Source organism: Allobosea sp., from assembly GCF_030695125.1.
GTDB lineage: Bacteria > Pseudomonadota > Alphaproteobacteria > Rhizobiales > Beijerinckiaceae > Allobosea.
Genome location: NZ_JAUYTP010000026.1, coordinates 1 through 53,755, shown reverse-complemented (window position 1 = coordinate 53,755; position 53,755 = coordinate 1). Strand labels below are relative to the sequence as shown.

Annotated in this window: 64 protein-coding genes (1 of these 64 cut by a window edge); 41 read left to right on the top strand and 23 right to left on the bottom strand. The window is 66.7% G+C overall.

Annotated features, from left to right (window positions below):
• Together Q8S38_RS07390 and Q8S38_RS07385 are read right to left on the bottom strand one after the other, a co-directional pair.
• Positions 1-221: the 5' portion of a flagellin N-terminal helical domain-containing protein gene (locus Q8S38_RS07390; RefSeq protein WP_305679781.1), read on the bottom strand. The gene continues 625 nt to the left of window position 1, outside the view; the window shows 221 of its 846 coding nt (coding positions 1-221); it begins with the start codon at positions 219-221; the stop codon falls past the left edge of the window.
• Between the two features lie 108 nt (positions 222-329).
• Positions 330-1,160, bottom strand: a complete 831-nt coding sequence (locus Q8S38_RS07385) for a flagellin N-terminal helical domain-containing protein (protein ID WP_305679780.1) — start codon at positions 1,158-1,160, stop codon at positions 330-332.
• 219 nt (positions 1,161-1,379) lie between these two features.
• On the opposite strand from Q8S38_RS07385, the gene Q8S38_RS07380 reads away from it, so the two are divergent.
• The 9 genes from Q8S38_RS07380 to Q8S38_RS07340 all read left to right on the top strand — a co-directional run bounded on the left by Q8S38_RS07380 (position 1,380) and on the right by Q8S38_RS07340 (position 8,423).
• Complete coding sequence (locus Q8S38_RS07380; protein WP_305679779.1) at positions 1,380-2,249, top strand: 3'-5' exonuclease family protein; 870 nt, start codon at positions 1,380-1,382, stop codon at positions 2,247-2,249.
• Positions 2,242-2,460 carry a hypothetical protein gene (locus Q8S38_RS07375; protein ID WP_305679778.1) on the top strand — a complete coding sequence of 73 codons (219 nt, stop codon included), beginning with the start codon at positions 2,242-2,244 and terminating at the stop codon, positions 2,458-2,460. Before Q8S38_RS07380 ends, Q8S38_RS07375 begins: the two co-directional genes overlap by 8 nt.
• On the top strand, positions 2,460-3,200 hold the full coding sequence (locus Q8S38_RS07370) for a hypothetical protein (protein WP_305679777.1): 741 nt from the start codon (positions 2,460-2,462) through the stop codon (positions 3,198-3,200). Before Q8S38_RS07375 ends, Q8S38_RS07370 begins: the two co-directional genes overlap by 1 nt.
• Positions 3,193-3,606, top strand: coding sequence for a hypothetical protein (locus Q8S38_RS07365; RefSeq protein ID WP_305679776.1), 414 nt, complete (start codon positions 3,193-3,195; stop codon positions 3,604-3,606). The genes Q8S38_RS07370 and Q8S38_RS07365 overlap by 8 nt, the downstream gene beginning before the upstream one ends.
• Positions 3,607-3,917: 311 nt before the next feature.
• Positions 3,918-4,412: a hypothetical protein gene (locus Q8S38_RS07360; RefSeq protein WP_305679775.1), complete on the top strand. Its 495-nt coding sequence runs from the start codon at positions 3,918-3,920 to the stop codon at positions 4,410-4,412.
• A gap of 252 nt (positions 4,413-4,664) precedes the next feature.
• Positions 4,665-5,057, top strand: a complete 393-nt coding sequence (locus Q8S38_RS07355; protein WP_305679774.1) for a hypothetical protein — start codon at positions 4,665-4,667, stop codon at positions 5,055-5,057.
• Positions 5,058-5,059: 2 nt separating this feature from the next.
• Positions 5,060-6,328, top strand: a complete 1,269-nt coding sequence (locus tag Q8S38_RS07350; protein ID WP_305679773.1) for a hypothetical protein — start codon at positions 5,060-5,062, stop codon at positions 6,326-6,328.
• Positions 6,325-7,554, top strand: a complete 1,230-nt coding sequence (locus Q8S38_RS07345; RefSeq protein ID WP_305679772.1) for a relaxase/mobilization nuclease domain-containing protein — start codon at positions 6,325-6,327, stop codon at positions 7,552-7,554. The genes Q8S38_RS07350 and Q8S38_RS07345 overlap by 4 nt, the downstream gene beginning before the upstream one ends.
• A 365-nt stretch (positions 7,555-7,919) precedes the next feature.
• Positions 7,920-8,423 (top strand): hypothetical protein, encoded by a 504-nt coding sequence (locus tag Q8S38_RS07340; protein WP_305679771.1) that lies wholly within the window; start codon positions 7,920-7,922, stop codon positions 8,421-8,423.
• Between the two features lie 9 nt (positions 8,424-8,432).
• Here the strand turns inward: Q8S38_RS07340 and Q8S38_RS07335 are convergent, their stop codons facing one another.
• The 14 genes from Q8S38_RS07335 to Q8S38_RS07270 all read right to left on the bottom strand — a co-directional run bounded on the left by Q8S38_RS07335 (position 8,433) and on the right by Q8S38_RS07270 (position 13,575).
• Positions 8,433-8,972 carry a hypothetical protein gene (locus Q8S38_RS07335; protein ID WP_305679770.1) on the bottom strand — a complete coding sequence of 180 codons (540 nt, stop codon included), beginning with the start codon at positions 8,970-8,972 and terminating at the stop codon, positions 8,433-8,435.
• Positions 8,973-9,040: 68 nt separating this feature from the next.
• Complete coding sequence (locus tag Q8S38_RS07330) at positions 9,041-9,262, bottom strand: hypothetical protein (RefSeq protein WP_305679769.1); 222 nt, start codon at positions 9,260-9,262, stop codon at positions 9,041-9,043.
• Positions 9,262-9,576 (bottom strand): hypothetical protein, encoded by a 315-nt coding sequence (locus tag Q8S38_RS07325; RefSeq protein WP_305679768.1) that lies wholly within the window; start codon positions 9,574-9,576, stop codon positions 9,262-9,264. Before Q8S38_RS07325 ends, Q8S38_RS07330 begins: the two co-directional genes overlap by 1 nt.
• Positions 9,573-9,929, bottom strand: coding sequence for a hypothetical protein (locus Q8S38_RS07320; protein WP_305679767.1), 357 nt, complete (start codon positions 9,927-9,929; stop codon positions 9,573-9,575). The genes Q8S38_RS07325 and Q8S38_RS07320 overlap by 4 nt, the downstream gene beginning before the upstream one ends.
• A complete protein-coding gene (locus Q8S38_RS07315) occupies positions 9,926-10,381 on the bottom strand; it encodes a hypothetical protein (protein ID WP_305679766.1) in 456 nt (151 codons plus the stop codon). Before Q8S38_RS07315 ends, Q8S38_RS07320 begins: the two co-directional genes overlap by 4 nt.
• Positions 10,382-10,385: 4 nt before the next feature.
• Entirely contained in the window at positions 10,386-10,895 is a 510-nt protein-coding gene (locus Q8S38_RS07310) for a TIGR02594 family protein (RefSeq protein ID WP_305679765.1), read from the bottom strand.
• Between the two features lie 63 nt (positions 10,896-10,958).
• The gene (locus Q8S38_RS07305) at positions 10,959-11,162 is read right to left on the bottom strand and encodes a hypothetical protein (protein WP_305679764.1); all 204 of its coding nucleotides are present in this window, start codon (positions 11,160-11,162) and stop codon (positions 10,959-10,961) included.
• A gap of 69 nt (positions 11,163-11,231) precedes the next feature.
• The gene (locus Q8S38_RS07300; RefSeq protein ID WP_305679763.1) at positions 11,232-11,477 is read right to left on the bottom strand and encodes a hypothetical protein; all 246 of its coding nucleotides are present in this window, start codon (positions 11,475-11,477) and stop codon (positions 11,232-11,234) included.
• Positions 11,478-11,589: 112 nt separating this feature from the next.
• Complete coding sequence (locus Q8S38_RS07295) at positions 11,590-11,835, bottom strand: hypothetical protein (protein ID WP_305679762.1); 246 nt, start codon at positions 11,833-11,835, stop codon at positions 11,590-11,592.
• The gene (locus tag Q8S38_RS07290; protein ID WP_305679761.1) at positions 11,832-12,197 is read right to left on the bottom strand and encodes a hypothetical protein; all 366 of its coding nucleotides are present in this window, start codon (positions 12,195-12,197) and stop codon (positions 11,832-11,834) included. The genes Q8S38_RS07295 and Q8S38_RS07290 overlap by 4 nt, the downstream gene beginning before the upstream one ends.
• Entirely contained in the window at positions 12,194-12,418 is a 225-nt protein-coding gene (locus Q8S38_RS07285) for a hypothetical protein (protein ID WP_305679760.1), read from the bottom strand. The genes Q8S38_RS07290 and Q8S38_RS07285 overlap by 4 nt, the downstream gene beginning before the upstream one ends.
• The gene (locus Q8S38_RS07280) at positions 12,415-12,966 is read right to left on the bottom strand and encodes an Acb2/Tad1 domain-containing protein (RefSeq protein ID WP_305679759.1); all 552 of its coding nucleotides are present in this window, start codon (positions 12,964-12,966) and stop codon (positions 12,415-12,417) included. The genes Q8S38_RS07285 and Q8S38_RS07280 overlap by 4 nt, the downstream gene beginning before the upstream one ends.
• Positions 12,963-13,148 (bottom strand): hypothetical protein, encoded by a 186-nt coding sequence (locus Q8S38_RS07275; protein ID WP_305679758.1) that lies wholly within the window; start codon positions 13,146-13,148, stop codon positions 12,963-12,965. Before Q8S38_RS07275 ends, Q8S38_RS07280 begins: the two co-directional genes overlap by 4 nt.
• Positions 13,141-13,575: a hypothetical protein gene (locus tag Q8S38_RS07270; RefSeq protein WP_305679757.1), complete on the bottom strand. Its 435-nt coding sequence runs from the start codon at positions 13,573-13,575 to the stop codon at positions 13,141-13,143. The genes Q8S38_RS07275 and Q8S38_RS07270 overlap by 8 nt, the downstream gene beginning before the upstream one ends.
• An 878-nt stretch (positions 13,576-14,453) precedes the next feature.
• Here Q8S38_RS07270 and Q8S38_RS07265 point away from each other — a divergent pair.
• From Q8S38_RS07265 to Q8S38_RS07165, 21 genes are all read left to right on the top strand, one after another.
• Complete coding sequence (locus Q8S38_RS07265) at positions 14,454-15,902, top strand: hypothetical protein (RefSeq protein ID WP_305679756.1); 1,449 nt, start codon at positions 14,454-14,456, stop codon at positions 15,900-15,902.
• Positions 15,903-16,026: 124 nt separating this feature from the next.
• A complete protein-coding gene (locus Q8S38_RS07260; RefSeq protein WP_305679755.1) occupies positions 16,027-16,239 on the top strand; it encodes a hypothetical protein in 213 nt (70 codons plus the stop codon).
• Positions 16,240-16,277: 38 nt separating this feature from the next.
• The gene (locus Q8S38_RS07255; protein WP_305679754.1) at positions 16,278-17,102 is read left to right on the top strand and encodes a hypothetical protein; all 825 of its coding nucleotides are present in this window, start codon (positions 16,278-16,280) and stop codon (positions 17,100-17,102) included.
• A 297-nt stretch (positions 17,103-17,399) separates the two neighbouring features.
• Entirely contained in the window at positions 17,400-18,110 is a 711-nt protein-coding gene (locus Q8S38_RS07250) for a hypothetical protein (protein ID WP_305679753.1), read from the top strand.
• Positions 18,091-20,502, top strand: a complete 2,412-nt coding sequence (locus Q8S38_RS07245; RefSeq protein ID WP_305679752.1) for a terminase gpA endonuclease subunit — start codon at positions 18,091-18,093, stop codon at positions 20,500-20,502. Before Q8S38_RS07250 ends, Q8S38_RS07245 begins: the two co-directional genes overlap by 20 nt.
• Positions 20,503-20,516: 14 nt before the next feature.
• Positions 20,517-20,753 carry a hypothetical protein gene (locus Q8S38_RS07240; RefSeq protein ID WP_305679751.1) on the top strand — a complete coding sequence of 79 codons (237 nt, stop codon included), beginning with the start codon at positions 20,517-20,519 and terminating at the stop codon, positions 20,751-20,753.
• Between the two features lies 1 nt (position 20,754).
• Complete coding sequence (locus Q8S38_RS07235) at positions 20,755-22,362, top strand: phage portal protein (RefSeq protein WP_305679750.1); 1,608 nt, start codon at positions 20,755-20,757, stop codon at positions 22,360-22,362.
• Between the two features lie 54 nt (positions 22,363-22,416).
• Positions 22,417-23,493, top strand: a complete 1,077-nt coding sequence (locus tag Q8S38_RS07230; protein WP_305679749.1) for an HK97 family phage prohead protease — start codon at positions 22,417-22,419, stop codon at positions 23,491-23,493.
• A 12-nt stretch (positions 23,494-23,505) separates the two neighbouring features.
• Positions 23,506-24,177, top strand: coding sequence for a hypothetical protein (locus Q8S38_RS07225; RefSeq protein ID WP_305679748.1), 672 nt, complete (start codon positions 23,506-23,508; stop codon positions 24,175-24,177).
• Between the two features lie 45 nt (positions 24,178-24,222).
• The gene (locus tag Q8S38_RS07220; RefSeq protein ID WP_305679747.1) at positions 24,223-25,245 is read left to right on the top strand and encodes a major capsid protein; all 1,023 of its coding nucleotides are present in this window, start codon (positions 24,223-24,225) and stop codon (positions 25,243-25,245) included.
• A 56-nt stretch (positions 25,246-25,301) separates the two neighbouring features.
• Positions 25,302-25,835 (top strand): hypothetical protein, encoded by a 534-nt coding sequence (locus Q8S38_RS07215; RefSeq protein ID WP_305679746.1) that lies wholly within the window; start codon positions 25,302-25,304, stop codon positions 25,833-25,835.
• Positions 25,836-25,874: 39 nt separating this feature from the next.
• Positions 25,875-26,333 carry a hypothetical protein gene (locus Q8S38_RS07210; RefSeq protein ID WP_305679745.1) on the top strand — a complete coding sequence of 153 codons (459 nt, stop codon included), beginning with the start codon at positions 25,875-25,877 and terminating at the stop codon, positions 26,331-26,333.
• A 12-nt stretch (positions 26,334-26,345) separates the two neighbouring features.
• The gene (locus Q8S38_RS07205) at positions 26,346-27,152 is read left to right on the top strand and encodes a hypothetical protein (protein ID WP_305679744.1); all 807 of its coding nucleotides are present in this window, start codon (positions 26,346-26,348) and stop codon (positions 27,150-27,152) included.
• Positions 27,149-27,796, top strand: coding sequence for a hypothetical protein (locus Q8S38_RS07200; protein ID WP_305679743.1), 648 nt, complete (start codon positions 27,149-27,151; stop codon positions 27,794-27,796). The genes Q8S38_RS07205 and Q8S38_RS07200 overlap by 4 nt, the downstream gene beginning before the upstream one ends.
• 17 nt (positions 27,797-27,813) lie before the next feature.
• Entirely contained in the window at positions 27,814-28,023 is a 210-nt protein-coding gene (locus Q8S38_RS07195; protein ID WP_305679742.1) for a hypothetical protein, read from the top strand.
• 15 nt (positions 28,024-28,038) lie between these two features.
• The gene (locus Q8S38_RS07190; protein ID WP_305679741.1) at positions 28,039-31,584 is read left to right on the top strand and encodes a coiled-coil domain-containing protein; all 3,546 of its coding nucleotides are present in this window, start codon (positions 28,039-28,041) and stop codon (positions 31,582-31,584) included.
• Complete coding sequence (locus Q8S38_RS07185) at positions 31,584-32,174, top strand: hypothetical protein (RefSeq protein ID WP_305679740.1); 591 nt, start codon at positions 31,584-31,586, stop codon at positions 32,172-32,174. The genes Q8S38_RS07190 and Q8S38_RS07185 overlap by 1 nt, the downstream gene beginning before the upstream one ends.
• Positions 32,171-34,234 (top strand): hypothetical protein, encoded by a 2,064-nt coding sequence (locus Q8S38_RS07180; protein WP_305679739.1) that lies wholly within the window; start codon positions 32,171-32,173, stop codon positions 34,232-34,234. Before Q8S38_RS07185 ends, Q8S38_RS07180 begins: the two co-directional genes overlap by 4 nt.
• Entirely contained in the window at positions 34,231-34,554 is a 324-nt protein-coding gene (locus tag Q8S38_RS07175; protein WP_305679738.1) for a hypothetical protein, read from the top strand. Before Q8S38_RS07180 ends, Q8S38_RS07175 begins: the two co-directional genes overlap by 4 nt.
• 1 nt (position 34,555) lies before the next feature.
• Positions 34,556-35,227 carry a hypothetical protein gene (locus Q8S38_RS07170; RefSeq protein WP_305679737.1) on the top strand — a complete coding sequence of 224 codons (672 nt, stop codon included), beginning with the start codon at positions 34,556-34,558 and terminating at the stop codon, positions 35,225-35,227.
• A 66-nt stretch (positions 35,228-35,293) separates the two neighbouring features.
• Entirely contained in the window at positions 35,294-35,605 is a 312-nt protein-coding gene (locus tag Q8S38_RS07165) for a hypothetical protein (RefSeq protein WP_305679736.1), read from the top strand.
• Here the strand turns inward: Q8S38_RS07165 and Q8S38_RS07160 are convergent.
• Positions 35,602-36,396, bottom strand: coding sequence for a hypothetical protein (locus Q8S38_RS07160; protein ID WP_305679735.1), 795 nt, complete (start codon positions 36,394-36,396; stop codon positions 35,602-35,604). The two genes, Q8S38_RS07165 and Q8S38_RS07160, sit on opposite strands and share 4 nt — an antisense overlap.
• A 276-nt stretch (positions 36,397-36,672) precedes the next feature.
• On the opposite strand from Q8S38_RS07160, the gene Q8S38_RS07155 reads away from it, so the two are divergent.
• Genes Q8S38_RS07155 through Q8S38_RS07130 form a run of 6 tightly spaced genes read left to right on the top strand, consistent with a single transcriptional unit; the run spans position 36,673 to position 41,196 of the window.
• Positions 36,673-38,181 carry a hypothetical protein gene (locus tag Q8S38_RS07155; protein WP_305679734.1) on the top strand — a complete coding sequence of 503 codons (1,509 nt, stop codon included), beginning with the start codon at positions 36,673-36,675 and terminating at the stop codon, positions 38,179-38,181.
• On the top strand, positions 38,181-38,399 hold the full coding sequence (locus Q8S38_RS07150; RefSeq protein ID WP_305679733.1) for a helix-turn-helix domain-containing protein: 219 nt from the start codon (positions 38,181-38,183) through the stop codon (positions 38,397-38,399). Before Q8S38_RS07155 ends, Q8S38_RS07150 begins: the two co-directional genes overlap by 1 nt.
• Positions 38,399-39,325, top strand: a complete 927-nt coding sequence (locus Q8S38_RS07145) for a hypothetical protein (protein ID WP_305679732.1) — start codon at positions 38,399-38,401, stop codon at positions 39,323-39,325. Before Q8S38_RS07150 ends, Q8S38_RS07145 begins: the two co-directional genes overlap by 1 nt.
• On the top strand, positions 39,325-40,047 hold the full coding sequence (locus tag Q8S38_RS07140) for a hypothetical protein (RefSeq protein ID WP_305679731.1): 723 nt from the start codon (positions 39,325-39,327) through the stop codon (positions 40,045-40,047). The genes Q8S38_RS07145 and Q8S38_RS07140 overlap by 1 nt, the downstream gene beginning before the upstream one ends.
• Complete coding sequence (locus Q8S38_RS07135) at positions 40,040-40,456, top strand: hypothetical protein (protein ID WP_305679730.1); 417 nt, start codon at positions 40,040-40,042, stop codon at positions 40,454-40,456. Before Q8S38_RS07140 ends, Q8S38_RS07135 begins: the two co-directional genes overlap by 8 nt.
• Positions 40,453-41,196 (top strand): hypothetical protein, encoded by a 744-nt coding sequence (locus Q8S38_RS07130; RefSeq protein ID WP_305679729.1) that lies wholly within the window; start codon positions 40,453-40,455, stop codon positions 41,194-41,196. The genes Q8S38_RS07135 and Q8S38_RS07130 overlap by 4 nt, the downstream gene beginning before the upstream one ends.
• On the opposite strand, the gene Q8S38_RS07125 is transcribed toward Q8S38_RS07130, so the two are convergent.
• From Q8S38_RS07125 to Q8S38_RS07115, 3 genes are all read right to left on the bottom strand, one after another.
• Entirely contained in the window at positions 41,193-41,618 is a 426-nt protein-coding gene (locus tag Q8S38_RS07125; protein ID WP_305679728.1) for a hypothetical protein, read from the bottom strand. The genes Q8S38_RS07130 and Q8S38_RS07125 overlap by 4 nt on opposite strands.
• Positions 41,618-42,382 carry a hypothetical protein gene (locus tag Q8S38_RS07120; protein ID WP_305679727.1) on the bottom strand — a complete coding sequence of 255 codons (765 nt, stop codon included), beginning with the start codon at positions 42,380-42,382 and terminating at the stop codon, positions 41,618-41,620. Before Q8S38_RS07120 ends, Q8S38_RS07125 begins: the two co-directional genes overlap by 1 nt.
• Positions 42,383-42,805: 423 nt before the next feature.
• Positions 42,806-43,015, bottom strand: a complete 210-nt coding sequence (locus Q8S38_RS07115; protein WP_305679726.1) for a hypothetical protein — start codon at positions 43,013-43,015, stop codon at positions 42,806-42,808.
• 44 nt (positions 43,016-43,059) lie between these two features.
• On the opposite strand from Q8S38_RS07115, the gene Q8S38_RS07110 reads away from it, so the two are divergent.
• Positions 43,060-44,319: a tyrosine-type recombinase/integrase gene (locus Q8S38_RS07110; RefSeq protein ID WP_305679725.1), complete on the top strand. Its 1,260-nt coding sequence runs from the start codon at positions 43,060-43,062 to the stop codon at positions 44,317-44,319.
• A gap of 259 nt (positions 44,320-44,578) precedes the next feature.
• Here the strand turns inward: Q8S38_RS07110 and Q8S38_RS07105 are convergent, their stop codons facing one another.
• The 3 genes from Q8S38_RS07105 to fabI all read right to left on the bottom strand — a co-directional run bounded on the left by Q8S38_RS07105 (position 44,579) and on the right by fabI (position 48,105).
• Positions 44,579-45,829, bottom strand: coding sequence for an acetate/propionate family kinase (locus Q8S38_RS07105; RefSeq protein ID WP_305679724.1), 1,251 nt, complete (start codon positions 45,827-45,829; stop codon positions 44,579-44,581).
• Positions 45,826-47,208, bottom strand: a complete 1,383-nt coding sequence (locus Q8S38_RS07100) for a bifunctional enoyl-CoA hydratase/phosphate acetyltransferase (protein WP_305679723.1) — start codon at positions 47,206-47,208, stop codon at positions 45,826-45,828. The genes Q8S38_RS07105 and Q8S38_RS07100 overlap by 4 nt, the downstream gene beginning before the upstream one ends.
• A gap of 132 nt (positions 47,209-47,340) precedes the next feature.
• The gene (gene fabI, locus Q8S38_RS07095; RefSeq protein ID WP_305679722.1) at positions 47,341-48,105 is read right to left on the bottom strand and encodes an enoyl-ACP reductase FabI; all 765 of its coding nucleotides are present in this window, start codon (positions 48,103-48,105) and stop codon (positions 47,341-47,343) included.
• Positions 48,106-48,306: 201 nt separating this feature from the next.
• Between fabI and Q8S38_RS07090 the strand changes: the two genes are divergently transcribed.
• The 4 genes from Q8S38_RS07090 to Q8S38_RS07075 all read left to right on the top strand — a co-directional run bounded on the left by Q8S38_RS07090 (position 48,307) and on the right by Q8S38_RS07075 (position 53,537).
• Complete coding sequence (locus tag Q8S38_RS07090; RefSeq protein ID WP_305679721.1) at positions 48,307-50,676, top strand: Orn/Lys/Arg family decarboxylase; 2,370 nt, start codon at positions 48,307-48,309, stop codon at positions 50,674-50,676.
• A 10-nt stretch (positions 50,677-50,686) separates the two neighbouring features.
• The gene (locus Q8S38_RS07085) at positions 50,687-51,268 is read left to right on the top strand and encodes a GNAT family N-acetyltransferase (RefSeq protein ID WP_305679720.1); all 582 of its coding nucleotides are present in this window, start codon (positions 50,687-50,689) and stop codon (positions 51,266-51,268) included.
• 185 nt (positions 51,269-51,453) lie between these two features.
• Positions 51,454-52,704 (top strand): Zn-dependent hydrolase, encoded by a 1,251-nt coding sequence (locus Q8S38_RS07080; protein ID WP_305679719.1) that lies wholly within the window; start codon positions 51,454-51,456, stop codon positions 52,702-52,704.
• Positions 52,705-52,853: 149 nt separating this feature from the next.
• Positions 52,854-53,537 carry a cold-shock protein gene (locus tag Q8S38_RS07075; protein ID WP_305679718.1) on the top strand — a complete coding sequence of 228 codons (684 nt, stop codon included), beginning with the start codon at positions 52,854-52,856 and terminating at the stop codon, positions 53,535-53,537.
• Positions 53,538-53,755 lie beyond the last annotated feature (218 nt).

The window sequence follows — 53,755 nt, the reverse complement described above, 5'->3', positions numbered from 1 at the left end:
ACTACCTTCTGCGCATTGCCGATGCCGTCCAGCAGCGCACCCAAATCGCCTGCGCGATCGTTCAATGCGGCCGAGGTAAAATAGTTGACCGGGTTGTCGACAGCGGAGTTGACCTTGCGGCCCGTGGTTAGGCGCTGCTGGGCAAGTGTCGTCTGGTCATTGATCTGCTGAAGCGCCAGCAGACCGGTGCGCACTCGCGCTGAGATCGAAATATCGGCCATGAGCAAGCCCCTTCATGAAGATCGTGAAGGGAAGATGACCGGGCGTGGTTAACAGCGAGTAAAGGCCGGCAGGGACAACCCCGCCGGCCCTTTTGGTTCAGAGGCGGCTTAGAACAGGCGCAGGATGGCCTGCTGCGACTGGTTGGCCATCGACATGCTGGTCTGAGCCAGCTGCTGACGCGTCTGCAGCGACAGAAGGTTGGCGGCCTCTTCGTTCTGGTCTGCCATAACGAGGTTATCGGCGCCCGTCTTCAAGGTGCTGATAAGGTTCTTCGTGAAGTCCTGCCGCGTGCTGATGATCGCACTGTTCGCGCCGAACGTTGCAGCCGTCGTCCTCAGCTTGACCAAGGCAGCATCCAGCTTCACGACGTCGGCGTCGATATCCGTAGTCGCCGCCCAAGAAGCCTGTGGTGCGGTTATGTTGAGACCAGCGGTGCCTGAATCCAGCTGAACACCGACAACATCGAGTTTGCTGGCGCCTTCGGAGAATTTGACGCTCAACGTTTCCACGGTCGCCGGGGCCGTGACACCCTTGATCAGATTCGTGCCGTTAAAGCTAGAATCGCCCGCGACAGTGGTGATCTGAGCAATAATCGAAGTATATTGAGCAACCAGAGAAGCCCTATCGGCGGTTGTAGGCAGCTGCTTCGCGGCAGAAGCGAGGCCCTTTGCTGTCTCAACCAACTTCGAAATGCTCTTGATGCCCTCGTCGGCTGCCTTCAGGACCTGCAGACCGGAACCGATCCCATCCAACAGGTTGCCGAGGTCCTTGGCCCGGTCATTCAACCCCTGAGCGGTGAAGTAATTCGTCGGATTGTCGAGTGCCGAGCTGACCTTGAGGCCAGTGCTGAGGCGATTCTGAGAGACGTTTGACTGAGCAGTAATCGTCTGAAGCGCGTTGAGGCTGTTGCGCATTGTTGCGGAGATAGCGACAGACATATTAGTATCCTTTTCTAGGATTGATATCTCCGTACTGGAGACAGGCCCAAAATGCCCCCCAGCCCCTTCCAAGCGATTAATTTTGGAGGTGGCATTGCAGCTATCGACCGCCGGCTGACGGGGTGGTTAGCCAATGCTTAAGCGGCGGATCATGGCTTCTGGTTTCGCGCCGCCCCCGCCGGGACAATCGCTCCATCCGAATTCGCGATGGAGTCACCTATGCACCTGTACCTGGACATCAAGACGATCCCCTCCCAGCGGCCCGGCATCCGGGACGAGATCGCGGCGACCATCACGCCGCCCGGCAACATCTCCAAGGCCGAGACGATCGCGGCCTGGGAAGCCGAGAAGAAGCCGGCCCTGGTCGACGAGGCGTACGCGAAGACGGCGTACGACGGGGCGGCGGGGCACGTCGTGGCGATCGCCTACGGCATCGATGACGGCAACGAGGCCACGTGGTGCGCCAAGTACATGCGGCCGGATTGGCTGGTCGGCTCAAAGCAGGACATGCTCTCGACCGAGAAGGTCATCATGGAGCGCGCCTTCGTCGCCATGACCGACGCTCTCCAGAACGCCGCCAACGCCGCCGAGAAGCACCGCCTCGGTCCCGGTCGAGGATTCGTCTACGTCAGAGGCGGCGAAATCCGCGACTGCCAGGCTAACGTCGGCCCGGTCACGGTCGTCGCGCATTATGCCGATCACGTGCTGCGCTTCCTCTACCAGCGTGCCGTCATTCTCGGCGTCCCGGTCCCTCGATGGTTTCCCATCAACGCCCGTGCCAACCACAACCAGCCCATGGGAGGCGCGCCCCTGGTCGTCGACACAATGACCTATTGGACCGGCTATGGCGGCCGCATCTCTCTGGACCGCCTGTGCGACACGCTCGGCGTGAAGCGCGAAACCCATATCGGCGATGACCAGGTCTACGACCGTTGGCTCGCCGACGACTATGACGACGTTGTGTTGGTCGCGCGGTCGAACGTCATGCGGCTGCGCCAGATCCACCGCAAGCTGACGTTCTGGACGCCGCCGCCCGAGCAGGTCGTCGGCCCCGAGACTGTCATGCAGGAGGCGCTCGTCCATGACTGAAGCGCCCCGACACCCCGCCGAGGGCCTCTCGATTGAGGCCCGGCATGCCTTCGAGTGCATCGCGCTCGGGCAGACCCAGGGGCACGACCGCGCCGTCCTCGCCGAGCTCAAGCGCCACGACCTGGCCATCCAGGTCGGCGGCGTCTGGCTCGTCCACCTCACCGACCACATCGCGTTCTGCGAATGGTGCGCAACCCAGGAGCCGCTTTGATGAATGACCAGGCAATGATTGGATTCGCCATGGGGCTGGCCCACGAGGCCGGGCGCAAGCGCGAGGATCTCACCGAATCCCGGGTCGCGGACATCATCAGCGAAGCCCAGCGGATGAGCGACTTCAAGAACCTCCCGCAGCTGCCCTCGACCATCACGGTCGGCAGGCTCAACGTGTCGGTCGCCGCCCTCCAAAACGCCTTCCGCAACGATCCCATCGTCCGCATGACGATCGACGCCGTTTCCCGCAACCAGGCCTACAACCTCAAGCCGACGGAGATCCGGCCCGAGGAGGCCGACACCGTTCGCAAGGCCCTTACGCGGCTCGCCGAGCGTGGGGAGATGACGGACATCGAGGACCTGGCCGCCGCCGCAGAAATCCACGCTTCAGAAGCCCTGCTTCTGTGCCGCCGGCTCGCGGTCCGGGGCGACGTCGAGTTCGATTTCGCCGGCGAACGCGTCGAGATCACGGGCAGTGGCCGTCAATGGCTGAAGGAATCGACGACGCCACCCGAAAGTCCGGGCCATGACATGGAGGAGTGCAACGTCATCCTCGCATTGCGCAGAATGGGCCCTTGCCAAGTGACCGCCATCTCCGAGGGAACGGGCTGGCCTCCCCGCCGCGTCCGCACCGTCATGCAGCGCCTGTGCGTCAAAGGCCTTGTCGCCCCGTACATGGGCTCTCTTTACAAGATCACGAACGCCGGCAACGACTTCATCATCGAGACCTCCGATGCGTGACCGCATCGCCGCCGCCGAGGCCCACCTCTCGGAATCCGCCACCCGTTATGCGGCCCTGCATCCCTTGGCTGCCCTGTCCCTTGAGGCCCGCGCCGCCGTCGAGCGTGCACTGGCCGCCAAGGCGCAGCATGTGGAATGCTCGCGGGCAATCGGCCAGGAGCTCGTTACGGCGAACGTCTGCGCGCGGCATCAGAGCGGCAGCGAGGTATCCTTTCTCGTACGCTCCACGATCCCCGCATTGATCGCGAACTGGCATGCGGCCGACCGCTTGCGGGCCTTCAACGAGGTCCGCTTGAGGACCGACGTGGGGATGATGCGGGTCATGGAGGCGGTCGCTGCGAGGCAGCCGGGCGATCCCAGCGCGTCTCGATTCCCCGCGTCGTGGGGCCAGGAAATCGGGGACTGACATGGAGCGGTGCTACCGGACCAAAGAGGAGCATGCAGCCCTATTAAGCTACCTCACGAACGTCGCGGTCGAAGCGGTCGCCGCCCATAGAGGCGATCTCGCGAATATGGAAGCGGAAATGCGGGCCCATGAGGCCGCCGTCACGGATTTGTTACGGGCGAAACGAACGCCCTCGCCCCCGAGGCCGCAAACGGCCCGCAACTGAATCCCCGCTGTCCACAGTTCCCGCGACGTTCCATTCCATTCCAGACGCCAAACGGCTTGAACGTCCCGCCGCAATCTGATTAGGGTTACCTATCGGAGGGCGTGCCATGAGTCGCATTGACGACATGATCGAGGAACTGCGGTCGCAGATGAAGGTCGAGATCGAGGCCGCGTACCAGCGCGGGCTGGTCGACGGGGCCGCGCAGATGCGCGACCGCATCCTGTCGGCTGCCCAGGGCCATGGCGGCCCCGTAGCGATCGCCAGCCCCGCCATCATCGCTGCGGCGCCCCGGCATGGCGGCGGCCCGAGCCTTCCCCGTGCCCCGCGAGGCGCGGTCGGTCGCATGCTTGAGAAGGCGCTGACGGACATGCCCGGGCTGACGACGACCGAGCTGGAGCAGATCTCCGGCGACTACGACGGCGCGGTCGCCACCAAGTCCATCGGCAACGAGCTTCGCCGATTCCAGGACAAGAAATACCGACGCGATGAGCGCGGCAGATGGTTTCTCATCGATGGCGGTGCCGTCGAAACGGAAACGGCGGGGGAGTCCCCCGCCGTACTCGGTTCTCAGGAAGGAGGTGGTAACGATGAAGCGCCGTAAGCGCCCGCCATAACCTGATCACCTCCGGGCAGCGGAGCGCTCGTAACGCCACGCTGTTCGCAGTCACCGCATAGGGTGGCAGCGTATCGCACGCAGGGCGGGGCTCGGGAAACCGGGTCCCGCTTGCGTTTGGGATAGCACATCCAGCACCAAAGGGAATCCCCCTTTCGGCGACATGGTTGACCCGCCCCGCGTTGGTTTCGCGCCGGTCAAACCGGGAGAATCTGCTTCAGGATTCACCTGGAGGCCGCCATGTCCCGCTACATCGATCGTCTGACCGCCTGCGCCCGCCAGCAGTTCCGTGACACCACATGGTGCACCGGCGACGTTGATCCCCTCACCGACGCAGCCCTTGAAGACGCTCTGATCCAGTTGGCGAAAAAGCTGCCGGGCATGCGCGATTACGATCGTGTCGACCTGATGGTCCGCTCTTTCGGGGAATCCGAGATCCTTGAAACTACGGCGCTCGTCGAGGCCATCCAGGCCGACCTGGACCTGGACGCCGAGGTCGCCGGCGATCCCGCCCCCGAGGACGCCCCCAACGCCAGGTTCCGCTTCTACTGCGTCGAGGTGTCCAACGCTACGCCGGCGCAGGTCGACCAGATCGCCCGCATGGTCGCCGGCATCCTGTCCGATCGGGGCTGACCATGTCGGATCAGAAGGCGCCTCGCGTCCCCGCCGGCGATGTCGGGACCTCCGACAGGATCGAGGGCGACCAGGGCCACTACTGGGTGCGCCTCGTGACGCGCCAGGCGATCCGGCGCGAGGGCGACTGCATGCAGAATTGCCTGCGCGACGGTCGCTACGACGAGCTTCGAGGCTCCGAGGACGCGACCGACCACGGGCTCTGGAGCGTCCGCGATGCGACCGGCCTCTCGATCGCCCTGGCCGAGGTGAAGAAGCCGAACCGGCAGCACCTGGTCACGTCGTTCCTCGGCTTCAAGAACTCGGTCGCGCCGGCGCCGGCTTACCGGCAGCTGCGTTTCCTCGCTGCCGAGTTCGCGAGCTTCGGCTCCCATCTGCACTTCGACGGCATCCGGGACGAGCCCGTCGTCGTCGCGCCGTCGGGGGAGACCTACAGATGGGATAAAGCTCCCCCGCCGCTACGGCTACGCGACCACGACGAGCGGATGGAGAGGCGCCGCCAGGGTGACCAGCGCCGTGCCGCCCATCGGAATAGGATCGAAGGCGGCCCAGCGGTCCCACCAGATCCCTGGAACGAGCCGATCCCCGACAACCCGAACTTCCTCCACGACGACGTCATCCGAAACATCGAGACGATGATCGAGGGCCTGCCCGAGCCCGTGCGCATGGCTTTGCTCGACGGGCGCGACGGCCTCGAAATCCGGAGCTTCGTGAATGCCCTGGGAGACGGTTTGACGATCCTCATCAACGACGCCCGTTTCTTCGTGGGACGGCGTCGCATACAGGAGGTCGGCTTCATCCAGGCGCTGGCAACAACCCTTATCCGAGAGGCGCTCCCGGTCGCAGTCCCTGCCGAGGACCCGTTCACCCACATTTCCATGACGGAGGCCCTTGCAGCCTACGACCCCCTGGAGCGCCTCAATCCGCGGCCGGTCGAACTCACTGGCTCGATTCGCTACGACCCCGCCATGAGCTACCGGGGCATGCTCCCGGACGGGCTGCTTTACTCGACCGCCTATGGGGGTCCGGATAACGGCCAAACCTGCATCGTCACCGAGCGCGGGCGAACGGTCACAGCCTTCGAGGTCCATTCCGATGGCAGATTGAGCCTTGAATTTGCTCCCCACCGAGTAGTCGAGATCCGCTCGAACGAACTCCCGGGGCGGCCCGTGGTCGCAAGCTATATTTTGCCGGGGCGACCGCAAGGCGATCTGGAAGCCCGCATCGTCACCGAACATTGCGTCGACGATTGGCGCAGAGCGGCACCATGATCTCTGGCAGCGCACGCGGCGCCGGCGGCAGGGCCTTGAGCGCCCACCTGCTGAAGGCCGAGGCCGACCAGGTCACCCGCGTGATCGAGCCCCGCGGCGTCATCACCAAAGGCGATCTCCACGCCCAGCTGCGCGAAGTCGTCGCCGGCACGGCCCACCATGGGACCCAGAAGCCCTGCTATCACGTCCACGTTGACCCGCCGCCCGAGGCAGTCGATTCGCAGCAGGTCCTCGATCGCTTCTGGCAGGCGTTCGAATCCGAGTTCGGCCTGGAGAGCCAATCGTACGTCGGCGCGCAGCACACGAAGCACGCCAGACATCACGAGCATCGGGTCTACTCGATTGTCCGCGACGACGGCGTCCTCGCCAATCTCGACCACGATTACGCAAGGCGCACGTTCGTCGGCTACTTGGTCGCCTTTGAGCTCGGCCTGCCGGCGATCGCGACGCCTTTCGCCCGGGCTTGCTATCACCGTGCCGAGCGCGAAGGCCGCGTCGAGATGGCGGCATGGCTACTCGCCGCCGGCGTCCTAGAGGGCGACGCCCCTATCGCGAAATCTACGCCCCGTGAACGGCTGATGGAATCCCGAACCGGCGTCTCGCTCGACGACGTCAGGGCAGCCGCCCTGGACGCCTGGAATGCCTCCAGCGACGGCGAAGGCCTCCGGCGTGAGCTCGCCGCCCGGGGTCTCCGGCTCGCCCAGGGCACCGCCGGCGCCGTCGTCGTCGACAAGTCGGGGACGCCCCACGCGCTGTCTCGCGTCATCGGCGCGGCGTCCAGGATCGCCACCGGAAACCGAATTCCCGCAGCCGCCGTTCGAACGCGCGTTGCAGGGCTACAGTTGGAGGACTGGAATGGAAAACGAGGCAGTGCTGGCCGAGGTGCGGGCGATCCGCTCGACTCTGGACATCTTGATCGCGGCGCTGGTGGCGGACCAGGAGGGCGACCCGGTGAACGGGCTGACCGAGGCCTTGGAGACCCTGGGCAAGGCCGTCGAGGACCAGGCAACCCAGGTCACCCGGTTGACGACGGAGGTATCCGATTTGCGGCTGCGGCTCGCCGAGCGTTCACCCGTGGCCGCTTGAGATTGATGCTCGCCGGGATCGACCTGCGGGCCGTCCGCTCCGCCGAAGACCTGGCCGAGCGGATGCGGGAGATCTCGTCGCGGAAGGAGGGGCCGTGGGTCCCGGGGATGACAGATCAATGGGGGATACCCCTCCCATAGTCCCCACGATTTTGACTTCATCTACAACGGTTTCACCCACTCGCGGTTGGCGGAATAGTGGGTGAAATCCAACCCCTTGAAATCGTTCACTCGGGATTGGCCCGACAAGGGGGCTTGGCGAGGGGCGAAAGCCCATTTCCCGCCCCGGCACCCTTCATCCCCCATTTTCGCCTGGCTACGGTCGCAGGCTCCCTCCCGTGCCGCCTAAAGGCGTCACATCATGAGTCGCATAGATTCTCACGGTTAACCATCCGTTATAAGATGGCCGGAGTTCAATCAATCGCGGCAACCTGAAAGCAACGTCTGTCCCATAGACTTCGATAATCGGCGCAAGGCAGCGTCTCTGTATTATCGGAGTGTGTGACATGGACTTCGCGGCCATCGGGGAAGCTATGGCCATGGGCCAGGCGATCAAGAATGCCAACAAGAACGCGCAGCAGTGGATCGACTGGAGTTCTCGCCAGGTCGCGATCGCCAAGGCGCGTGGCGAGGCCCAGGACGCTGGCAGGATGGCTCAGCTACGGGCCGTCCTGGACGCGCTGCGCGAGGCGGCGCCGGCGCACGAGCTACTGCGGGAAACCGGGCTGTTCCATCCCGACGGCTCGCCCGAGATCCGCTGGCATCGGTGCTACGACCGGGCCTACGACGCCGTGGCGGTACGGAATGCCCTGCCTCTCTATTCGAAGGCCGTGAGCCCGGCGGAGGCGGCCCGGCTGGCCGTCCTGCGGGAGCCGGTGACCTGCAAGAGGGTGTTCTTCTGCCGGACGTGGTGGTGGCGGGGCGAGCAGCATCGCAGCGAGCGCGGGGCGATCCAGGCACGAAAAAGGGCTGCCGAGGTGGCAGCCCTTGAGGTCGAGCGGCGGCGGTAGGCGGCCTGGTCAGGCGGCCTTGGCGACCGGGGCGGCCCAGTCTTCGAACTTCCAGCCTTCGACCCACCACGCCATCAGCCTGCCGTTCGGAGCGAGCCGGACGACGCGGAGGTCGAGGATCGCGCCGAAGTCGTCGTCGTCGATCCCGGCCTTCTGCGGAGAGTTGGCGGCAAGGATGGGATCGTCGCTATCGGCGACCACACGTGCCTCGACGACGACATGTGGCTCGCCGCGACCCTTGAGAGTGGCGCGCTCCGTCGGAGTGACGATGTCGCCGATCTCGAAGCGGGTGTAGGCGCCCATGCGGTAGATCTCGGCGGTCGACTTGAGCAGCGCCACCTTTTCCTCGGCAGTGAGTTCCGGGAGGTCCGCCGGGCGCTCGCCGCCGCCCATCATGCGCATCATTTCAGCCATGGCGTCGGCTGCGGCATGCGCCGGCCTCGCCTTCGGAAGCTCGGTTGTCTTACCGGACTCCAGGGTCACTTCCTCGGCGACCTTGGCGGCCAGTTCGTCACCGTTGCCCCATGGGCTCTTCGCATTCTCGGTCATGTGCCAGTCTCCGTGGCGGGTGGGTACGGAGACAGTGTCCCGGCCAGAGGGGCGCGAAACCAACGCGGCTACGACGGCGAGATCTCGATCGTCTCATACGGCGTCCCATCCGGCATCAGGGTCACCACGACGCGCTTCATCGGCGCCTCGGCTGGCCGCAGGAAAACCCAACCCGATTCGGTCAGCCCTTCCATGATGTCGGCGGCTAGCCTGTCGGCGTCCCCGGCCGCTTTTCCGTCGATCAGTTCGCGGATTCGGACATAGGCGGCCGCGCGGTCGAGGGCGATCATCACGGCGTCTCCGGCTTCACGATGGATCGGACGGCCCCCAGCTTCTGCCGGCAATCGTCGCCGGCGTCGGCCAGATCGAGCACGTACGTCGCCACGGCGCGCTGCGTCCCCGTCGCCGGCGGGACCGGCTCGGGCTTGCACGAGAGAACCTGGTCGGGGACGTCGGGCCCCGCGACCGAAACGACCGGTGCGGGCTTCGCGCAGCCGGCCAGGAACCCCACGAGGACCACGAGCAGAACGAGCGGGATCGCGTACCGCAGGGCGAACGCCAGCAGGTAGTAAACGACGACCGCGACGACGACGTAGACGATCAATGGAGCCTCCTGCGCAACGCGTCCAGGGCGCCGCGCAGCACGGGCGCGACGGGTCCATCGTCCGCAACCGGAGAGCGCGAAACCACCTCGCGGGCGGCCCCCATGTCGGCGGCCCGGCGATCCGCGGCCTCCCGCTCGGCGGCCAGGGCGGCAATCGAGGTCACGTGCTGCCGCTCGACGACCTCGGCGCGAATCGTCGCGGCCTCGATCTCGATCTGCGCGGCGGTGAGCTTCGCCGTGGTGTCGGCCAGCGATTCGCGGAGATGCGAGACGTAGATCCACCCGGCCAGCACGATCACACCGACCAGGGCGTACGGCCACAGCTTCGCGGCGAGGGCGGCGAGGACGCTCATGACTTGCTGCCCTCGTCACCGTCCTCGGGATTGAGGTCGAGCCACAGCACGAGCGGCTTCACGTCGTTGTCCGTGACCGCGCGCTGCATCGCCATGCGCATGGCCTTCGCCGTGCGGTAGAGCGTCTTCATCTCGCCGCGCAGGCGAACCATGTCGCTGTGCAGCGCGATGTTCTCGCCGTGAAGCTTGCCGATTTCCATCCGCGCCGTGTCGAGCGAGATCGCCAAGGCCTCGACGCGGAGCTGTTCCTTGTCGAGCATGCCATTCAGTTCGGCACGGATGCTCTCGCCTGCCTTACGGATTTGCTCGCTCTCGTCGGCTACCGTCGCGTTTTCCTTCAGCCACTTCCGGAGGAACGGGAAGGCATAGACCGCGGCGACGATGAGCAGGATGACGAAGAGAATCGGCGCGGTCGTCGCCAGGCCGGCGATGGCGGTGAACAGGCTCTCCACTGGGTCAGACCTCGGTCGCCGATGCGATGGCGGCGCCGGCGTTGACCTGGCCGACGACGGGCAGCGGCTGCCCCTTGGGCCACCAGTAGCCCGTGATCTGCCCGGGATCGAACGAGGCCTTGGAGACCGCGTCGGACTGATTGCCGCCGACGAGGACGACGCGCTTGCGGGCGTCATGGCCGGCGTAGAAGCCCACGTGGCCCAGGCCGGACTTCGGCGACGTGCGCCACTTGGTCACGATCGCGCCAAGGGCCGGGCCCTTCAGCTTCACGAAGTCGGCGCTGCGCTCGTAGGAGCGGGCCATCCCGCTGCGCGTCCCCTTGACGCCCGACGCTTCGAGGGCGGCGTTCACGAAAATGGCGCACCAGGGCACGACCGAATCCTCGCCGGCGAGCGGCGTCTTGCCGATCGTGCGGTAGTCGAGGATTCGCTGGGTTGACTTCGAGCCTGGGGTCTCTTTCGTGCCGAGCTCGGCGAGAGCCCAGCGATACCAGGTGGGGGTGGATGCGGACATGCGCGGAGGCTCCTTTGCCTCCCAGCGTGCCGCGTGCCGCGTGGCCCGTTGTAGTCCACCCCGTCAGTGCGTCCGGCGCTTGAGCGGTTCCGGGACCTCGACGACGTCGCCGGCGACCTCGTCCTCCTCGTCATGGCCGACGGCGTTCGCCAGCAGCGCGCGCGCATCGGCGAGTCGGACCTCCTTCCACGCCGCCAAGGCCTGGCCGGCGATCCCAGCGACGACGAGGAGGCCGACGATGGCGATGGTGAAGGTCAGCCAGTCCATCGTCAGAACCTCGCGATCACGTAGATGAGCATGGCCACCGAGGCGGCGAACAGGAAGGCGTCGAGGCGGCTAGTCATGGATGTCGGACTCCCACCGGAATTCGCCGGTGAAGAGCTTGTCGGCGACGTCCTCGACAAGGCACTCCAGGGCGACGATGGCGGCCAGGACGAGCGCGAGACCCGTCGGCGCGATCATCAAGGCGGCGAACGCATACATGGCCGGGCGGGCCATCATCGTCGCAACCATCGCGGGACGCAGCGGGAACGCGAAAGCTCCCACGGCGATGTACGCGCACATCTGCGCCAGCCCCGCCACGATGGTGGCGACAACGAGGTACGCGAGCGCCGTCTTCCCGAGCCAGGCGTACGTCCCGATCGACGTCGCGAGCGAGATCGCGTGGTGTGGGGCAGCAGGTTGAAGTGGATCGTCATCGGATCACCGCCACGACGGCGCTGACGAGCCCGCCGACCAAGAGACCCAGCGCCGATCCCAGCGCCAACGCCGCGATCGTGTTGAGCATCCAGGTCTCGAAATCCCACTCCGGCTCGGGCTTCGGCTCGACGCGATACACATGAGTAGGGCCGGCAGACCGCATCGCCCCGGGTCGCTCGTTCGAGCGGATCTCGATCGTCTCGCCGTCGCCGAGGTCATCATGGTCGACACGGGGCCTCACGACCTCACCTCGTGCTTGCCGATCCCGCCCTTGGCCGCGGCGACCAGGCGTCGTCCCCCCTTGCGATCCCGCCGCTGGCAGGCCGCCGCGATCTTGGACTCCTCGATCGGCGTGACCGGGTTGCCTTGGAGCTTTCGGACCTCCCGCCAATCGCCGGCATCCCGGGCGACTTGTATGCGGCGGCGGCGCTCTTTCATCAGGATGTCGACCTCGGCGGGGGTCAGCTTGCGCTTGACCTTCTCCGGTGCGGGCTCGGGCGCCACTTCGGGTGTCCCGGTCAGCGCAGCGACGCCCGCGCGTTCCTGGTCGGCGATCATGGAGGCCATCGTGGCGGCCAGGGCCATCTTGAGGCGGGCGCTCATGACGAGGTCTCCTGGACGGCGGCGCTGCCGGCGAGGAATGCGGAGATCGAGGCGATTGCGACGGTCGCCGCGATGGGTCGCAGGTCGATCGTCATGTCCCCGTCGTGCACGACGCGCGGGTTGCCCGACCGGTCGTGAACGACGACGGCTCCCGAGGTCTCCAGCATGTCGGCAAGCGTTCGGGTCGCCTCGTCGATCACGACTTTCGAGGCGGCGCTCATGGCCAGGTCTCGTCGGACGCGAAGACGACTTCGAGGACCCGGGCGCCGCGATGCTCGGGGATCTCGTCGTCGAGGCTGACATCGTCATCAAGGGACTTGATGTACCAGTGCTGGACCTCGACCTTCGCCGCCAGCACACCGTCCTTGAGCGCGGCTGCCGCCTGTTCGACGACGTCGCGCCAGGTCTGTCCGGCGAGGCGGTCGCGGGAGTACGGCGGCTTGCCGGCGAATCGGATCGTGAGCCGGTCGTCCTCCGACAGCTTGATCCGGCCCGGCTGGAAGATCGCCCGGTTCACCGCCATGAAGCCCTGCTCGATAAGGAGTCGGCCTTCGCGGAGCCAGCGCTCATCGATCGGGGGGTCGGCCAACAGCGAGCGGTCGGAGAGCTCGTCGAGGATTCGCATGACGCGTTCCTCGGCTTCCTTGTTGACGTTGACTAGGGCGACCCTGGTCGCGTCCTGCGGCTGATAGCCGGCCACGGGCAGACCGGCGTGCTTTCCCTCGACCTTGAAGCGCGTCTTCAGGTCGGCTGTCTCGCGCCTATTCATGATCCACTCCTCCGGTCGGGCTTGCGCACCATGCGGTCGCCATCGGGCTTCCCCTGCCGGTCACCAAGCGGGCCGGCCTGGAATGCGGACAGACGCTTGGCCATGCGGTCGCCGGACCGCTCCAGGTTCCTCATGAGGCGCGCGAACGTCTCATCCGCGTCGCTCTGCTTCCGCTCACTCATCGCTGTCTCCCGTGGGTTGGATACGCTTCCGCTTGAGCCGCATCCCCTTGGGCGCGATGGTCACCACGACCCCGGTCCGCTCGACCAACAGGGACACCCCATCGATCCGCAGGACCGTGGCGCCGAGGTGCATCGCGACGCCGCCGTAGTAGGCGAGGCGCGCCTCGATCGCGGGGATGTCGAAGCCGCGATCAACGAGCTCGACGCGACATTGGTGATCGTCGAACCCGGCCAGGGCGACCTCGCCCAGCCCCAACGCCCGCTCGCAGTAGCGGCGCAGCGCGTGGGCCGAGACCTGCGCGCGCAGGCCGCCGGACCGATCCACGACGACGTCGGGCGGCACGGGTGACGCGAACAGCAGAGGGTCGGGGTGACGGCTCATGGGATCGATTGTCCCGGCGGCGTCGGCGCGAAACCATTCGGCCAATTACGGGGAAATCCCGCATTTACCTATGGTTGCATCGCCCATGGTTCGCCATGGAAAAGCCCATGGAGGGGCACCATGGGCCGCGATGGGCACATCATGGCGATCGATGGCGACTTCATGGGAAATCGATGGGGATCATGGGCGGTCCATGGGGCAAGCATGGCCGCCAGGGCACCATTCCTACAGGTTGCATCGCCATCCGAATGGGCGATGGTCACCCCCGATGTCGGTATACCGATATCGCCCTTGGGGACCGGCCCTCGGCGTTGGATTCGCGTCGCGAAAGGTCGCCGCAAGCCCCACGTCGGCATGAAGGTCGGCTCCTGGAGGCCGATTACAGCGGTCCTGGAATAGATTCGGGGTATCGGGTCATCCGGAACGCAAAGGGGCCTGGAATCAAACGATTCCGGCTCTCGATGGGGTGCGTTGCAGCTGTTTCAGGCTTAAGTATCTGACATACAACGATTTTCGCGGTTTCCACATCGCGAGGGCATGTCAGAGATAGAGATAATCGAAGAGGATCGGGTCACCAAGGCCTGCGTTGCAGCGGATTCCGGCGATTTCCCTTACGTGTCAGCGACTTAGGTGACTCGCACATCGCGACCCCATGTCCGAGATAGAGATTGGCCAAGAGAGTCGGGTGACCCGGCATCGAGGTCACCCCTCCCGCCTCTCATCCTGCCTTTCATCACCGGTCACCAGGCAGTCGTTGCGCGTCCTGGCGTCAACTCTCGAATAAATCGTTAACCATTGAGAAATCAGCCTTTTCCCCCTTGCGCCAGGGTGATTCGAGGGGGAGATTGGGAGGGTCCAGACTTGCCGAATTCGCCCTTCTTGAAAGTTCCCCGTTGTCAGGAAATCAGGACCATTTCGATCACGTGACCCGAGCCGTCGGCGCGGTGCGGGATTGGTACGGCACGACCGCGCGGGACGGAGACTTCCGCGCCCGTTTGCTGGCCGCGGCGATCGAGGCGAATGGCGGCCGCCGCAACGCGATGGTCGATCGGATCGTCGAGTATCAGTGCACGAAGACGGGTCGCGGGACGGTCATGACGTCGAAGGGCCTTCGGCAGGGCCGAGGCGTGCACGCGAAGCGCCGTCGTCGCGAGAGCCAGTGCCGGCCCGTCCGCGAGTATGTCCATCATCGCGTCGGGCAGGTGGCAGCGGAGTTCCTCGGGCGCGGCGAGCCGATCCCCTCCGCCCGCCGGGTCCGGCAGATCCTCCGCGACCGCGAGTTCCCCTGCGGCGAGACCGCCATCCGCTCGGGCCTGCGGTCGATTCCGGAGGTCGGCACGCCGCTGATCGATCGCAACCGGGCACGCCTTCCGAGGCCTTGCCGGGACCTGATCGAGGCGTTCGAGGAGGTGATGCCGAGGTCGTCGGTCTCGCACACGAGCGTCTCCGAATGCCTTCGCAAGCTTTTCGTCCGTAGCGCGAATCCCAGCACCCAGCGGTCGCACTGGCGGCGGCTGGACGCGGCGCTGAAGGTCCTGGAGGCCTCCAGGAACATCGGGATCTCGGTTCGGCGCGAGGGCGGGACGGTCTTCGTCGGCAGGGGTCGCGCCGTCCCTGATAACGGCTATGCCTGGGCCCGCGAGAACGCGCTGCGGCACTACGACCTTTCCCTTGGCATCGCCAACGGGCGGGCCGGCCTGTGGTCGTCCCCGGAGGGCCGGATGGCCCGCGACCTCGTGGCGACCGCTCATGACATCGGCGACCGCTTCGTCGGCGAGGAACTCGGAAAGCTCCTCGACATCACCGACAGCCGCCAGCTCGACCGGGTCGAGGAGGACGCTTACGGCATGGAGTGGAGCGCGCGCCGGGGAGTCTACAACGCCGCCGATATGCGCGCCGGGGCGCACGATCGCCGCCTTTTCGTGAAGCGGGCGCACGACGACATCGACAGCAGCATCGACCTCATCGCCGACCTGTACCATTCGGTAGGCCTGCCGGGCCTGTGGCGCGCGGCGAAGTCGTGGCCCGGCTTGAAGGTCAAGGCGAGAGATCCGGCGGCGCAGCGCCGCATCGCCCGCATCGCGGACCGATTCGCGGAGATCCGGTGTCCCTGCAAGACGGTCGAGGCGGAGCGATTCGCGCTGACCGTGTGGCTCGATACGCCGGAGAAACTGCGCAAGCCCGACCGGCCGACCGTGAGCGATTACATCCCCATCGTGCCTCGCCTTCCCAAGATCCGCATGCCTCGCGTCCGGCCGGCGCAGGCCCATAGATGGAGCTCCGGTCTCTCGATCGCAGCGGCCCATGTCATGTCCGAAATTCGCACCGAATTGACGCCTTTGCGTCGTGTGGAGCTGGTTTCTCGCGGGTGAATCGGCTATATAGAGAGTGCGTGGCAAACGCGGTTTCGGAAGGTGGCTGGCGAGTTTGGACGCTTTGCAAGTGACCTCCAGGGGGCGTCGGGAAACCGGCGCCCTTCGCCGTTTCGAGGCCCCCATGGACCGAGTCCTCTACCAGGGCACGTGGATGACTCCCGAGGCCGCTCACGAGCGGGCCGCGGCCCACATGCGCATCGTCGACAGGCTCTACGAGGCCAGGGCGGCGCAAGGTGACCTCGCAGGCGCCCGGCAGGCCCTGGACAGCAGCCGCCTCGACCTCCTGAAGAAGCCCCGCGACCGCATCAAGATCCGCCGGCTGGCGAAGGGGTAGACTACAACGGGCCACGCGCCCGAGGGCACGCTGGTCGCATGGCCGGCTTCGATATCGACCTCACGACCGACATCACTGACAGGCTCACGACCTGGGCCGAGCAATTCATCTCCGAGACCAGCTTTCGGCGGTATCAGCGCGCCTGCGCGTTCGTCATGGACGAGACCGCCAAGCACGTCGCCGTGAGCATGCGCCAGGTCCTGCCGAGTGTCCTGGACCGCCCCACCGAATGGTCAAAGCGGGCCTTCCAGTATAGGCGCGCATTGGGCAAGGGTCGCGGCGTCTCCGCAGGCGTATACAGCGAGTTCTACGTCCTACCCAACCAGTCCGTCGTCCTCAAATACCTCATGGGGATGAGCCAGAACGTGCGTCTCCCAGGCGACGTGGGCTTGGCACAGGACCGAATCTACCTACCCGCCTACGACAACCTCGCCAAGACGCAGGGCATCCGGCCCAATGCGCAAGGGAATCTACCCGGCGGGGTGATGGCGCGCCTCAATCGCGAGGCCGAGGGCAACCGCAACAAGCGGCGCAAGGGGGATTCGGGCGGCGTCTTCAAGAAGGAGGTCACGATCAACGGCGTGACCTCGATGGCGTACATCAATCGGCCCAAGCGAACCTATAGCAACGAGACGCACATCATCCACAACAAGCGGACGGGTCGCTTCTACGAGGTCCGCAAGCCCAAATACAGCGACCGCCCTCGCATCCTGATGTTCAGCGTGCCCAAGGCGACGTACGACCCCGTGCTGCAAGCCCCATGGGACAACTCGGTGCGCGAGGCATTGGACGCGATCCCCGAGAGGATGGCGTCGGAGATGCAGTCGGCGTTGGCGTACATGGCCGCGACGGGAAGGCGCTGACCATGTACGCGCCCAATGGTTCACATGTGAACGATCTATTTAAAGGCGATCTGAAGCCCCTCTGGAATTCGGATGGGGTGATCGCTCATGGCAGCAGCAGCGTGGCTGTAAGCGCGTCTATGACTATCGAGGATGGTTCGCATGTGAACGATCCCGATTGCCCGCCTGTAAGCACCAGGAAAGCTCACTGTGTATCCTTGATCGATCCCACCCCTTCGAGGGCATCTAATGCCCGTCGAGGTGGACGACAGGCCGTATGGGGACCCCACGGACCCCCCATGACGTGCGAGGAGGCATTTGCCCCCGGTTCGTCGCTACTTACAAGAATTTTTCCGGGCACCCCGCATTTGGAATCCAAACAAGCCATTGTTTTCATGGCGGATTCCGGCTGCCCGGATGCGGCATTTGGAGGCCGTTTCCATGGATGAACCCCGCATCTCGATCGCCGAAAACCATGGATATGACGACGTTCGCGGTGTCGTCGTGGACGTGTCGACGCTCGCCAAACTCACCGGATACGACCGGGGGACGATCTCGAAATGGATCGCCGACGAGGAACTCCGGACGCTCGCCGGCGGCAGCGCTGGCGTCCCGTATGCCATCAGCCTGCGCGAATTCATTGAATGGCGCGCGACCGTCGCCGCCGACGAGATCCGGAAGAAGCTCCCGAAGGGGAACTTCGTCGGCTTCATGGGCGCCACCACGCCGAAGGAAAGCCTCGCCGCGTCGACGGCCTACCTCAAGTTCGAGGCCCTCGCGAAGAACCTTGTGCCCCGGCAATACGTGCTCGACACCCTCGCTCGCGCCTTGAACGCCGCCCGCGTCTCGATCAATTCCATTCCTGATCGGCTCTATCGCGAGAAGTCGGGCTTCCCGCCGGAGCTGACGGCGAAGTGGCGCGAGGAGGCCCGCAAGGTCTGCGTGACCTCGCTCGACACCGCCGCGACCTCGATCGAGCGGGCGATGACAGACATCGCGGACCCGGACGATGACCCCAGCGACCGCTGACGCGCCGGCGCGCGCGCCGCTCAACGTCGACATCTCTTCGCTGACCAGGCTTGGACGCCGCCGCTTCAAGCGGGGCGTCGCCCGGCTGGCCGCATACCTGCGCGCGAATCCCTTCAAGCGCGGCGTCGATTGGGTCCACGACGTCGGCTTCATCCCGAGCGGCACACGAATCGGGCCCGCCCGGTTGGACATCACGCAGCGCGCGATCTTCGACGCGATGCAGCGATTCGGCGTGAAGACGGTCGTGTGGCTCAAGCCCCCGCGTTCTGGTTCTTCGACGCTGACCGCGTGGATGATGCTGTTCAAGGCGCTCTACGACGGCCAGAACGTCATCTTCTACGAACGCTCCGACCAGGAGGGCCAGCGCTTCCACAACAAGAAGCTGCTGCCGTTCTGGGAGGCGTCCGACAAGATCGTCCACCTGCTGCGGGGCGATACCAAGACGGGCGTCCAGGATAGCTGGTCGGACATGTATCCGGCCAACGGGTCCTCGATCCAGATCCGCGGCGCCCATGCCGACGGCAACTTCAAGGCCATCAGCGGCGAATGGATCTTCATCGACGAGGCCGGCGACAAGGTCTACTCGGCCACCACGGTCGATTCGGAAGGTAATAAGATCGGCCAGGCACGGTCGAGGTACGCGGAGTTCCCGGACGGCAAGCTGTACCTCGGCGGCACCCCGACGACCACCAACTGTGCGGTCGTGGTCGAACACGAGGCGTGCGACGACAAGCTCCACCTGGTGATGCCATTCCCGTGCTGCGACGGCGCCCCGCAGCCCTTCCTGCCGCGCGTCTCGCAGAAAGGCGCAAAGACGGAAATCCCGGGGCCAGGTCTTAAGTTCACCTGCGACGACGGTGGCGAGGTCGACGAGATCGGCTACGAGTGCGCGCACTGCCGCACCTGGCTCGTCGAGAAGCTGCGCAACGATACGATGGAGGCGGGCGAGTACGTCTCCAAGGTCCCCGTCAAGGGGCCGGTCACCTCGGTCGGCATCGAGACCTGGGTGATCCATTCCAAGGACCCGAGCTACATCTGGTCCGAGATCATCAAGATGTACCGGGCGCAGCTGGTAAACCCGACCCTCCAGCAGGTCTGGCAGAACCTGTGGCTCGCGCGGGCCTACGAACCCATTTCGATCGGTAGGAGAGACCCGCACGAGCTAGCGGCGCGCGCCGAGGATTACGGCGCCGGCTGCCCCTTCGAGGTCATCAGGACGTTCGCCGGCATCGATTTCCAGCGCGGCTCCGAGACCAAGGGCAAGCACCCTCGCGTCGAGATCTACACCATCGGCATCGGGCCGAACGAGGAGAAGTGGGTCCTTGGCAGGAAGGTGATCGACCGCGTCCCGACGTTCTATCATGACGACGACGGCGTGATCGAGGAGAGCTGGGAGCGCATCGATCCCACCGGCCCGGAGGCAATGGCGCTCATCTGGGCTCATCTCGACGAGGGCTACACCCGTCCCGACGGCACCAAGATCTACGCCACCAGGGTCGGCGTCGACACCGGCTACGAATCGACGAAGGTGATGGCCTTGTGCTCGCATCCCGAGAGCCGTCGCCGTCGGCTGACCCCGTTCAAGTCGCGGTCGGAGCGCCCCTCGCACTTCGGCAAGCGCGCCCAGGTCCTCGCGACCGCCCCGTCCAGGCGCGGCGACCGGTCGGGCCTCAAGGTCACGCCGATCGGCTCGATGGCCCTCAAAGACTATATTTTCCAATGCTTGGACATCGATCCCGGCCAGCCCTTCAGCTGGCATTTCCCGCTCACCCTGGCCGGCGATGGCGACGACTTCTTCGAGCAGCTGACCGCCGAGGAACTCGTCGAGGACCTCAAGAATGCCGAGCTCACAAGCTGGCAGATCCCCCGCAGTCGCGCCGGCGCGTCGAACGAAGCGCTCGACTGCATCGTCTACGCCCTCGCCGCAATGCACTACGAAAAGGCCGTCAACATGCGCGTCAAGAAAGACCTGGCACTCGATCCCGAGGCCGCCCGCAAGAAGCCCCGCCACAAGCCCGGCAAGGATTCCAACGTGGCGTTGAAGGAGCCACGCGGCGAGGCGCAGGCTGAAACCGGGACGGCTGAAACCGCGCCCAGGTCCGGTCGCCAGCGAATGGCGGCCGCCCTGGCTGCGTTGCCGCCGGACATCGCGAAGGTACTCGCGCCGATCGCGCAGGCCACGCTGCGGCAGCCGGCCAAGCCGACGGCGGCGCCGGTGACGGTGCAGCCCAGGCAGCCCGCCGGGCCGCGTCTGTCGGCGTCGGAATACGCCCGGCAGATGCGCGCCGGGCAGATCAAGCCGCAACCCGTCCTGCCCCAGGGCCGGACGGAGGAGCGGAGCGAGGGTCGCCGTCCGCGACCGAGGCGACCGAATCGGTTGCTGAATTGGTGACGAGGTAGCGATCGATGCGGGACCTGCGGCTCTACGAATCGTCCGAGATCGAGGCGTGGGTCCGCGAGATCCGCGCGCAGCTCAACACCGGCGCGACCAGCATCACCTTCGCCGGCGGCGGCGGGGCGACCTACTCGATCGCGGCCGCGCGCCAGTCGATCGACGAGATGATGCAGGAACTCGACGCCCGCGACCGTGGCGGCAGGCGGCCGCGCATCCGCAGCTATCTCATCCGCCCCTGGGTTTACTGACATGAAGAACGCCGCCGGAATCGCCCGCGCCAACCGCCTCGTCCTGCCGCAGTCGCCGGGCATCCTCCGCTCGTCGCGCAGCGGACGCCGCGCCGCCGGCTTCAACGTCGACGGCCAGGTCGCGACCGCCTTCGAGGCCGCCTCGACGCGTGGCCTGGTCCCCATGGTCCCTGACATGGGGCCGGAGGATTCGACGCGGCACACCCGGACCCTCCAGCGCCTGTCCCGCCACCTCAAGCGGAACTCCCCCTACTTCCAGGGCCTCATCCGCGTGATGAAAGACACGTACGCCAACGTGGGCCCCGTCCCTGTTTCCCGGCATTCCGAGCTCGTCGACCTGTGGCACCGCAGCGCCGACGACTTCGACGGTCGCGGCGTCCATGGGTTCGGGTCCTGGCTCCGCGAGGACATCGCCGACAACCTGTTCACCGACGGCGAGGTTTTCGCCCGGCGCGAGACCGACGACCAAGCTTTCGACGGCATCCGCGTCCCGCTGGTCTACACCGCCTATCCGTCCGACTACGTCCCGATCGACGGATATTTCTCGCCGAGCGTGACGGACGAGGACGTGAAGGCCGGCATCAGGTTCGGGCGCGTCGGCAAGCGCGACCTGCCGATCGGCTATTTCTTCCACACGTCGCATCCCCGCGACGCCAGCTTGAGCGCCATGGCGCGCGGCGATGGCCTGGGCTTCGCGGAGATCGCCGCGAACGAGATCCATCATCTTTTCTTTCAGACCATGACCGGCGGCCCGCGCGGCCTCGTCATCCTCGCGTCGGCGCTCATCCGCGCGATCAAGCTTCAGACGTACGAGGACGCCGAGCTTCGCCGCAAGATCAGCGCCACGATGATGAGCCTCTTCATCGAGCGCCCGCTCGGCGACATGGCGTCCGAGGACCTGTTCCCGTCCGACGACGAGATCGACGACCTCATCAGCGCCGTCGAGATGGCGCCGGGCGCGGTCCACGTCCTGCCGGCGGGACACACCGGCAGGCTTGAGACGCCGCCGGACAGCCCCGGTTTCGACAAGGGCGTGCAACTGGGCGTGCTCTCAATTTGCGCCGGCGTCGGCGTGCCGCCATACGAGGTCCTCGGCAACTACCAAGACGCCAACGAGAGGATGGCCCGGTTTGCTGCGGTCGCGATGAAGACGCGCGCGAACATCATCCGGCAGGACATCGAGACGCGGCTCCTCAACAGGATGTGGCGGTCGTTCGTCGACACCGCGCTGGCCTTCGGCCTGTGGTCGCCCGGCAATCCCCGCGACCTGGCCGAGGCCTACAACGTGAGCTGGGACTGGCCCGTGGTGCAGAGTGCCGCGATCACCCAGGAAATCGGCGTCATGCTGAAGGCGCAGGAGGCCGGCGAGATCCCGCCCGGATTCGTCAGTCAGACCTACTTCGGCAAGCGCCACGAGACGGTCACCCGCGAATCCGCCGAGCGCTACGCCCGGATGGCCGACCTGGGCCTCAAGGCCGCCGAGGAGCGCTGGGCCCCGACGACGCCGAACGCCGGCCGCGTGCAGGCGTGGGTCTCCGCGGAGGAGTCCGTCGAGCTCGACCTGGTCGAGCAGGCGGGTCTCGATTCGGGGCAGTCGCGGGCCACGTGAGGGCCCGCCGACGTAGACTACAATGAGCCACGCGGCTTGCGGCACGCTGTTTTCATGACGCAGAGCGCCGCCATTTCCGAGCCAACCGAGACGCACCAGCGCAATGCGCCTGCCGTGCGTTTCGACGTGGGCGAGCGGTACGCGCAGATCAAGATCGGGACCCGGGGCAGCAACAGCTACGACCCGGAGACCCGCACGTTCGAGTTCGTGCTCGCGACCGAGACGCCCTGCGAATCGTATCGCTACGAGGGCTGGGATGCCTACGAGGTGGACGAGGTCCTCCTCATGCGCGGCTTGGAGGACATCGAGTCCCTCGTCGGCGCGCCGATCCTCAACAGCCACAACCGCTATTCGCTCAACATGGTCGTCGGCGTGATCATCGCCGCCCGTGTCCAGGGCAAGAAGCTCGTCTGCACCGGCAAGCTCTCCGCTCGCGAGGAGGTCGCCGACATCGTCCGCGACATCGCCGACGGCATCCTCACCAAGATGAGCGTCGGATACCGCCGCCTTGCGGAGACCGAGAAGGACCGCATCGGCGACAAGCCGCTGGTCACCGTCGATCGCTGGAGGGCCATGGAGGCCTCGATCGTCGCCGTCCCCGCCGACACCAACGCCTCGATCCGTTCAGGAGACAAGACCATGGCCCACAAGCCCACGAAGACCCGCGCCGCCGAGACCGAAGCCGAGATGACCGAGGAGGAGAAGGCCAAGCTGGCCGCCGCCGAGGCCGAGGAGTCGGGCGAGACCGAGGAGGAGCGCTCCGGCGTTCTGGCCGCAGTCCGCTCCGCCCTCGCCGGCATCGAGGCCGCCCTGTCGGGTCGCGCCGCTCCGAAGGCCGACGCCAAGCCGACGGCTGTGGCCACCCCGGCCCGTGACGCCGCCGTCGAGGCGCTGCGCGGTGTCGCCAAGCGCAATGGCCGCTCCGAGGATTTCGAGGGCCTGGTCACCGCCGGCGCCGAGATCGCCGAGCTCCGCGCCATCGCGGTCTCCGCGATTCGCACGAACAGCGTCGAGATCGCCGCCCGCAGTTCGAAGCCCGTGCCGGATTCCGGCGCGCGCGAGCAGCTTTCCCCGTTTTCCGAAACCGCCGCCGGCAAGCGCCTCGCCGCGCGCGCCGCCGCCACCCGCTAAGGAGCCGCTCCCATGTTCGCTTCCCGCATTTCCGAGGCCAAGAGGCAGGGCTGCTACGTCCTGTCCGACAACGGCACTCAGTCCTACGACACCCGTGTCGTCTCGTCGGTCGCCGATATCGCGCCGGGCACCCCTCTCATGGAGTCCGCTCCCGGTGACGTCTTGGTCTTCGTCGGCCAGGTTCCCGGCGCCGGCAAGGGCGTTCTGACGATGGCCGCCGAGCCGACCAGCGGAGCCGTGCCAGAGGGCACGTACAACATCTTCTGCATCGAACCGGCGGCGAACGGCGGCACTTTCCACGTCGAGCGACCGGACGGCACCCTGGACGGCATCGCGACCGTCGGTGTCGCCTACGCCGGCGCGATCAATTTTACGATCGCTGACGGAGCCACCGACTTCGTCGCGGGTGACCGCGCCGGCGTTGCCGTGTCCTACGAAGCCGGCACCGGCGTCTTGGTACCGGCCGATCTGAGCGTTAGCGGCGGCAACCGCGAGGTCGTCGGCATCCTCGACGCCCCGATCTGGGCGGCCTCGATCGGCACATCCGAGCGGATCGCCGTGTTGGCCCGCAACGCCGAGGTCATCGATCACGAGATGACCTGGCCCGGCGAGCCCCTGGCAGCCCAGGCCAAGGCCGAGATCAAGCGGCAGCTCGCCGAGAAGCTCATCATCGTCCGCGGCTAACCCCGCGGGCCTCCCCTCTTAGACCCCTTCGCAGGAGCATCGGTCATGACCGGCAACGCGCACACGAGAGACCCCTTCAGCCCGGTCGCGATGACGAACGCGATCAACGACATGGATTTCGTGTCGTCCGGAATGTCGCGCCTGTTCCAGTGGGGCGAGGAGTACATCCCGACTACCGGCGTCTCCATGGACATGGTCCAGGGGTCGGTCCAGATCCTGCCGGTGACCCCGCGCAATGGCGAGCCCACGCCCGTCAAGCGCGAGGCCAGGCAGAACATCGCCGTCGAGATTCCTGGCTACAGCCAGATCGACGGGATCAAGAACACCGACATCCTCGGCAAGCGCGAGACTGGCTCCGAGAGCCTGGTCACCCTGGAGCAGGAGCGCAATCGCCGGCTCCGTTACATGGGCCAGAACATCATCCAAACCCGTGACAAGGCCAGGGTGAAGACGCTCGACGGCATCGTCGACGACGGCTTCGGCAACACCTACCTCGACCTGTTCCAGCTGTTCGGTCAGCAGCAGATCGAGATCGAGATGGACGTCTCGGCTGCCGGCTTCAACTTCAACGAGGAAGTCGTCGGGCTGATGGAGATCGCCGAGGACGAGCTCGGCGCCATCGAGCCGGACCGCTACACGTTCCTCACGGGCCGCAACGCCAACGCCAACCTGCGTCGCCTCGACCAGGTCGCCGAGGCCGCCACCAACCCGGCGAACCTGATCGTGCAGCGCCAGGACAACCGCAAGGGCGTCCGCATCAACGAGATGGTCGACCTGGTCGGCTATGGCCGCGCGAAGGATCAGAACGGCGATCTCTTCATGGAGACCGACGTCGGCTACTTCGTCCCGACGGGGCAGGACTTCTTCACGACCTTCTACGGTCCGTCGGACATCCGCGAGTTCATGGGTCAGCCCCGTGAGTTTTACGCGAAGATCAAGGACATGGACTTCGACAAGGGCGAGAAGATCCTGGTCGAGAGCTTCATGCTCAACATCGCCAAGCGTCCCCGCGCGATCCTCAAGATCCGCTTCGTCGGTCTCACCGACCACGCGCCGGTCCTGGTCTGATCTGACCCCGGGCGGGATCAAAAGGTCCCGCCCCTTTCCATTCCAGGCACCCGCCTATGGCCTCCCGCCTCGCCGCCATGTACGCCCGGACCGCCGCGGCTTCCTCCCTCGCGGAGGAGGCCTGGCTGGAAACCCGCGCGCACGGCTCGATTCGCACGCGCGGTCACTTCATCCGCGCCGAAGTCGAGCGCCGGCGAATCGACGACGACGTGCGCATTCTGGACGCCGAGCCCTGGGCGGTGATCCCGCTGCGGGACGCGCCGGACCTCGACCGCGAGGGCGGCGACGTCATTTGGATCGACGATCGGCTCTGGACGGTCGAGAAGGCCCTGGAGAACGGGGCCGGGCAACTCAAGCTCATGTTGCAGGAGCCGCAATTCTCGAAGGCGGCCGTCGGCGGCATCCCTCTGCGCGTCGCCTTCGCGGGCCATAAGGAATCCCTGGAGGAAGCCGCCGTCGCCATCGTGCCGACGGGCGTCGCGCTGGCACCCGGGCAGACGATCGAGGTCGAGAACGGCGGTGATTGGACGGTCGCCACGGTCGCGGCCTGGAAACCCGGGTATCGCCGGGTCGCCCTGACTGCGGCGTAGACTACAACGGGCCACGCGGCCTGCGGCACGCTCTTTGACATGAGCGCTCTGCCCACGATCAAGTCCGCATTCCATTCCCGCATGGCCCCCGTCGCGGGCCTGAAGGGCGTGTTCGGCGCGGGCAAGATGCTGTCCGCGAGGCAGCTTCCGGGCTCGGTGCTCGACCTTGGCGTCGTGAATTTCGACGACCTGGGCATCCAGTCGGAGCCCGGCGCCCCGCGCATCCTCGCGTGCAAGCTGCAAGTCGACATCATCATCGTCGACGACGCGAAGGCCGAGGATTTCGCCGAGGTCACGTACGGCCTCCGCAACGCGATCATCGCCGCCTTGGTCGGCGTCCTGGACGACGTCCCGGGCATCGAAAGCTGCCGGCTCCTGTCGGCGACCCCCCACGAATTCGTCTCCGAGGCAGGCCGCCAGGGTGGCTACCACCTGGCCTACATCGTCGATTTCACCGTGTCCGAGGACGACCCCGGCACTCTGCTTCCCCGTTACTGAAGGATTCTCGTCATGGCAGGCGCGATTTTTAAGACCCTCCCCGCCGGGGACTTCAACATCCCGAGCGGCCAGGCCGCGATCCAGCTGGAGGGCGAGTCCTTCCTGCGTCCCATCGGCGACTGCACCATCTCGGTGTCGAAGTCGAAGGAGGAGACCGAGATCCGGACGAACGAAAGCCCGGATCGCGAGGTCGTCGCCAACGACGTGACCAGCACCACCCAGACCATCTCGATCGTCATGCGCCAGTTCGCGTCGGTCGGCATGGCGCTGGCCTGGGGCGCGCCGCCCAAGGATTTCGTCCAGGACGCCATCGTGGCACCGCTGACGATGGACTTCGCGGACGCCGTCCTGAACGCCTGGTTCCAGCTTGAGGACGAGGACGGCCTGGACGTGACCAACACCACGGTCACCGCCGTCACGATCGGCACCGAGCCGGCCGTTCTCAATACCCACTACAGGCACGACGCGGCCGCCGGCCTGGTGCAGGTGATCGCGATCCCGGAGGACGCCGTCGTCGTGGGAGGTAAGTTCGCGGTGTCGGTGACCTTCACCGCCGTCGCCGTCGCTGCCGGGTCCGGTCGCCAGATCGCCGAGACGTTCACCGAGAACGTGCTGCGCGGCAAGCTGGTCGTGCGGCAGAACAACCGTCGCGGTCGCCCGCGCAAGTTCGTCTTCGCCAAGATCTCGGTCGGCGGCGACGGCGAGGTCGCCATCATCGGCGATTCGAACGAGCCCGTCTCCGTCACGGTGACCGGCAAGATCGAGCGCGACGAGAACATGCCCGTCGGGCGTGAGCGCGGCTGGATCATCGATCTGTGAGCGCCGCCGTGAGCAATCGCAAGCTGACCAACGCCGAGCTGGACGATCTCCTCGCGATCGTCCGCACGCCCGGCCCCGAGAGGCTGATGATCCGTGGGACGCCGGTACCCTTCGTGCCGCCGACCCCCGGCCAGTACCTCAAGTATGTTGTCGCCAGGTTCCAGGCGCCCCGCGCCTTCTACGTCATGACGGCGCAGATGGAAGCCGCTCGCAAGGCGATCGAGGCCGCCGAGGAAGACGGTCGCGAGCCGTCGGTCGAGGACCTCATGATCGTCGACACCGAGTCGTACATGGTCGCCAACGCGACCGACCAGGCCGACGCCGACGCCGCCGTCCTTGCCATCGCCCTGGAGCGCCCGGGCGACGAGAAGACCGAGGCCAGCCTCCTCGCCCTCGACGACGAGGAGTTCGAGGCGAACCTGCGGAAGGTCGAGAAGTCCATGTGGGGCGAGGACCCCGCGCGTTTTTTCGGCGTCGTGGCCCGCAAGCTGGCGGGCCGGACCCTGCAAACGCTGACGGCGGCGAGGAAGGCCCCGACAGCGACGACGGGGAAGTCCTCGAAGCCGTCGACGACTTCAAGGACCCGTTCGCCTTCGAAGGCGAAGACAAAGCCAAGGTCCTCGAAGAGCGCGACCCGCGGCTGAACTTCTGGGTGATGGTCGTGGATCAGATCCTCGACCTGGAGCTCGCGGGGATGGGCAGTGAGGCGTGGGACCTGTCCTACGCCCAGGTCCAGGCCTTCCACGCGAAGCTTATGTCGGAGCGGGCCGAGCAGGATCTCCGGCGTCACGGGGCCGCCCTCGCGGCGAACCCGAAATCGAAAGAGGCGGGAGAGTTCGCCCGGCAGTGGCTGGCCCTCCGAACGAGATAAGAAAGGAGGCCCGCGATGAACCGTAGAGAAGTCGCCGACCTCCGCACCAGGTTCTCGATTGAGGGCCTCGACGCCGTCAAGGCGGCCTTCCGCGAGACCTCCAGCGCCCTGAATTCCGTCCGCGAATCCACTCGCCAGTACCAGCGGGTCTCCGCCGGCGCGGTGAAGGATTCGCAAACCCAGCTGGTCGCCGCCAAGGAGGCCGCCCAGGCCGCCCGCGAGCAGATCGACGCCGTCCGGAAGGCCAACGCCGAGCGCCAGCGCGGATCGAACCTGGCCGGCCAAGGCATCGTCGCGCAGGCCAAGGCCGAGCTCGACGCCTCGATCGCCGCGCAGAAGCAGGCCGCCGCGGAGCTCAAGAAAATCCGCCGGCCCGGGCAGGGATTCCGCACCGACGCCGATTTCGATGCGTTCGAGGCCCGGAAGAAGGCGGCCCAGGACGCGCTCGTGCTCGCGCGCAAGGTCGCCCAGGCGAACGCCGATTCCTATCGCGGCGAGGTCAAGGCCGCGAAGGCGGCAGCCGACGAGATCCGCAAGGAGGGCGACGCCGCCCTGAAGGCCGCCATCGCCAACGCGGAAAAGAAGGCGCGTGCCGAGGAGGCCGCGGCGGCCCGCATCAGCAAGGCCATCGTCGAGGCCCGGAAGGCCGAGGTCGAGGCGACCAAGGCGGCCGCCGCCGCCGTCGAGGGCACCGCCGCGCAGAAGCTCAAGATCCGGCAGGCCGAGCAGAAGGTCGAACTGGAAGCCGCGAAGGGCCGCGAGACGATCGCGCGCGAGCAGGGCGCCGCCGCAGCGAAGGCCGCCAAGGCCAAGGAGATCGCCGACCGCAAGGCCGCGCAGCTTCCGGCGAAGCTCGCCAAGGACGAGGCGCGCGCCACCGAAAAGGCCGCGAAGGACGGCCTCGCCGCACAGAAGAAGGCCATCGCGGACCGCGAGCGCGCCGAGAAGGAATCGGCTGCGCGCCTGAAGCGCCTCCGGGAGATCCTGCCGACGGGCGGCGCGTTCTTCGGCCTGGCCGGAGCGGGCCTCGGGATCGCCGGCAGGGGCGCCATCGCCGGAGCCGGGGCCGCTGCGCGCGGGGGTCTTGCCGGCGCGACGGGTCTCGTCGGCACGTCGGCGCGCGCCAGCCGTGCACTGACCGGCATCGGGGTCGCCGCCGTCCGCACGACCGCGCAGATCACCGCGTCCCTTGGCACCACCGCTTTGGGCACCCTCACCGCCTTGGCCAGCCAGGCGCAGCGCGTCGCGAGCTCCGTCGCCCGCATCGGCGTCCGCGCCGGCGCGGCAGGCGTCGCCTTGGGAGCCGGCACCTTTGGCCTTGCGAAAAAGGCGACCGGCAAGGCAAGCGACGAGACCCTGGAGACCGTGAACTTCTCGCGCGCGACCGGCCTCACGCCGGAGGACTTCAGCGTCCTATCCGACGCGGCCTCGAAATTCGGCATCGATGTCGGCGACTTGAGGGGCTCGCTCATCCAGTTCCAGGGCCAGGTGAAGGCCGCCGTCAACGACCCGAATGGCGACCTGGGCAAGTATTTCCGCGAGATGGGCGTCGAGGTCACGGACGCCAACGGCAAGGCCAAGCAAACCGGCGCGCTGTTGCTCGACGTGATCGAGAAGTCCAAGCGTCTCGACCAGACCAGCCGCATCGATTTCTTGAGCAAGGCGTTCGGCGAGGACGACAGCGGCAAGCTCTTGCCCTTGTTCGACCAGATCGGCGCGTACGGCGAGTTGCTGTCGAAGACTCGCGCGCGCCAGGAAGAGCTCGGCAGCTTCATCACGCCGAGAGACTACCAGATCGCCCTCCAGTACCGGAATGCCGTGAAGGATTTGGGCTCGGCATGGAAGGGCGTCTCACTGGAGATCGCGAACGCCGTCGGGCCCGACGTCAGCAACCTGCTGACTGCGCTCGCGAACGACATCGGTCGCAACCGCGTGCTGATCGCGACGTATTTCCAGCAGGCATTTTTCCGGTTCTACAGCGTCACCCGGGACATCGTCCGTGCGCTCTTCTTCGGCGCGGAATACGGCGCCGCGACCGCGGAGAACCCCTGGGTCGCCAGCATGCTGCGCGGCTACATGAGCCTGCGCGACGGCGTCATGGCTGCCGTTCGCTTCGTCAAGGAGGCCCAGGCGACGATCGCCGGCGACGACGCCAAGGTCGTCGAGTTCCCGTGGCTCATCGGCATCCGCGAAGGCATCACGGGCGCGATCACGTACGTCAAGCGGTTCGCCTTCGAGCTAAAGGCCGCCCTCTACGGCGAGGAATACAACCTCGGCAGCGCCGAATTCCCGTGGATCTTCGCCATCAAGGCCGGAATCCAGGCCGTCGTCGCGGACGTGAAGCTGCAGTGGAACGACCTCCTGGCCGCGCTGACGACCGGCGGGGCGACGACCGCGCTCGGCGTCTTCGTCCAGGGCTTGAAGGCCGATTTCGACGCCGCGAAGGCCGTCGTACTCGATTTCACCACCACGATCGGCAAGATTTGGGACGACTTCTCCAAGATTTTCGCCAATTTCGGCGACAGGAATGCCCTCAAGAGCGAGGTGTTCAACTACGCGTTCCTGAAGTCGGCGGGCGATGGATTCTACTTCCTCGCCAATGCCGCGAAAGAGGGCTGGGAATGGTTTTCCAAGCTCTACAACGTCGTCTTTGACCTGTTCCGCGACTACTTGGGCCTGAATTTCGAATCTGTCGTCTTCTTTGGCGCGATCCTGACGTTTTCCGGCGTGGCCCGCGTGCTGACGTTCCTCTTGAGCGGCCTCGGCGTCCTGTTGAAGGGCCTCTTGTCGCCGATCAAGCTCGTCGTCGGAGCCCTCGGGATCGGCGCCGGCGCGGCTGCGACGGCCGGCCTGGCCGGCGCGGTCACCGGAATCGGCACTGCGGCCACCACCGCCGGCGCCGCAGCGGCTGCCGCAACCACGAAATGGGGCGGCCTGGCCGGCGTTTTCGCTCGGATCGCCGGTCTCCTCGGCGGTCCCCTTGGGTTGCTGCTGGGCATCGGCGGCGTCGCGTACGGCGCCTATTCGCTCTTCAAGGGCACCGACAACCCGACCGGCCAGCTGGCGGCCCTCGGCGAGGCCCTCGGAAAGATCAAGAGCGACCTGGGCGAGGCCGAGAAGGCGTTCAAGCTCGACGACGTGACCGCGCAGTACGCCTTCAATCGGCAGTACGTCGCCGACCAGGCCAAGCTCGCCAGCGCGACCGGCCTGCCCATGGGCGGCCTCAACGACCCGCGCCGGTTTTCCTACGACCAGCCCGAGGTCGAGGCCGTCTACGGCGGGACGTACAAGTATAACGGCGGCTACTACGACAGCCAGGAAGCCGCCATGGCGGCCCGCCAGGCCGCCATCGATGAGCGCCAGGCGATGGTGACGAAGTTCTACGCGGACAAGAACGCGGCGAACGTCGGGCCCCAGATGCCGAACCCGACCATCGGCGCCGGCACCGTCCCGACCGTGATCCCGATGTATTTCGGCGGCGAGAAGGTCATCGAGGTCAACGCCGCGCTCACGCCCGCCGAGATCCAGCGCATCCGCATGCAGCGGCAGAGGGGCTATTGATGAGCACCCCTTGGCACACCGCCCTGCGTATCGGCGGCCTGGTGATCCCATGCGGGGCGCACCTCGGCGTCAACCAGAACCACGAGCTTCTCCTGGAGGCGGAGTCGTACGTCACCTGGAATTCCATTCCGGAGATGCGCGGCCCTCTGGGCGAGCGCGACACCGACATCGAGCGCATCGAGATCTCCGTCGACCATCGCTGGGGACCCCACCTGCGCAAGTTGAAGCTCGGCGACGTCGTCCCGCTCTACTCGACCGAGAAGGAAGCCTTCACGATCGAGGCCGGGCAGACCTCGACGGTCCTTCCATTCCTCCCCGTGCCGCTCCTGCGTCCGGATTCCCGCAAGCCGCACGGCTTCCAGGTCCTGGCCTTCGCCGGCACGACGAACGACCGCATCCCCATCGCCGTCGCGGGTCGCACCGTCTCGATCGCGGCGGCCCTGCCGTACACCGTCGCCGGCCAATTCATGCCGATCCGGCCCATGCGCGTCGAGCGGAAGGCCGGAAAGAAGGTCGTCGAGATCGAGGGTCGGCAGTCCTGGGGCATCACCCTGGTCGACACGACCGAGCCGGATGGCTGGGCACCATGAGCAAGCTCTATCGCCACCTCGTGTGGCTCGACCACGCCATGGACGCTATCACCGACGCGGACCTCACCATCCGCGACGAGGTCGAGGCCGTCACGATTCTCCGGCAGGTCAACGCGGACCCGTACGTCGAGGTCGAACTGACGAACCCCGGCTGGGCCGCCTACGCCCCCGGCGCCAGGCGTGCGGCTGCCGTCGTGGAATCCGACGACGGGACCATGGCGACCGCCACGGTGCTTGCGCGCGGATGGCTGCGCTCGCTTCCGGACACCCTGGGGAAGAACGGCGTCACGATCACCCTGGAATGCTACGGCACGGTCGAGGAAATCCGGCTGGCCAAGAACGAGGCCGCCCGGGCCTTCAACGCCGCCAACCTCCCGCCGGAGAACGAGTATAACCAAGGCGGCGCGCTGGAGGGCGACGAGACCGCGCTTTACGTGCCCGATCAGGATTGGCTGATGGGCCGCCTTGAGACCGAACGCGACCAGGTCGAGGTCGGGCGCACGCTCGACTGGCACTGCGACCCCGTCACGCACGCCTGGTCGCTGCACGACTACACCGTGCCCATGGGCGCGACCCGCAGCATCGGCGAGCGCTACGATCCGAAGACGCTGTCCCGGTCCCCGACGAAGGGCTGCCCGCGCCGCGTCAAGATGAAGCTCGTCTGCAATTTCAGCACGAATCTGACCGGGATCTGCAACATCGCGCCCGCCATTTTCATGCCCGTGACGAGCATGACGGGGTACAACTATTTCCTCCAGCAGCGGCCCGGTCTCTCGCAGGGCTGGCAGCTCGACGTGCCTGTCGTCCAGGTCGTCAACAGCGTCACCAGGCCCTTCGGCCCGCTGGCCTACGACATGAGCCGTCGGCTCGTCTTCGAGACCTTCAACGCCGGGACCAACACCTGGGACCGGACCTACAGCGGCATCGGCTGGGGCCGCCACCGCTATACCGTCGAGTTCTTCCGCTACCAGTATTTCTTCATGTCGTGGGTGGCGCGCTGGACGTACGCGCAGAACCGGCGCGAGGTCGTGCACCTCACGCTCGACGTGCCGACGCAAGAGGTCACGGGTCTCGTCGACGAGCTTGAGCTCTCGGATCGCTCGCTCTCGCAGATCTATACGACGCCGCTCTTCCTCACCGAGGACCAGGACGAGGACGCCGAGGCCGAGGAGCCGCCGGCGCCCTACGACGCCGAGCGCATCTACGACACCGGCGACAAGATGCTGTTGCAGGGCCGCGAATACGTCTCGACGGTCGACGGACTGCAGGGCGTCTCGTGGTCGGTCTCGATCGTGTCGCCGACGTCCGCGAGCGTAGTCGTCGACCCGCGCTGGCAGCCGACGAATCGCCGCCCGGCGTTCCCGTCGCCCGTCCATTCCGTCTTCGACACCCGGCGCGGCAAGGCCTCGATCGCGGCGGCATTCCGGCTGATGCGCAAGGAGGTTTTCAAGCTCCTGTACGAGGACATCACCGTCACCGTGGATCGCGCGCACTTCCCCGCATGGGCGCTCGGCGACACGTGCGAGATGCTCCTCCCGGGCCGATTCGACGAGCCGATGAAGCCCGCTAGCGGTCGCGTCACCTCGATCACGGAGCGCCTGTCCGCGCGCGGCGACACCGTCCAGATCAGCCTCCAGATCGGCAAGGGCCAGGGCGGCGACGCGGTCGCGCGCGAGGCGAGCATCAATGAATTCGGGGCGACCGATTATTTCAACGGGGACTACACCGACACCGACGAGACCGATTTCTACACCGCCGGCGACGACATCGAATGGACGTTGGACGCCGATCCCCTCGTCATGCCGATCGACACGTCCAAGCTGGGGCAGTCAAGCTATTCGGTCCTCCAGATCAGCGTCCAGGGCAGCGCGGCCGCGCACCAGGATCGCGTGGACGCACTCGCCGCGGCGGGCAGGCGGATTACCGCACTGTCGAGCGCTGACCTGCCGCCGACGTCCGTCAACGTGACGATGCGGTCCCTGAATAGAGACGGCACGATCATCCGCAAGATGCGCGCCGCCGGCGTGATGACCAGGACACCACGGGGGATGACGCTATGAGCGGCAGCGAACTCACCAAGCTCCTCGACGACCGCGACGCCGACGGCGAGAAGGGCCCGCAGAACGCAGGCGTCGCCTTCGCCGACCCGATCACTGCGGTCACGAACACGCAGCAAGCCGGCAGCGTGACGTCGCCGCAGATTTTCCGGACCTACTGGAGCGATCCCGTGCCGCCGCTGGCGCTCGACAACACGCGGACCAAGACGGAGCAGGCGAGGAGCGTCACGGGATACATGGAGATCCTCGCGACCACTTTTTACGACGGGCACGAAATCTATGACACGCCGCTCGGCAGCGGCCTGAAGACGAGGATTTACTGACATGGTAGCCCCACTCACCCGTTGGTCGCCCGGCGACCCACGCCTCACCGGCGTCCAGATCGACGCCAATTTCGGCGAGCTGGAGGAGCGCATCCAGTCACTCGTCGACGCCGACGGCAACAGCCTCATCGCGTCGATCGCGACGAACTCCGGCGGCCAGGTCGTCATCACGCTGACGGACGGCCGGTTCTGGGCCGTGGATGCCGCCGCGCCCATGTGGCGCCCCCCGGTCGCCCGGGTCGCCGGCACGGCCTACGCGGTCCGGGATACCTACATCCAGGACGGCTCGACGTACCTCGTGCTGACCGCGCACGTCGCGGCCACCTTGGTCGCCACCGACGTCGCCGCTGGCCGGGCTGTCATGATCGCGCGCGCGGGCACCGACCGCGAGGTCTCCCGGGGACTCTACAACGGGGCATCGGCCTACCCCGCTTTCAGCGCCGTCTATACCCTGTCGGGCTCGACCGCGACGTTCTACAAAACCTTCCTGGACGTGGCGATCGGCGGGCCCGCGCCGGGGACCTTCCCCTGGTACGTCATCGGCTACGAGACCATTCCCGCATCGATCGTCAACGACCTCACCGAGGGGAAGACGCAGGCCGTAATCAATGCCGAGCTCCGCGCGGAGATCCAGGACCTCAAGGACCGCCTGCTCGCGGCCTCCATTCCATGACATTTCTCGCTGCAAGCCGTTGAGTTTGTAGCGGGAATGCCGAATCGTTCACTAGTATACGATTCCATGAAAACACCCGACGACCGCATCGAAACCATGAAGGCCCGCCTCCACGGCGAGATCCTGCGCGTGATCACCGTGCACAAGCTCACCTACGACGAGCTGTTCCGGATCACGGGCTACTATTTCGACCGGTCGCACATGTACCGGCTCCGGGAATTCACGAACAACTGGTCGCCCAAGAAGTACATCCACATCGCGAGATCGCTCGGGATCGACGTCCCGGACATCATTCCCGTTCCCGGCGCCCCCGCTCCAAAACTGGACGCCGTGCTGGCGACGAGGCGAGCCAAGGCCGCCGCCGCAGAGGCCGCCTAGATTCCGATTTGGATCCGGAGGTCGCGCGGTAGCTGCCGGCGATGCGTCTTGAGCAGTCCCAGCCCGTGCGCGGCCTCGCGTTCCGTTAGAGTCCGCTTTCCGGCGAGCACGTGCCCGAGCACGGTCGTCGAGCGGCTCCAGCCGATCCCGTTGGATTCCGACGCCAGGTCCGCGTCGTCAGCGGAGAGGTAACGGCACCCCTCCAGGACCGCATCGCGCAGCGCCCCGTCGGCGCACCGCTGCATGGCGTCCGCATGGGCCTCTGCCCGTAGCGTCGTCTCCGCGCGCGCTCGGGTCGCCTTGGCCGCGTCGACGATCTTGCGCGCCCGCCGCCACGTGTCACCGTCCATGTCTTCCAGGGCAGCGAGCTCGACGGCCTCGCCGGCGATCTTGCCGGTCAGCAGCCAGGGCGCCTCCACGAGAAGCGTCCGCAGGTCCGCGAGCGTCCCGGCGATCCGCTCGACGCGCAGCCTCTCGATCTCGACCAATACGGCGTCGGCGCGCTCGCGGTGCAGCCGCATCGCCGTCTCGCGTGTCAACTCGTCCTGGGCGACCTTGGCGCGCGCGGCGGCGTCGGCTTCCTCGGCGACGGCGCGGTAGGCGGCGTCGTCGCGGGTCGGCTCGACCCAGCATTCCACCCTGTTACCGAAGTCGCGCCCGATCCCGATGCGCGCCAGATCGTTCATCCGCAGCCGCAGCGCGGCTTCCATCACGGGCGTCGACTCCGCTTTCAACAGCAGCCGACGGCCGTACTGACCTTTGAGGGTCCAGGTCTCGATGTCGAACAACACGGTCGTCGCCTCCAGATACGCTCAAGAGCATACTTAGCACGGAAGACCGATTCGCGCCAAAAGGCACAGATTTGGGAACCTAAGACCCCTTAGCTTCCAAAATAGGCCCTCGCTCTAAACTTCCCGAAAATAAAGTTGGAGGGTCAAACGCTATAGCTGCATCGCGTTTGAGGCTTTCGTCCCGGCGTCAACTCTCAACTGACCTTGCAACGCGCCCACGGCGAGCGAATCATTTCGGTGTCCGCGCCGTTGCGGATTCATCGAAAGACACCCGCCATGGCCACCATCGCCAAGAAGTCCGGCCTCGCCGCCGTCAAGAAGTCCACCGCAACCGCCGCCCGCCGCCTGGGGGGTGTTCCCGAGAAGCCGGAGCGCAACGCCGCCGTCGTCGCAGACGTCCGCTCCGGCATGAAGCAGGCCGCCGTGGCCGCGAAGCACGGCATCAGCCGCCCGCGCGTCAGCAAGATCCTGCGCAATGCGCTGAAGGCAGCCGCCACCGCGCCCGCCCCGACAGAGAAGGTCGAGCGCAACGCCGCGATTGCCGCCGAGGCCCTCGCCGGCGACCGGCTTATCGACGTCGCCGCCAAGCACGGCGTCAGCCCCGAGCGCGTGCGTCAGATCGTGAAGCGGGTCGCCCCGAACTACGCGGCGCGGCCGCGTGGCGAGACGCTCCGGCAGGCGATCGTCGCGGATGCGGCGACGATGACGACGAAGCAGATCGCCGCGAAGCACGGTGTCACGATCGATTACGTGCAGACCGTGCGCCGCCTCGCGGGCGTCGCCGTTCCCAAGCCCGTTAAGAAGCCCGTCGAGCCGCGCGTCAGCGCCAAGGATCTGCGCGCCGAGCGTGACCGCAAGATCCTCTTCGAGGTTGCCGCCGGCGCAATGCACAAAGAGGTCGCGGCTCGGCACGGCATCGACGATAGCCGCGTGGCGCAGATCGTTCGCCGCGACGCACCGCACCTGTCGAGGATTTCGAAGATCGAGATCCGCGACGAGGCGATCGTCGCCGACGCCAAGGCGGGGCTCACCCGCGCCCAGATGGCCGAGCGCCACGGCATCACGAAGGATCGTATCACCGACATCATCTCGCGCGCCGGCGTCAAGGCTCGCGTCCCGACCCGCACCAAGAAGCCCGGCACGCTCGTTGCGCAGGCGATCAAGCTCGCACCGACGCACACGCCATCCCAGATCGCCGAGATCCTCGGTTCCACGAGAGCCGTCATCACGGCCGCTCTCCACCGCGTCGGCGTCAAGGCGATCGACGGTCGGACGCTTTACGCCGCCGAGCGCCGCCGCAAGCTCACCCAAACGCCGCCCTCCGTCCCGGAGATCGCCGCGACCGCCGTGGCGACCGAGCTTGCGCGGCCCTTCGTTCCGCTGCCCGAGCCGCTGGCCGTCGCCCGCGTAGTCAACAACTTCGGGCGTGACGAGGCCGTCGAACGTTGGGGGTACGTGTCGCCGGCGACCCTGGAATCCCTTCTCGCCGAGGGCCGCAAGATCATCGCCGACGAGATGGCCCGGCTGAAGGCCGACGACGACCTGCTGCCCAAGCCCTCCTCCGTCGAGGTCTTTGTGAAGCCGTCGGCGGCCTACGTCGCCGAAACCGTGGCGCACCACGGCATGGAAGCCGCCCGCACGCGCTGGCCGTTCCTGCCGACCGACGAGCTGTTCGAGCTCAATCGCGAAGGCAGCCGCCTCATCTCGCCGCCCGCCGACGAGCCGCTCCAGCCGCTGGGTGTCCGCGTGTGGCGCGCGATCAAGCGCCTGTTCGGGAGGTCGTGATGGCCGCTCGGCAGATCACCGCCATCGAAGTCCGCGACCGCCTCAACCGGGCGATCGCGGCCTACGGACCCGGCACCCAGGCGGCATGGGCGGCGGCCAACGGGCTCTCGAAGCAGTACGTCAACGACGTCGTCAAGGGTCGCCGCGCCGGCGGGGAGAAAATCCTTGCCGCCCTGGGGCTGAAGAAGCCGGTCCCGGCCATCGCGGAGGTCGCGTGATGGGCCGGGCTCGCGGATCGGAGAACAACACGGATTTGGCTTACGAGAAGCCGAATCCGATCAAGGTCTACGAGATCAGCCGCGATTACGGGGCCGAAGCGGCAGCCGCGCGCTGGTTCTGGCTCACCCCGAAAGCCGTCCAAAAGATCGCGCAGCAGGGTCACGAGATGACTCGGGGCGTGACTGGCGAACGCAAGGCCGGGCCTCGGCGCAAGACGAACCCCGAGCAGGAAGACGCCATCATCGCCGCGGCTACCGCCGCCGGAAAAGTCCACGGCATCGGCGTCCCGTTCGGCGTGAGCGATTCCCTGGTCCGCACCCTCTTTCGCGAACGCGGGCTGGAATATCCGAAGACCGACTACGCCGTCCGCGCCGCCCGGGGGAAAGCCACCCGCCGCGAGCGCAACGCTGCGTTTCCCGCGCAAACCCGCACCCTCATTCCCTACATCGGCCAAGAAGGATCGAACGTCGTGAGCATGCCCATCAGCATCCGGGGCCACGCGCTCCCGTCCGTCGCCGCCGCCAAGCCCGCCACCGTGACCTCCGACCCCAGCAAGGGCACGTGGGGCATGGAGCGCAAGGTCCCCGCCGACGGCGTCATCCGCGCCGACCATGCCGCCGGCATGACGCCGTCGGAGATGTGCCGCCAGTACGGCGTCAAGGGGATGGACTACCACCTCAAGCGGCTCGGGCTGTCCAAGTCCCGACCCGTGGTGACGCAGCCCGCTCCCGTGGTCGCCCCCGCTCACGTCGAGGCCACCCCGGCCCCGGCCCCGGTCGCCCCGACCGTCGCGCAGCGCCCCGCCCCCGCTCCCCTGCCCGAGGTCGAGGACCTGGACCTGATGATCCTGGCCGCCCGGATCGTCTCCGCCGCCGGCTGCGACGCCCCGACGGCCATCTCGATCGTGCGGTCCTGGAGGTCGTAATGCCCTGGGTCAAGCACGAGACCTATTCGATCGACGACGACGTGAACGTCATCCCGGACCCGGTCTTCGCTTACCAGCTTGCCGAGTCCCACGGCTACGACGCCTGCGTCGAACGCTGGAGCTGGATGAAGGAGGCCCGGATCGGTCGCCTGATTCAAAAGGGCCGCCGCATCGTCCAGGGCAGGGCCGCCCGCGCCGCCACAGGCGCCGCGCTGTCCGACATGCAGACGCTGGACGCCAAGATCGTCCGGGTCACCGAGGAAATCGGGAACGTCGAGACGGCCATCGCGGAGCTCGGCGTCAGCCGCGAGCGGATCATGGCGGCGTTCGATCGCCTGGACCGCAAGCCGCCGAGCGCGAGGAAGCGTCCTTCCGAGGCCGCGCTGCGGGACGCCTTCGCCCGCGGTTTGTCAGCCGAGGCGACCGGTCGCGAGCTTGGATGCGGGGCGCCTACGGTCCGGATCGCGTGGGATCGCCTTGGGCTGGACCTCAAAGCCCGGAAACGGGCGATCCGGATCCAAAAGGCGGCCGCCGAGATGGCTATCAGCGTGGACGCCGCCGCCGGCATCCGGCTGCCCGAGGTCACCGTGAACGACGTCATCGCGGACATGGCCGAGGGCCTGGGGCTGGCGGCCATCGCCCGAAAACGCGGAGTCCCTGTGCATCGGATCACCCGCATCTGCCGAATTCACCGCATCCCAGGAGCACACTCCCATGCGTGACAGCAACAACACCTGGTACGCCGACGTTAACCCGCAACGCCTCATCCAGCAGGTCGAATCGATGGGGTCCGTCGAGGAAGTGCAGGCGACTTATTACCCGTACAGCCAGAGCGTCGATTCGCTCACGAAAATCCTGGCCGACGCGCGCGCTAAGGCTGCCAAGCCCTCCGCGAAGGCCGAGAGAGACGACGCGGACCACATCGTCGAGACGACGCAGCGGGTGTCCTCCGTTTGGCTCGCGTCGAGGGAACTAGGGATCGCCGAGGCGACGATCCGGAAAGTTTTTAAGAGGCGGGGGCTGGCGATCCCGCGGCTCGACAAGGGCAAGATTCGCGCCGCTTGCGCCGTCGGCTGGTCGAAGCGGCGGGCTGAAAATCGGAGCCCAACGCAGCGCCAGCAGGCCGCGTGATCGCGATGGCCAGGAAATCTCATCCGGCGCAGATCGCCTTCGACTTCACTATCCCCGAGGTCGCCAGCGATCCGGTCCAGGCTTGCCGAGACGCTGGCATATTCAACGCGCTCGGCAACTACGATCCGCTGCACGGGACGGTCCAGGACCTTTCCGTTCCTTATACGCCGCGGTCGTTCTCTTTCCCGGTCAGACTCTATCGAGACGAGCGCAGCGCGCAGTGGATGCTCGATCTGTCGACCCCGGCCATGGAATCGATCCCACTCGTGCGCAGGATCGCCAAGGTCACGGGGATCGAGCCGCAGTGGCGGTCTGGGCCGGCTCGATATGGCCAGTGGCATCACGCCGTGGATCTGGCGACCGACAAGGGGATCGCCCGGCTGTTGTCGACCCAGGAGCACACGATACCGAAATACACGCTACGCGCGATCGGATTCGGTCTCCACACCGGAGAGCTTTCGACGAAAGAGGCGCGGCGCGCGCTCGGGATTATGGGCATCCCCGAGCCGTTCGATCGCAGCGCAAAGATGCTCGCCGGCGATGGCCTGCGCGTGTGCCGCACCGTACTGGTCCCGGTGATCGATGGGGATGATCCCGGAGTCGGCGCGTGGGGCAACATCCATGCGATCGAGGACGGCTGGATCACGAAGCCTCGTCCAGGCAAGCACGGTCGCATGACGGAGGAAGGCTGGCGCAGGCGGGGAGAGACCCCGCCCGCGCCGTTCAAGAGGGCCGCCTAGGCCGCGACGTCGCTCACTTGCACGACCTGGCAACCCAGGTCGCCGAAGTCGTGAGCCATCGTCTCGCACCACGCTTCGCTGTCGAAATTCAGGCACGCCAGCATCATCTTTTGACGGCCGGGGTTACCCCGCGTCGCGCACAAGCGCAGGGCCCCCTTGGCGATCATCGGCCGCAGTTTCCCCGATTCGTCGAGATGCATCAGCACGACGACGTCGCTTTCGTCGAACATCTTGCGCATGCACTGCTCATAGGTCGCGCGTGCATCTGCATGAGGGACGGAATCCAGGGCGGCGCGCAGGCGGTCGAGATTCGCCCGCGCGTCCGCCTCGACCGGGATGTCCTTCGCGAGCTCCTTGAACACCCGGACGGCCAGGTCGTAGATCGCGTCGGTGATCGCGGCGTTGTGGATGAGGGGCCGCATCACAGGACACCTGCCGAGGCGACCTGATCACCCATCTTACCGCGGAGCAGGAACGCCTGCTCCTTGTCGGCGACGATCATCGACGTGGTCCGCCAGGACTGACCGGTAACCGGATCGACCCCGCTGGTCCCCACCGTCCGGTCCTTCGCGACGAGGTACCCGAGTTCACAGGGTTCGTCGGAGTCGCGGAACATCAGGATGACCCGATCGTGCGCGGCGAAAAGATCCCGGTACCATTGGACCTTGTCGCCTCCACCCGCCTCGCACTTTAGCAACCGCTCAAGGTTCGCGTTTGCTTCCGGAGCGAGGTCGCGCAGCGCCTTCGGGACGGGCACGCGATTCGGCGACTTCGAGATCGAGACCCGGAGGCCCGGCTTCTCGCTTTGACGAAGCCTTTCGCGATCGTAGTGCGAGTCCCTCGAAAACATCGCGCGCATGCGCTTGGCATCCGCGGCCGAGGGGCAGTGCCAGGCCGTCAACCGGAGATCGAGCTCCTGGCCCTGGTTGACGCGGGCCATCTTGCCGGCGCCATGGATCACCTCCGATGTGAAGGCACCGGCGTGATCGGGATGCGGATAAATGGCGAAGACGATATCGTGAGCGTGGAACGTGTCGCGCAAGTGCGCGTCCACACCACGTGGATCAGCGAGCGCCGACCCGGCGAGTGCGTTCGCCTTCTGATAGATTGAGGGATCGAAATCCAACGAGACCTTGCGGGTCTCGAAGGCACGGGCAGTCGCAGCGGTAATATCGATGAGGTTCATCTGAGGCGTAACTCCGAGAAGAAATGGACACACGTGTGACCTGGAAGCCTTCCAGGCCCCAGCTTCAGCCGGCTATTCGCCTGCCGTCAGCCGGGTTCGTGCAGTCCATCGACGTCGCCGTGCAGCTTGCGAATACCCTGCAATCGGTCGTCGTCACGCGGCTGGTCTCAGCGCAGTGCAGCCCGAAAATATGGGCGGCATCGAACGCGTCGAAGCGTCGATCCCCCATATTCGCGTTGATAGCTGGACTCGTGAGACTCATGAAAACGCGTGCCCTCGAAACTCTGATTTGAGCAACATCCCATAGAGGTTTTGACGATTACCTAATTGAAATCGCGCAATTCTATTGAATCTTCGTTTTGCATCGTATGGAAATCACTATTGACTGCAGCACTACGGTGCGCGACTCTCCAAGGCATGGATTCAAAACACGTTTTCGACCTGGGTCGGATTGACCTGTCCGAGGGGCAGCAGGATCTCGCAGCAGTCGCCGGCGAGGACTCCCCCCTCACGCTGGAGACCGCAATCTGGTCGCCCGAGGTCGCAGGACCGCTCGGTTTCCCCGCTTTCAGCGTCGCGGACCTGCGCGGCGCGATCCGGCGCGGTGACCTGCGGCCCGAGCGGCACGGTCATCGAATCCTCGTCACGCGCCGTCAGCTAGTAGAGTGGAGAGACCGTTGCCGCGTCCAATCAAGCCGCCCCGCCTCGACGTCGACGAGAAGCGCGGGAAATACATCATCCGCGACACCGACCCGGCGACCGGCAAGCCCGTCAAGCGCCGACTCGACGTCCGCGCTGGCGATGATCGAGCGGCTCAAGCGGCCCTTGGTGCGTACCTCTTAGAGCGGGAGCGCATCCAGCGCGAACTCGATTTCGCCGCGCCACCGGATGACGATCCGACCACGAGCGATCCCCGGCTCGTCAGCATCGAGCGCTGCCTTGTCTTCTATGGTCAGCGGCAGATCGGGACGCCGAACCAAAACCTGGCGGGCTACCATATGGCGCATCTGATGCGACATTGGGGCGGCAAGAACCTGGCGCAGGTCCGGGGCGTGACGTGCCGGGCCTACGTCGATAAGCGCACGGCCGAGGTATTCGTGCCCAAGGGTGCGAAGGCCGGGAAGCCCGTGTCGCCGGCGACAGCCAGGAGGGAGCTTGAGACCCTCTCGGCGGCGATCGGGGCGTGGCACAAGGAATTCACTCTCACGGCGCGACCGCAGGTGACGCTCCCGGCGAAGGCCGATGCGAGCCCCGACTGGCTGACCGATTCGGAATACGCAGCGATCCTACGCATCGCCCAGGGCGAACGAATCGTCAGCGTCGACGGCGTCCGCACCTGGGAACGCAGCGGCGAGCCGTTGCCCCACCTGGAGCGCTTTCTGGAGATCGGATTCGCGACGGGAACCCGCAGCGCGGCGATCCTTGGCCTGGGATGGGAGCGCGATCCGGAGGGCATCCGTGGATGGATCGATTTCGGGGCGATGACGATTCACCGCTCCGGAGCGAAGGCGGTGAAGACGCGCAAGCGCCAGCCAGCATGCCGCATCCCCGACCGCCTCCTGCCTCGCCTGGTCGAATGGCGCGAGGCCGATCGCAAGCTCGCCGCCGAGCTCGCCAAGGAAGGCGTCACCCTCCCCAACCGAATCGTCCGCTACCAGGGCCAGCCGATCGCACGGATCGGGCAGGCCTTCGAAGCGGCGGCCAAGCTTGCCGACCTGGGGAAGCGCGATATCGACGGGTCCGACCGCTTGGCCGAGGGTGGGCCAGGGACGCCGACGCCGCACATACTGCGGCACTCGCGGGCGACGTTGCTCCTGCGGGCGGGCGTGGCGCCTGCCGAGGTCGCGGAGTTCCTCGGCATGTCGATGAAAATGCTTCTGGAGACTTACGGCCACCATCACGTCGAGTACCAGAAAGCGGCGGCGGCGGCGGCTTGAGGTGGTCCCGAAATGGTCCCGTAACCCTACGGTTTGGTCTCGAATCGCCATGCACGGCCATGCACGGGACGTCACCGCAAGCGATTGATCCTGCAGGGATTCGGGCCGTTCCGCAGGGACGCGAAACCGCTTTAGGAATACGTTGACATCGTAGGGGTCACAGGTTCGATCCCTGTCGCGCCCACCATATTCGAAGCCCTGCAAATCGTCGGATTTGCAGGGCTTTTTCTTTTGTCCATCGCAGCTGTCGCCAGCCGGGTCAGGCGGCACCGGCCGCCGGCACGCCGGCGATGGCGCGTGCGGCGCGCGCGATCACCAGATCCTCGCGGGTCGGCACGATCATCACGGTGGTGCGGGCGAATTCCGAGGAGATCACCGTCGCACTCTCGGCATTGCGGCCATGGTCGATCTCGATTCCCATCCAGCCCAGCCGCTCGCAGACGCGCCGCCTGACGACGCGCGAATTCTCGCCGATGCCGCCACAGAAGACGAGCGCGTCGATGCCGCCCATCACGGCGGCCATGGCGCCGAGCTCGCGCTGGATGCGGAAGACGAAATAGTCGATCGCGCGGTGGGATTCAGGCGTGTCGGCCTCCTCCAGCGTGCGCATGTCGTTGGAGAGCCCGCCCGAAAGGCCCAGCAGTCCGGATTCATTGTAGAGGATCTGCCGGATCTGCGCCGTGTTCAGCTTTTCCTGGTCCAGCATGTAGAGCATCACGCCGGGATCGAGCTGGCCGCAGCGCGTGCCCATCGGCAGCCCGTCCAGCGCCGAGAAGCCCATCGAGGAGGCGACCGAGCGCCCCCGATAGATCGCGCACATCGAGGCGCCGTTGCCCAGATGCGCGACGACGACGCGGCCGGCCATCAGATGCGGCGCGATCTCCGTCATCTCGCCGGTGATGTATTCGTAGCTCAGCCCGTGGAAGCCATAGCGGCGCACGCCCTGCTCGTAATAGCGATGCGGCAGGGCGAAGGTGTCGTTGACGAAGGGCTGGCCGCGATGGAACGCGGTGTCGAAACAGGCGACCTGTGCCACGCCGGGAAAGGCCTCCATAGCGGCGCGGATTCCGGCGATGTTGTGCGGCTGGTGCAGCGGAGCGAAGGAGGACAGCGTCGAAAGCGTCTCCAGCACCGCCTCGTCCACAACGACCGGGGCCGTATAGTGGATGCCGCCATGGACGACGCGGTGGCCGACGGCGGCGATCTTGAGATCAGGCAGTTCGCGCTTGAGCGTCGCGATCACGGTCGCCAGCGCGGCATCATGGCTGGTCAGCGCGCCCTCGGCGGGCTCGATCGGCTGGCCCGCACCGTCCTTGATCTTCAGCGTGCCCTCGGGGCCGATCCGGTCGACCAGCCCGGTCATCAGCGCGGTTTCGCCCTGCGCGGGAAAGACCGCGAATTTCAGCGAGGAGGAGCCGGCGTTCAGCGCCAGGAAGCCGGCATCGCGCCAGACGTCGGGCCTGTCGGTTTCAGCCGCGATGATCTCGACCGTCATGGCGTCTGCCGTCATGGCGTCTCTCCCTTGCAGGCATGGTGGAGCGCCGCCACGGCGCAGGAGGCCAGGCGCGACATGGCGCTGTCGGAGCGCGAGTTCAGGATCACCGGAACGCGCGCACCCAGCATGAGGCCGGCGCCCTCGGCATGGCTGACGAAGGAGAGCTGCTTGGCCAGCATGTTGCCGGCGTCGATGCCCGGCACGACCAGGATGTTGGCCCGTCCGGCGACCCCGCCCCTCAGGCCCTTGCTGCGCGCGGCGCCGCGGTCGATCGCATTGTCCATGGCGAGCGGCCCGTCGACCTGCCCGCCGGTGATCTGGCCGCGCTCGGCCATCTTCGACAACAGCGCGCCGTCGATCGAGGACTGGATCGCCGGATTGACGGTCTCGACTGCCGAGAGAATGCCGGCGCGCGGCTCCATGCCGAGCGAACGAGCGAGATCGATGGCGTTCTGGACGATGTCCACCTTGGTGGCGAGGTCGGGCGCGATGTTGATCGCGGCGTCGGTCACCATCACCGGCTCGGGATGGCCGGGCACGTCCATGACGAAGACATGGGTGAAGCGCCGCCCGACCCTGAGGCCGGTGACCTTGTCCAGCATCGGCTTCAACAGATCGTCGGTGTGGAGATGGCCCTTCATCACCGCCCCGGCGCGCCCCTCATGCACCAGCTGGCAGGCCATCGCCGCCGCTGCGACGTCGCCGGCGATGTCGATGATCTCGAACCCCGACAGATCGGCCTCCAGCGCCAGCGCAGCCGCGCGGATCTTATCCGCGCGCCCGATCAGGATCGGCGTGATGATGGTTTCCTTCGCCGCCAGCAGCGCCCCGCCGAGCGAGTTCTCGTCATGCGGGCACACCACCGCGACCGGCAGCGCCGGCAGCGGGCGTGCCCGCTCCAGCAGCGCCTCGAAATGCCGGTGGCGCTGGACGACGAGGCCCGGCACCTCGACGCCGTCGCGGTCGAACTTCACCTGCGGCGCGATCACGATCGCCTCGCCGCTGACGATCACCGCGCCATCCAGCGGGCGCACGACCTGCGTCTCCATGCGCACCACGCCGTCGGCCAGCTTTTCCAGCACCCTGACCCGGCATAGCAGCTCGTCGCCGGCATGGGCGCGTTCGTGGAAATCGAGCACCTGGCGGCGATACAGCGTGCCGGCGCCCGGCAGGAGCATGCCCAGAACAGCCGAAATCTGCGAGGCGACGAACATGCCTGGAACCATGTTCTCGGCGAACCCGTCGCCATCGACATCGGTCTGCGGCAGATGCATCGGGTTGTAGTTGCCCGAGGCCGCCGCGAAGACATAGAGGTCGTCGGGGGTGATGACGCGGCGCAGTTCCGCCGTTTCGCCGGGCTGCAGCTCGGCGAAGGTCCGGTTGATCAGATGCATCTCAAGCGTCCTGTCTGGTCGCGGTCTGGCCATGACGATGGCGCCGGGCGACCGCCTCAGCCTTAGCGGTTTCCCGAGCGGTGGTCACGGCGTCGAACCGGTCGCGGGCGCAGGCCATGAGTCGGGGCTCCCTCACGCGATGATCGAGAAGCCGCCATCGATGGCGTGGATGCCACCGGTGAGGTTGCGAGCCTCCGCGGAGGCGAGGAACGCCGCCATGGCCCCGACATCCTCGATCGTGGCGAGGTGGCGCGTGGGCGCACGGCTGGCGGCCGCGTCGAGCAACTCGTCGAAATGGTCGATGCCCGAGGCAGCGCGCGTCGCCAGCGGCCCCGGCGAGAGCGCGTGAACGCGGATTCCCTGTTCGCCGAGTTCGGCCGCCGCATAGCGCACGGCGCTTTCCAGCGCGGCCTTGACCGGGCCCATCATGTTGTAGTGCCGCACGACCTGCGACGAGCCGAAGAACGACACCGACAGGCAGGTGCCGCCGGCGGGCATCAGCGGCTCGGCGAGCCGCATCATCTGCAGGAAGGAATGGACCGAGATCGTCATCGCCTGGGCGAAGCCCTCCGAAGAGCAATCGACCACGCGGCCCTGCAGATCGGCCTTGGGTGCGAACGCGATCGAGTGCAGCAGCGTGTCGAGGCGGCCCCAGCGCTGGCCGATCTCCTCGAACAGCGCCGCCATCGCGCCCGGCTGGGTGACGTCGAGCGGCGCCATGATCTGCGCATCGAGCGCTTCGGCGAGCGGCCGAACAAAGGGCTCGGCTTTCGCGTTGAGCCAGGTGACCGCGAGGTCGGCGCCCTGCCGACGGAATGCCTTGGCGCAACCCCAGGCGATGGAGTGCTCATTGGCGATGCCGACGACCAGGATCTTCTGACCGTGAAGTGAAAACATCTCTGCCCCCAGTGCAGTGCAGCATAACCGGGGTTGGCGTCGAAGCCATGACGGTTTGCGGACCACGTTTCGAATGGCGCTTCGTCATCAGACAACGCCGGCATGCGGCGACTTGTTGCGGTCGGCCGGCAAACGGCCGATCGTTCGTCGCAGCGTCATGAAAACCGTAGATATCCCGAGATTCAGACCGACGGAGCCGAGATGGACTATTTCAGGCGCTTCACCTTCCTGTTCGCGACGCCGAACTTCGATGCCGAGGACCTCGAGGGCATCCGCTTCCACCAGATCGTCGACGAGATCGAGCGGTCCGGCTTCGAGGTCGTCAAGGCGCGCAAGCTCGAGGACGCCGAGATCGCGGTGCAGACCGACGCGGCGATCGGCTGCATGGTCGTCGACTGGGGCAAGAAGGGGCTGGAGGGCAAGACCGCCGCGCTGATCAACCTGATGCGCCGGCGCGGGCTCGAATTCCCGATCATCCTGCTGATCCGCCGCAAGCGCTTCGAGGATGTTCCGGTCGAGGTGCTCGACTTCATCGACGGCTACATCTTCCTCTCGGAGGAGACACCGCCCTTCATCGCCAAAAGCCTGATCAGCCGGCTCAAGCAATATGCCGAGACGCTGAAGACGCCGTTCTTCGGCGCGCTCGTCGATTATGCCGAGGAGGGCAACCATCTCTGGACCTGCCCCGGCCATAATGGCGGCGTCTTCTACAGCCGCAGCCCGATCGGCCGGGTCTTCATGGAGCATCTCGGCGAGGCGGTCTTCCGCGACGACCTCGACAATTCCGTGCTCGACCTCGGCGATCTCCTGACTCATGAGGGCCCCGCCCTCAAGGCCCAGAAGGAAGCCGCCCAGATCTTCGGGGCGGAGAAGACCTATTTCGTCCTCAACGGCACCTCGACCTCCAACAAGGTCGCGCTGGCCGCGCTGGTCACCGATGGCGACCTCGTCCTGTTCGACCGCAACAACCACAAGGCCGCCCATCACGGCGCGCTGCTGATCTCCGGCGGCACCCCGGTCTACATCCCCACCGTGCGCAACGCCTGGGGGCTGATCGGCCCGATGCGCTGGGACGCCTTCGACGAGGATGCCCTGCGCGAGCGCATCCGCACCAACCCGCTGGTCAAGGACCCCGAGGCCTGGAAGAAGCCGCGCCCCTTCCGCGTCGCGGTCGTCGAGCAATGCACCTATGACGGGACGATCCACAGCGCCCAGATGATCCTCGAGAAGATCGGGCATCTCTGCGACTACATCCTGTTCGACGAGGCCTGGGCTGGCTTCATGAAGTTCCACCCGCTCTATGCCGGGCGCTTTGCCATGGGGCTGAAGGATCTCGGCCCGGATTCGCCGGGCATCATCGCCACGCAATCGACCCACAAGCAGCTGGCGAGCTTCAGCCAGGCCTCGCAGATCCACATGAAGGACCGGCACATCAAGGGCCAGAAGCGGCGCGTCGAGCACCGCCGCTTCAACGAGAGCTTCATGCAATACGCCTCGACCTCGCCCTTCTACCCGCTCTTCGCCTCGCTCGATGTCGGCGCGCAGATGATGAAGGGGCGGTCCGGCGAGGTGCTCTGGGACGACACGATCCGGCTCGGCATCGAGCTCAGAAAGAAAATCCGGGCGGTCCGCCGCGAGTTCGAGGAGAAGGAGGCCAGGCCCGAGCGGCGCTGGTTCTTCGAGCCCTTCGTGCCCGACCGGGTCTCGATTCCCGATGCGGCGCGCCCGGGCGGCGTGCATGACGTCGCCTGGGAAATGGTCGCGACCGACCAACTCGCCAGCGACCCGGCCTTCTGGCAGCTTTCGCCCGGCGCCGGCTGGCACGGCTTTGCCGGCATGGAAGCCGGCTTCGCCATGACCGACCCCAACAAGCTCACCCTGCTCACCCCCGGCTTCGACCGGACGACCGGCGCCTATGAGGACCATGGCATCCCCGCGCCGGTCGTCGCCCAGTTCCTGCGCGAGAACCGCATCGTCGCCGAGAAGAACGACCTCAACTCGCTGCTCTTCCTGCTGACGCCGGGCGTCGAGGCCAGCAAGGCCGGGACGCTGATCAGCGGGCTCGTCGCCTTCAAGAAGCTGCATGATGACAACGCCCTGCTCGAGGACGTCATTCCCGAGTTCTACCGGCGCCGGCCGGCCCGCTATGACGGCGTGCGCCTGCGCGATCTCTGCGGGCAGATGCACCGCTTCTTCCGCGACTGGGATGTCAGCGGCCTGCAGACGCGTCAGTTCCTTCAGGAACACCTGCCCGAAATGGCAATGTCGCCCCATGAAGCCGCCCGTTGCCTGACCCGCAACGACGTCGACTATCTGCCGATCGACACCATCGCCGGCCGCATCGCGACGACGCCCTTCGTGGTCTATCCCCCCGGCATCGCGTCTATCGTCCCGGGCGAGCGCCTGGGCGAGCGCGCCCAGCCGATGATCGACTATCTCAGGATGTTCGAGGCGAGCTTCAACACCTTCCCCGGCTTCGATGTCGAGATCCAGGGCGTCTATCGCGAGACCGATCATGCGGGCGCGGTCAGGCTCTACACCTATGTCGTCAGCGAAGCGGCCGGCGGCTAGGCAGGCCAGGATGGACGCCCACAACCCCATCGTGATCCGGGCGTCGCGCGAGGCCGATGTCGAGCCCATGCTGGCGATCTACCGCCGCCATATCCGCCGGGGCGTCGAGGACGGCGTCGCCGACACCGGCACGCCGCAACCCGACGACCTGAAGGAGCGGCGCAAGAACCTGCTCAGCAGCAAGAACCCCAAGAACAGGAAGCTGCCGCATCTGGTGGCGACGCTGCAGGGCGAGGTCGTCGGCTACGCCTATGTCGTGCTGTTCCGGAAGCGGCCGGCCTACCGCTTCACCGTCAAGCACTCGGTCTATGTCCACCACGACCATCTCGGTCGCGGCATCGGGCGGCTGCTGATGCAGGCGCTGATCGATGCCAGCGCAGCGGCCGGCTACCGGCAGATGATCGGCTATATCGACGCCGAGAACGCGGCTTCGCTGTCGCTGCACGAGCGCTTCGGCTTCGCGAGGGTCGGCCTGCTGCCCGGCGTTGCCTATCGCTATGGCAAATGGTCCGACAGCGTCATGGTGCAGCGCTCGCTGGGCGCCGGCGCGACCCTGCCGCCGGCCGCGGAAGGCGGCACCGCGGCGCGCTGAGGCGAGCCCGGGAGCCGCCGTTCCGAACCCGGCTGGCCGTTGACCCCCGGGGCGTCATGCCTCCTGCGCAAGACGCCTTCGCCACTCTGCGTTTGCCGCCCTGTCCGCTTTGGCCCGATACTCGCTTGGCCCGAAGGAGGCTGCGCCGCCGCGCCGCCCGCAGACGAGAGCCGAAGACGAGCGCCATGGACCAGCCGACACCCGCCCATATCGACATGGACCGCTTCTGGGCGACGATCGAGCGCTCGGGCGAGATCGGACCCGGCCGGCCCGGCGGCCTGTCGCGGCTGGCGGCGTCCGATGCCGACAAGGAGGTCCGCGACCAGTTCGTCGCCTGGTGCCGGGAGGCCGGGCTAAGCGTCCGCATCGACGGCATCGGCAACATCTTCGCCAGGCGCGCCGGCAGCGACGACAGCCTGCCGCCGGTGGTGATGGGCAGCCATCTCGACACCCAGTTCAATGGCGGCCGCTTCGACGGCATCCTCGGCGTGCTCGGCGGGCTGGAGGTCTGCCGCGCGCTCGACACGATCGGCCATCGCACCCGCCGGCCGATCGAGGTGGTCAACTGGACCAATGAGGAAGGCGCCCGCTTCTCGCCGCCCATGGTCGGCTCGGGCGCCTTCACCGGAACCTACACGCTCGACTGGGCCCGCGGCCGCATCGACGAGGACGGCAGGACGATGGGCGAGGAACTCGCCCGCATCGGCTATCTCGGTGAGGTCCAGGACAGGCCCCATGCCTTCGACGCCTATTACGAGCTGCATATCGAGCAGGGGCCGATCCTCGACCGCGAGGGCATGCAGGTCGGCATTGTCACCGGCGGCTTCCCCTCGACCGGCATGCTGATCGAGTTCAAGGGCGAGACCGCCCATACCGGCCCCTGGCCGATGGAGAGGCGCAGGAACGCGCTGATCGCCGGCGCGCGCTTCCTCGTCGCGGTCGACGATCTCGGCTGGGTCCATGCCGGCACGGGCGGCAAGGCGACCGCCGCCCGCCTCGTCGCCTGGCCCAACAAGCCGGGCATCCTCTCCGACTGGGCGCAGGCCGTGGGCGATGTCCGCCATCCCGATCCGACGACCTCGGCGGTGATGGCCGAGGCGATGCGGCGGGCCGCCTTCGAGGCCGCGGCGAAGGCCGATTGCAGCGTCGAGATCCTCGATGTCTGGCAATGGGGCGGGCGGATCTTCGCGCAGGACCTGATCGAGCAGGTCCGGGGTATCGCGACCGTGCGCGGCTACCGGCACAAGGACATCCTCAGTCAGGCCGGGCACGATGCCTATTTTGTCGCCCGCCATGCCCCGACGACGATGATTTTTACCCCCTGCAAGGGCGGCATCACCCACAACAACGGCGAGCTCTGCACGCGCGAGGACCTCGAGCCTGGCCTCGATGTGCTGCTGCAGGCGGTGCTCGCCCGGGCCGACCGGCCGGACTGACTGCAACGCCGGCAAAAGATCGGCGGCGCCGCTACGGGAGACCGGGCGCGCGGCGCATCGCTGCTGACAATTTACCCGTCATCCCCCGATGACGGCGCGCTTTGCTTGCGCTAGATTGTGCGCTCCCGGTCACTCATCCTCGAAGCTCCATGTACGATCGTCGCCCGCCTTCCGCCGCCCAGCCTTTCGTCACGCACGAGAATATCGAAGCCAAGGTCAAATGGTTCGACCCCGAGAAGGGGTTCGGTTTCGCATCGCCCGCCGATGGTTCGGGCGATGTGTTCTTGCATATCTCGGCGATCGGCCCGCTCGACCAGCAGTCCCTGCTGCCGGGCGCGACCATCGTCTGCGATCTCGGCGAAGGCCGCCGCGGCCTGCAGGTCGTGGCCGTGCACGAGATCGACGCCTCGACCGCGACGCAGTCGGCGCCCCGCGCACCCCGCGCCCCACGTGACGATTTCGGCGGTGGCGGTTACGGCGGTGGTGGCGGCTACGCCGATCGCGGTGACCGCGGCGGCTATGGTGACCGTGGCGGTGATCGCGGTGGCTATGGTGGCGGTGGTGGTGGTTATGCCGATCGCGGCGATCGCGGCGGCTTCGGCAACCGCGACAGCGCCCCGATGGACGGCCCCTTCGACGGCGCCGTGAAGTTCTTCAATACGGAGCGCGGCTTCGGCTTCATCGCGCCCGACCAGGGCGGCGCGGACGTGTTCCTGCACGTCTCCTCGCTCAGCCGCAGCGGCCTGCAGCCGCCGATGGACGGGCAGCGCGTGCGCTTCTCGATCCGCGCCGGCAAGAAGGGCCCGGAAGCGGCGAACGTCAGCTACATCTGACACCGTCGCCCCGACAGACGATCAGGCCCGCCGGCTCGCGCCGGCGGGTTTTTTCATGGCAGCGGCAGGATGGCCGGTCGGACCGTGATCTGTCCTGGCCTGTTCCCGCGGGAACAGCGCACCGATGGGCCTGGCTCTAGGGTCAATTCATCGGCGAACGGATCGCCGCCCAGCCAGAGGATGAGCGTCATGACCAAGAGCTTCACCAAGACCGTCGC

What these genes read in the sequence shown, in the direction of transcription:
- Q8S38_RS07365 (WP_305679776.1), top strand. Translation starts at nt 3,193, where the DNA reads ATGCGTGACCGCATCGCCGCCGCCGAGGCCCACCTCTCGGAATCCGCC.
- Q8S38_RS07260 (WP_305679755.1), top strand. Translation starts at nt 16,027, where the DNA reads ATGGACCGAGTCCTCTACCAGGGCACGTGGATGACTCCCGAGGCCGCT.
- Q8S38_RS07205 (WP_305679744.1), top strand. Translation starts at nt 26,346, where the DNA reads ATGGCAGGCGCGATTTTTAAGACCCTCCCCGCCGGGGACTTCAACATC.
- Q8S38_RS07285 (WP_305679760.1), bottom strand. Translation starts at nt 12,418, where the DNA reads ATGAGCGCCGCCTCGAAAGTCGTGATCGACGAGGCGACCCGAACGCTT.
- Q8S38_RS07115 (WP_305679726.1), bottom strand. Translation starts at nt 43,015, where the DNA reads ATGACCGTGCCGCTCGGGCCGCAGGTCACCGCGCCGGATCGCGCCGCG.
- Q8S38_RS07235 (WP_305679750.1), top strand. Translation starts at nt 20,755, where the DNA reads ATGAAGAACGCCGCCGGAATCGCCCGCGCCAACCGCCTCGTCCTGCCG.
- Q8S38_RS07380 (WP_305679779.1), top strand. Translation starts at nt 1,380, where the DNA reads ATGCACCTGTACCTGGACATCAAGACGATCCCCTCCCAGCGGCCCGGC.
- Q8S38_RS07090 (WP_305679721.1), top strand. Translation starts at nt 48,307, where the DNA reads ATGGACTATTTCAGGCGCTTCACCTTCCTGTTCGCGACGCCGAACTTC.
- Q8S38_RS07075 (WP_305679718.1), top strand. Translation starts at nt 52,854, where the DNA reads ATGTACGATCGTCGCCCGCCTTCCGCCGCCCAGCCTTTCGTCACGCAC.
- Q8S38_RS07320 (WP_305679767.1), bottom strand. Translation starts at nt 9,929, where the DNA reads ATGAGCGTCCTCGCCGCCCTCGCCGCGAAGCTGTGGCCGTACGCCCTG.
- Q8S38_RS07145 (WP_305679732.1), top strand. Translation starts at nt 38,399, where the DNA reads ATGGGCCGGGCTCGCGGATCGGAGAACAACACGGATTTGGCTTACGAG.
- Q8S38_RS07215 (WP_305679746.1), top strand. Translation starts at nt 25,302, where the DNA reads ATGGCCTCCCGCCTCGCCGCCATGTACGCCCGGACCGCCGCGGCTTCC.
- Q8S38_RS07170 (WP_305679737.1), top strand. Translation starts at nt 34,556, where the DNA reads ATGGTAGCCCCACTCACCCGTTGGTCGCCCGGCGACCCACGCCTCACC.
- Q8S38_RS07185 (WP_305679740.1), top strand. Translation starts at nt 31,584, where the DNA reads ATGAGCACCCCTTGGCACACCGCCCTGCGTATCGGCGGCCTGGTGATC.
- Q8S38_RS07330 (WP_305679769.1), bottom strand. Translation starts at nt 9,262, where the DNA reads ATGATCGCCCTCGACCGCGCGGCCGCCTATGTCCGAATCCGCGAACTG.
- Q8S38_RS07140 (WP_305679731.1), top strand. Translation starts at nt 39,325, where the DNA reads ATGCCCTGGGTCAAGCACGAGACCTATTCGATCGACGACGACGTGAAC.
- Q8S38_RS07245 (WP_305679752.1), top strand. Translation starts at nt 18,091, where the DNA reads ATGACCCCAGCGACCGCTGACGCGCCGGCGCGCGCGCCGCTCAACGTC.
- Q8S38_RS07165 (WP_305679736.1), top strand. Translation starts at nt 35,294, where the DNA reads ATGAAAACACCCGACGACCGCATCGAAACCATGAAGGCCCGCCTCCAC.
- Q8S38_RS07220 (WP_305679747.1), top strand. Translation starts at nt 24,223, where the DNA reads ATGACCGGCAACGCGCACACGAGAGACCCCTTCAGCCCGGTCGCGATG.
- Q8S38_RS07120 (WP_305679727.1), bottom strand. Translation starts at nt 42,382, where the DNA reads ATGAACCTCATCGATATTACCGCTGCGACTGCCCGTGCCTTCGAGACC.
- Q8S38_RS07340 (WP_305679771.1), top strand. Translation starts at nt 7,920, where the DNA reads ATGGACTTCGCGGCCATCGGGGAAGCTATGGCCATGGGCCAGGCGATC.
- Q8S38_RS07240 (WP_305679751.1), top strand. Translation starts at nt 20,517, where the DNA reads ATGCGGGACCTGCGGCTCTACGAATCGTCCGAGATCGAGGCGTGGGTC.
- Q8S38_RS07080 (WP_305679719.1), top strand. Translation starts at nt 51,454, where the DNA reads ATGGACCAGCCGACACCCGCCCATATCGACATGGACCGCTTCTGGGCG.
- Q8S38_RS07230 (WP_305679749.1), top strand. Translation starts at nt 22,417, where the DNA reads ATGACGCAGAGCGCCGCCATTTCCGAGCCAACCGAGACGCACCAGCGC.
- Q8S38_RS07375 (WP_305679778.1), top strand. Translation starts at nt 2,242, where the DNA reads ATGACTGAAGCGCCCCGACACCCCGCCGAGGGCCTCTCGATTGAGGCC.
- Q8S38_RS07180 (WP_305679739.1), top strand. Translation starts at nt 32,171, where the DNA reads ATGAGCAAGCTCTATCGCCACCTCGTGTGGCTCGACCACGCCATGGAC.
- Q8S38_RS07370 (WP_305679777.1), top strand. Translation starts at nt 2,460, where the DNA reads ATGAATGACCAGGCAATGATTGGATTCGCCATGGGGCTGGCCCACGAG.
- Q8S38_RS07385 (WP_305679780.1), bottom strand. Translation starts at nt 1,160, where the DNA reads ATGTCTGTCGCTATCTCCGCAACAATGCGCAACAGCCTCAACGCGCTT.
- Q8S38_RS07085 (WP_305679720.1), top strand. Translation starts at nt 50,687, where the DNA reads ATGGACGCCCACAACCCCATCGTGATCCGGGCGTCGCGCGAGGCCGAT.
- Q8S38_RS07175 (WP_305679738.1), top strand. Translation starts at nt 34,231, where the DNA reads ATGAGCGGCAGCGAACTCACCAAGCTCCTCGACGACCGCGACGCCGAC.
- Q8S38_RS07355 (WP_305679774.1), top strand. Translation starts at nt 4,665, where the DNA reads ATGTCCCGCTACATCGATCGTCTGACCGCCTGCGCCCGCCAGCAGTTC.
- Q8S38_RS07190 (WP_305679741.1), top strand. Translation starts at nt 28,039, where the DNA reads ATGAACCGTAGAGAAGTCGCCGACCTCCGCACCAGGTTCTCGATTGAG.
- Q8S38_RS07305 (WP_305679764.1), bottom strand. Translation starts at nt 11,162, where the DNA reads ATGGACTGGCTGACCTTCACCATCGCCATCGTCGGCCTCCTCGTCGTC.
- fabI (WP_305679722.1), bottom strand. Translation starts at nt 48,105, where the DNA reads ATGTTTTCACTTCACGGTCAGAAGATCCTGGTCGTCGGCATCGCCAAT.
- Q8S38_RS07335 (WP_305679770.1), bottom strand. Translation starts at nt 8,972, where the DNA reads ATGACCGAGAATGCGAAGAGCCCATGGGGCAACGGTGACGAACTGGCC.
- Q8S38_RS07155 (WP_305679734.1), top strand. Translation starts at nt 36,673, where the DNA reads ATGGCCACCATCGCCAAGAAGTCCGGCCTCGCCGCCGTCAAGAAGTCC.
- Q8S38_RS07210 (WP_305679745.1), top strand. Translation starts at nt 25,875, where the DNA reads ATGAGCGCTCTGCCCACGATCAAGTCCGCATTCCATTCCCGCATGGCC.
- Q8S38_RS07360 (WP_305679775.1), top strand. Translation starts at nt 3,918, where the DNA reads ATGAGTCGCATTGACGACATGATCGAGGAACTGCGGTCGCAGATGAAG.
- Q8S38_RS07105 (WP_305679724.1), bottom strand. Translation starts at nt 45,829, where the DNA reads ATGACGGCAGACGCCATGACGGTCGAGATCATCGCGGCTGAAACCGAC.
- Q8S38_RS07135 (WP_305679730.1), top strand. Translation starts at nt 40,040, where the DNA reads ATGCGTGACAGCAACAACACCTGGTACGCCGACGTTAACCCGCAACGC.
- Q8S38_RS07125 (WP_305679728.1), bottom strand. Translation starts at nt 41,618, where the DNA reads ATGCGGCCCCTCATCCACAACGCCGCGATCACCGACGCGATCTACGAC.
- Q8S38_RS07255 (WP_305679754.1), top strand. Translation starts at nt 16,278, where the DNA reads ATGGCCGGCTTCGATATCGACCTCACGACCGACATCACTGACAGGCTC.
- Q8S38_RS07275 (WP_305679758.1), bottom strand. Translation starts at nt 13,148, where the DNA reads ATGAGTGAGCGGAAGCAGAGCGACGCGGATGAGACGTTCGCGCGCCTC.
- Q8S38_RS07100 (WP_305679723.1), bottom strand. Translation starts at nt 47,208, where the DNA reads ATGCATCTGATCAACCGGACCTTCGCCGAGCTGCAGCCCGGCGAAACG.
- Q8S38_RS07310 (WP_305679765.1), bottom strand. Translation starts at nt 10,895, where the DNA reads ATGTCCGCATCCACCCCCACCTGGTATCGCTGGGCTCTCGCCGAGCTC.
- Q8S38_RS07345 (WP_305679772.1), top strand. Translation starts at nt 6,325, where the DNA reads ATGATCTCTGGCAGCGCACGCGGCGCCGGCGGCAGGGCCTTGAGCGCC.
- Q8S38_RS07290 (WP_305679761.1), bottom strand. Translation starts at nt 12,197, where the DNA reads ATGAGCGCCCGCCTCAAGATGGCCCTGGCCGCCACGATGGCCTCCATG.
- Q8S38_RS07350 (WP_305679773.1), top strand. Translation starts at nt 5,060, where the DNA reads ATGTCGGATCAGAAGGCGCCTCGCGTCCCCGCCGGCGATGTCGGGACC.
- Q8S38_RS07150 (WP_305679733.1), top strand. Translation starts at nt 38,181, where the DNA reads ATGGCCGCTCGGCAGATCACCGCCATCGAAGTCCGCGACCGCCTCAAC.
- Q8S38_RS07280 (WP_305679759.1), bottom strand. Translation starts at nt 12,966, where the DNA reads ATGAATAGGCGCGAGACAGCCGACCTGAAGACGCGCTTCAAGGTCGAG.
- Q8S38_RS07225 (WP_305679748.1), top strand. Translation starts at nt 23,506, where the DNA reads ATGTTCGCTTCCCGCATTTCCGAGGCCAAGAGGCAGGGCTGCTACGTC.